Genomic DNA, 50617 nt, shown 5'->3' with positions numbered 1-50617 from the left:
TGCAACATAGGAGTGACCGTTGGCGGTGGCGTCGATGTAGTCGCCGGGAGCCAGAAAGCCCGTTCCCTCGACCTGGACGTTCGCCGGCCGCAACGGCCGGATGGCGCGGCTGGCGAATTCGACGGTGTCGGCCGGCGCAGCGGCCGGGTCGAGTGTGTCGACGCCGGTCACGGTCAAGAGCTTGACCGAGACGCTGTCGCCGGCGGTGTAGATCTCGAAATCGGTGTTGGAGATGTCGTCGAAGAAGACGATCGCCGCGCCGTCAGCGTGCTCCTGCGGCACCGTGTCGAGGAAGCCCCTGGCGATGGTGAGGGTGCTGCCGTCAATGTCGTCGATCCTGACGATCTCGCTCGTCTGCGGGGTCGGGCCGATTATGATGGCGAGCGTCCCCAGCTCGGCCACGTCCAGGTCGATCGCGCCGCTGACTGCGATCTCGGTTGCGTCGATCGCCAACGCGCCGCTGAGGAACGCGCCGGGCGCGAAATCGAGCGGGGTGCCGGCCTCGGCGTAGCCGGCGCCGGCGTCGACCTCGATCAGGGCGTTTGCGGCGTCAGGCGTTGGCGAAGCGCCGGCGATCTGCAGCACGCCGGCATTGGGGTTGCCGGTGAGAGTGGCCGCCAGGTCGGCCTCGCCCATCATCTGCCGCAGCTCGCGGTAGGGCATTTCCGCGACCATCCTGGGCGAGACCGGCAGCGGCGCGTTCGAAGGAGGCTCCCAACCGCCGCCAGAGGTGCCGTCGTCGGTCAGAGCAGCCGCCGGCAGCTTGAAGACGTCCTGGAGGATGCCGAGCCCGATCTTGTTGCTGCGCCCGTCGCCAAGGCGCTGGTTGGTGACGCGCATTACCTCGCCTGAGAGGCCGTGGCGTGCTGAGACCATCCTGAACGGGTCGCCGGGGTTCAGGACCGAGGCCTTGCGATTGGCGACGATGCGACCCGATATCAGGCCCGAGCCGAGCGCCACGACATCTCTCTGCCCGACGCGGATGGCGAGCGCCGCCACATTGATGCCCTGATAGTCGCGTGTCGCCGGCGGTTGCACCTTCGTGGCCCGCTGCTGCATGGCCTGGGCGATATTGGTGACCCGGTGGGCGCCGACCTTGCGCTTTTCCCGGTTGTTGTACTTGACGATGACCGAGCTGACTGCCTCGGAAGGCTGCCGGCGCTTGATCTCGGTGAACTCGATGATGTCGTCCTCGGTGAGGATCGGGATCAGGTCGATGTCATAGTCGTCTCGCACCGGCTTCAGCACAAACTTGCCGGTCGAGCGCGAGCCATAGAGGTAGGCGTCGACGCAGGGCAGCACCGTCGTCGACACGAAGGTCTCGATCTCTTCCTCGCGATACCATTTGAGGCTGAGCCCGAAGCCTTCGTCGAACCAGGTGTCGGCCGCGCAGCGGAAGCTGGTGTCGTCGATGTCGTCGTCATGCCAGCCCAGGCCCCAAACAGGGTCGGTCAGGCATTCTCGAATGATGTGCGCCGCATTCATGTCGTAGTAGCGGATCAGCGCGCCGGGGGTCATCGCGGTCTCGAACGCGCGACTTCCATCGACGTACCAGGTGACCTGCTCGCCACCGCCCGGCCTAGGTCCACCAAGGTTGTCGTCCGGCGTCGTGTCGATATCCTCAAGCGCATAGACGAGCGACGTGGCGCCAAAGCAGCGGTAGCAGTAGACGGGAACGCCCATCTCCGTCAGCTCGGCCGCTATGGCGACGGCCTCGGCGATACCCGAGTTGATATCCTCATCCGGACCACCGATTGTGGAGTTGACGTTGTCCCCGGAGAGAATGCACGTCGGCGTCTTCTTTGGGTCCGCGCCCTCGAAGAAGGCAACCGCCATGGACAGCGCCGCCTGGTAGTTCGTGTTGCCGCCAGTGGAAAGCCCGTCGATCCACTCGTCCAGCCCGTCAAGCTGATCGGCCGTGACGTTGTGATAGGTCCGACTGGAAATGACGGTTCCAGCAAAGGCAACGTAGCAGACGTCGTACTTCCTGCCGTCGTCCAGACCGTCCCGCATGACCTGGATGTTGTCATGCACGGCATTTCGCATCTCAAAATTGCGAAGACCGTCGCATGACTGCGATATGTCGATCGCCAGATACACTGCGAGATTGTCGAGCGACGTTGCCTCTGCCGGGATAGCGGCCTTTTCAGGGTACCATTGTTCGCTTCCGTCCGACTTTTTCAGGATGCGCTGGACGCGGAACTCCCACGGCTTGATGTAGTTGGACGTGCCGAGATAGACCTGACGCAGCACAACCGAAAAGACACCGCGGAAGGCCGAGATTTTCGGGCTGAGCTTTGCCGCAAGGTAGTCGTTCCGCGGCTGGTCGGGCGCGCCCATGCAGACGTCGATGTCGCCCTTGATGCCTCCCTCGCTCTGGTCGCCGCCGAACAGCTTCGATTTGTTGATCGTGATGCGGCCGCCCGCACTCTTGCCCTTCCAGGCCAGCTTGCCGCCGATCGTGATGCGCATCAGATAGTCCGGCACGCCGTGACAGACGCTGAGCTGCATGCCGAGCGAGTACTTGTAGCCGATCACCTGACGCGGACCGAAGAAGCCGTAGCGCCGAGCGCCCTTGATGGCGTCTTTCTTGAGGTCGCCGTGCCATGTGGAGTTCGGGCTCTGGTCGTCATTGGTGCCGAAGAACACCGGGATTGAACGACCTTCCTCGGCGGTCGGCGCGTTGAAGTCCTCCAGCGATTTCGGCTTCGCGTTCTGCGGCTTGGGCGCAAAGATCAGCTGCGCCGCAAAGGATAGGACCGCAAGGAGAATGTTCCAGAACATCAGGTGATGCTCTCGGAGAAGGGGTTGACGTCGGCCATGAATTCGTAGCCCCCAAATTCGAGGGTGTTGTCGAACTTGTCGCACCCGGTCGAACCGCTGCTGAGATCGCAGCCGGGGGCGATGAAGACGGCTGCCGACCCGTCGGCCGCCACCTTGTCAGCCAGTCCCGCGATGCCGCCGCCGATCAAGGTGAGCTGGTCGCCGACATGGTCGCCGACCCAGCCATAGAGGCCGTCATAGATGACCAGGCCGGCCTTGTACCATTGGTCGGTTTCAGCGGCTGCCTCGGCGACAGTGAGCAGCAGTCCGCCCGTCACGGCCGAGACGGTGGCCGGGACCTTCCAATCGTCGACGTTGAGGTTGCAGCCGGGGAAATAGAGCGCGTGGCGGCATTGGCGCATGTAGACGGCGGCGCAGCCGCTCCGGCGCATCGAGGTCGAGGCGTGCTCGACGGTGACCTTAAAGTTGAGCTTCTGATCCGTCGTGTCGACGACACGGCCTTTCCAGAACACCTCCAGCTCGCCATCCGGGTCGGAGTGATGTCCCCGCCAGATCGTGACGGTGACGACTTCACTCCCCGGCTTCTGCAGCGTCCGCGCATAGTCGTCGGACAGCGGGAACGTGATCTCGACGACGTTGCGCTCGATGTTGCCGGTCTGCTCGATCTCGGTGTGGGAGATCGACGAGTTGTAGAACTTCTGTGGCGACCCGGCTTCCTCGGGATCGGCCATGATTGGCTCGGGATCGGAGGTGAACCGCCTTTTGGTGACGCCGTTGTTGAACAGGTAGAGGAAATACGGCTCGCCGTCGTCGACCGAGTTTTCGGGGACATCGTAGCTCACGACGGCACCTCCATGACCGGCACGGAGACACTGGCGACCAGCGGTGCGGACTTCCCCGAAGCGACGAAGTTGAAGGTGACAGCGTCGCTGTCGAGGCGGACCTTGCTGAGATAGCAGAACCACAGGATCTGCGCGGCGCTGACCGAAGCGCCCAGGCTGGTGTTCAGCGTGATCTGGTCCTCTCCGCCGACTCTCGCGGCCGCCACGATCTGCCGGAAGTAGCGCGTGCCGCTCTTCAGCTCGATCATGACGTGGCGGCCGAGATAACCGGCCGGCAGGGCAGCGCGTTTGACGGTTATGACAGTGTCGGCCGCGCCGATCGGCGCCATCAGCTTCAGGTCGGAGTTGAAGCTCGGCAGCCAGAACGGCTTCAGCCGGCCGTTGCGGGCGTGCATCCAGACATAGCGCCGCCAGACGGCCGCCAGGCCCTCCTCGAGGAAGGCGATGGCCTGGCCAAAGTCGACATACTTGCGCTGGCGCTCAAGCGGAACGATGCCGAAGCCGTTGTCCTGGTACTCGCCGGCCTGGATGATGTTCTCGGAGATGTCGGAGATGCGCGCGGTCGGCTCGGTCAGGACGTCAATCGACTGATATTGCGGATAGCCGGCATCGCCCTCCAGCTTGACGTTGTCCTCGACCTGGAAGCGCGCCGTGACATCGACCGAGAGCTTTCTGGCGCGGCTTATGCTGAAGCCCTCGACTGGGCGCGCGACGCGCACCGGGACGATCGTCGGCGCGGTGAAGTCGGCGCCGATCGGCGCGAGCAGCTCGACATGATCATCCTCGACGGCGGTGATGAGCGAGAGCGCATAGTTGTCCTCGCTCTGCCAGACGATCAGCCGGCCGCCGACGCGCCAGTCGCCGATCGTCGTGTCGATCGCGATCTCGGTGTCGGCCGCCGACACATTGCCGGCGAGGCGAATGCCCTGCCACCAGATCGGGATGCAGATCTGGGTGCCGGCGCGGCGGCGCGCGAAATCCTTGGCCTGGCTGAACTGAGGCGGATCTAGGCGCACCGTGTTGCGCGGGTTCTGCCTGGGCGCCTTGCGGAGCGCGATGCGCTGCTCCTCCGTGTAGGACTGCATGAGGTCGGTCAGGCTCTCCAGCGTCTCGCTCGCGCCTACGTCCGGCCGGAACGGCCAAGGCTCATAGATGATCACCATTTCGGGCGAACCGAGATCAGGCGCGCCGGCGTCGAGATTGCCGGTCGAGAAATGATGGGTGAGGTGCATCGCCGGGGACGCCAGGTCAGGCGCGCCAGCGTCCAAGTTGCCGGTCGAGAACGCGACGGTCGCCATGGGTCACGCCGGCCCTGGAATGCCGATATCAAAGGCCGGCAGCGTCCAGGTATCCCCATTGTTGCAAGCCAGGACGGCATCGAGCGCCTTGGCGGCCAGCAAGCGGGAATTGACGGTGTCGACCAGAGCCCAGTGCGAGCCGTTGCCGTTGGCGCTTACGGCGCCATCGGTGATAGCCGAGACGGTGACCTTGCGCCCCGAAGGCGTCCGGGCTCCTGGCACGCTGATGGTCGGCGTATCCTTAGTGCCGAGCGAGGCGGTGAGCGTGGCGGCATAATCGGCCGGCTCCGACGAGCAGATATGCAGCCGGTTGCCGTGGTCCTTGATATACTGGACGCCATTGTCGAGGACGAGAGAGTTCAGGAATGACATGGGTTGCGTCCTATCCCGCCTGTCTGTTGATGAGCGCGACGGTCGCGCGGCCATCCTCGGACGTGAGCCACCGCTTGATGTCGCTGCCGTCCTGCACGTTGATGACGTTGGCCTGGAGCCTCAGTTTGTCGCCGATCTCGCTGACGATGCCCCTGATGTGCTCGCGCGTCAGACCGCCGCCAGAGCCGCCGCCGGCGGCATTGCCATTGGCCGCCCTGGGCGCGCGCAGCGGGTTGTGGTTGACGACGCCGAGCCGGCCGTCCGGGCCGCGTTGCAGCGGCATGATGGCTTCATCGCCGTCCTCGCCCATGACCCCGGTCCGGCCCGCCGACATCGGGAAATAGGTCGGCCTCGAGAACACATCACCTTTGGCGAACGGCACCACGTTGCCGTTCCTGAAGGCCGCGCCGTTGGCATAGAGGCCACCGCCGCCACCGAAGATATTCATGGCGGCGAGTGGCGAGATGTTCAGCATGCTGGACGCTGTAGCGCCGCCACCTCCGCCACCGAAAATGCTGCTGAAGATGTTGCCGAGGAAACCGAACGGGTTGCCACCACCGCCACCACCCGGCGCGGCCGGGAACTGGCCGAGCGCGCTGCCGAGCTGACCGAGACCACTCCCGAACTTCCCAAGCCCTTGAGTGGCTCCCAGCGCTGTATTGGCGACACCATCCAGCGCCCCACTCGCACGCCTGATGCTGGTCTCAGCGGCATCGACCCAGCTGAGGCCGACTTTGTTGGAAAGGTTACCCGACAGCATCTGAAGCTGCTGGCCGCTGTCTGTCATCCGGGTGAGGCCGGTGGCGAGGCCGACATGGCCGCCCAGTTGGCCGGCCAAAAGGCCTTTGCCCTCAACCAGCACATCGCCCTTGAGCAGATTGGCCGGGTTGATGCTCTGACCCCAATTGAGGAACGAGGTCGCGACGTTCGATCCAGAACCGGTGATGCCGATCTGCTTGAGCGACGAATTGACGAAGCCGGCGCACCAAGCCTGACTGACAGCATTGAGATCGACGCCGCCGGCTTTCAGGAAGCTGGTGATGCCGCCCAGGTTGGTGGTCTCACTGAAGCCGAGAAGCTTTGATGCCAGGTCGACAGCACCACCCTGCGAACCACCGCCAATAAAGCCAGTCGTGGTTGGGTCCACGCCGGAACCGAGTGGTGAGCCGAGGCCGCTGAGTAGCTTTGCCGCCGTCGCTTGAGTATTCGGGCCGTTCGTGTTGGCAGCGCCATAGCCGAGGATGTCGGAAAGCGTGGTGTCCGGTTTAAAACCTGGACCGTTCGGACCAAGCATGCTGCCGATGCTGCTAAGACCGGGGACGCCCAAGGGCGAACCGTTGATGAAGACGCTCGCCGCCTGCACCTGCATCGAGGCGACGGCCTTCTGGGCGCCGAGCATCTGCCCAAGCACGCCGCCGAATCCGCCGCCCTTGCCGCTCGCAGCGCCGGGGAAGATGCCGAGATCCGCGATCGTGTTGAAGTTGGAGCCGGTAAGCCAGTTCTTGAGCGGATTGGTGGCCGCCATGTCGAACACGGTCTTGGCGAGCTGCTGGCCGGCCTTCTTCAGCGCGTCCGTGATCGACCCGCCGCTGAACAGCGCGTCGCTGATGCCGTCGATGCCGTCGTTGACGGTCGAGAAGATGTCTTCCCAGGCGGCCTTGGTCTGTTTGAGCTGCTCGTTGTAGCGGATCTGCTGGGCGATCGCCGAGTTGGGATCATAATCGAGGCCGGCGCTCTTCATCGTCGATGCGACGGTCTGCTCGGTCTCCGAGCGGAACATCTGCTGCCGTTCGAACAGCAGCTGCTGCTGCAGGCTGGCGCGCGCGATCGCTTCGGCATTGTCCGCCCTGGCCTTGGTGTTGGCCCGCATCGCCTCGGCTTCGGTGCCGTAGAGCGGAATGCCCAGACGCCGGATCTCCTGCTCGGTCTTCAGCGCAGCGATTGCCCGATCGTGCGCCAAGGTGCTGGCGCCCACCAGGCCGAGCTCGGCGCGCTGCAGCTCGAGGTCATCCTGCTGGCCACGGATCGTAGACCGCGCCTGCTGGAGCGCCTGCAACTTGCCGTATTCGACGGCCTTGGCATGAATGCTTGCGATCTCGGCCTGGTCGGCCTCAACGCCGTTGCGGGCGGCGTCTTCCCGCACCTGGGCGAGACGCTCGTTTTCGAATCGGAGCGCCTCGGTCTCAGCCGTCGACTTGCCGATCAGGGAGACGTCGAGCTGGGCCGTTGAAATCGTCTGCTCAAGTGAGCGATTTCGTTCGTCCTGTGCCTGCTTCAGGGCATGCTGGGCTTCCAGCAGCGCCTTCTGTCCGGCAAGCTCGATGCGCAACCGGCGAGTGGCCGGATCTTCAGCACTGAAGGTCTGGGCGGCCTCTGCTCGCGCCGCGGCGGCCCGTTCTTCCGGCGAGCGCGCGGCGATGCCGAGCTGATCAGCCTTGAACTGCTGCTGCATTCGATTTTGAGACGCGAGAGCGTCACCGCTGAGAGCCATTAAGGCACTCGTTGGCAAGAAGCCGTGTTCAGGGAGGCGAATTTTTGCGAATTGATCCAGCATCCCTTCAAGCCCGCGGACCTGACGTTCGGTCTTAGCGGCCTCTTCGGACATCTGGAGGAAACGACCGATGGTGTAGCTGAAGTCGGGATGCGTCTCACCGAAGCGCTGCAAGGCCGAGCGCGCTTCGTTGATGCTCATCTCGCCCTTGGACGCGGAATCCACCATGCGGTCAAATTCGATGGCCGACTGATTGCGGCCTAATGCACTTTGAACGCCTTCTGGAAGCGAGCCGATAAGGCTTAGGAACCCGCCGCCAGAGCCCCGCATTTCGCTCAGGGCGGCCTTAGCCTGTTCCTGCGCTGCTTTTCTGGCATCTGCCAAGTTCTGCTCAAGCACCAGCCGGCCGACGCCGATGGATTCGAACTGGCTGGGTGAAGACGTCGCGGCGTCCCGATGGCGTGCCGCTTCCTGATAGGCTGGACCCAGCGACTGGATGATATCCCGCTGCTCGCTCAGGATTTGGTTGATGTCCTTAGCCTTCTCGCGCGTCATCGCATAGAAGCCGATGGCCGCCGCGGCAGCGACGCCAAATCCGGTCGCAATGAGACCGACCGTGCCAAGATAGGCTACGGCAGCCGAGGCAGCGGCTGTTGCCGTTCCTTTGAGCGCAGTGAGAGACCCCGCAACGCCGCCTTCGCCCATCTGCAGCGTCTGGAAGATCTGCCCGCCCTGCGAGGCCGCGATCTGGCTGAGCGGCGCGCCCATCATGGCCATGGTGACCACGTCGTTGGCTTGGTAGCCGAGGCCCTGCAGCTGTTGACCCGAAAGACGCGGGTTGTTGCTGTTGGCCGCCGTCTGCCGGCTCTTGATCGCGGCGATGCTGGCCAGCGTTGCCTGGCGCTGCCGGCCGATCGCCTCGGTCATCTCGTCCGTCGATATTGCCCCGAGACTCTCGGCCTGGCGAGCCTCCATCACCGCCGCCTTGTATTGCGCAATCGCCGCATAGATCGGGTTGAAGCGAGCTCGCAGCGCGTCGAGCGACTTGCCATAGGCTTCGATGTCGGCTCCCCGATCCGGAACGATCGTGACCCGATTGACCATGGCTTGCGCCGCATTCTTTTGCGCGGCGGCTACACCACTCAGAGCGCTAACCTGGCTGTTCAGCGCGGCCGTCTCTTTCAACCGGGCATCCGTCGCCAGTGAGGCGCTGATAGCCCCGACGCGCTCGGCCTGGTTGATCTCTTCGATCGCGGCCTTGTGCCGCGTCTGCGCTACAAACATCGGATCGTAGCGCGCCCGCAAACGGTCCAGCTCGGCGCCGTACGCCTCTATATCGGCCCCGCGGTCCGGAACGATCGTGACCCGATTGACCATGGCCTGAGCCGCGTTCTTTTGCGCAGCCGCCACGCCGTTCAAGGCACTGGCCTGGCTGTTCAGCGCGGCTGTCTCTTTCAACCGTGCTTCTATAGCCAATGAGGCGGAGATCGCCCCGACGCGTTCGGCCCGGTTGATGGCTTCGATCGCCGCCTGGTGCTTCTGCTGGGCCGCAAACAGCGGATCATAGCGCGCCCGCAACCGGTCCAGCGATTGACCGAACGCCTCGACGTCGGCCGCCCTCTGCCGATAGGTCGCATCATCAGCCTGGCCGCGGACCCCGGCAAAGCTGTTGGCGAGCTGCTGGGCACGGCGCTGGGCAGCTTCCTGGAGGGTGATTGCTTCCGTTGCACGCTTGGCAGACGCTGCGACCTGATCGTTCGCAGCAACCATGGATGCCGAGGCGCGACTGGCCTCGGCGCCGAGATCCCGGACGCCAGCCGTCGTCTGTTGCACCGCGCTCTTGGCGCCGGCGGCATCACCCGAAATGACGAGGGCGAGATTGAGGCTCATTCGTCGAGCTCGCCCATGGCTTCGAGCGCGGCGTGCTCCATCACCTGGATGTCGCTGAAGAGCTGGCGCTGGCGGACTCGGTCGCGGCGCTCAAACACCGACCTGGCGGAAGCGTAGTCGATGCCGAGCCAGATCAGGCGGCTGCCTTCGCCGATCGCCATTGCCACGGCACGCCATTGGGTCTCGCAGCCCAGGAATGCCATCACCGATTGCCAGTTGACCCGCCACACTTCAGTTTTCGCCTCTTCCTCGATTGCGTCCGCTTCAACGGAGACGCCGAGCTTGGCGAACTGCTCGGCAATGTCCGTGTCGATCGTCGCCGGCTTTGTCGGATCTTCGCGGCCGGCGCGGGCGAACGCCCACTCCCGCGCGACCGCTCTTAGTTTCCCTTTCGGACCTCGTCCGGCGCCAACGAAGCGGCATAAGCCTTGTAGAGGCCGCGGCTGAACCACGAGTACTGCAGATTGGCTCGCAGCGCCGCTTCGCTGAAGGGGACCTCTTCTTCTTCGCCGTCCGGCCCGTCGACCACGTCACGCCAATCCTTGCAGACGCGCATCAGCTCTTCGTGCTGGCGCTTTCTCTGCTCTTCCGGCGGCAGTGCGGCGATCTCCTTGAGCATGGCCTCGCCTTCGTCTGCCGGCATGGCCAGGAACTGCATCGTGAAGGATTGCGTGATGACCTTGCCGGGCTTTTCGCGATCGGGCATTTCGACCTTCACTGGCCACCAGTAGCGATACTCGTCGATCATTTTGAACTTCATGCGAAGGAACCTTTCAAAGGGGACTTTTAGGGGGCGTTGAAAGAGGCGGCGGCCGGAGCCGCCGCCGTCTACATCACGGTGATCTTGAACTCGTCGTCGCCGGCATCGGTGCAGAGCATGAGCGGCAGCGAATAGTTGATGATCTTCTGGGTCTGGCCTTCGGTGGGCCGACCGACCTCGACGGCAGGCGCGTCGAACTTGACGATGTTGCCCGCCACCGTGCCGTGCTGCACCGCCAGCGCACCGCGTGTGCGGGCCTGGGCGCGGGTGAACCAGTCGATCGTCGCCAGCGATCGTGCCTCGACGACGGCGGTACCGCTCGGGTTGCGGTCGACCAGCTGGATGTTCTCGTCGCCGATCAGGAACCGCGGTTCCACCTGGTTGGCGAGATCCAGCATCAAGCTCTCGGCCACGGCCGTCCAGCCGTGCAGCGACATGGTCGTGTTAGCCTTCGATACCGGCACCGGCGTCTGGAACCCGGTGAAGTCGGTTGTCGGCATAGCCGCGTCGGTTATTGGTCCAAGCAGCCCCTTGAAGCTGAGGGTGTAATGCGGGATCTGCTTGGGAACGAGGCTGACGCTCACGCTGCCGCGGCCGCCGACCATGGCATGCTTCACTCCATCGTGCATGAAGTAGTGCGTGACGGCTTCGAAGCTGCTCGAGAGCGGCTCATATTGAACGTCGGTGGCGACGGTGACCGTCTCGCCCAGGCCGCAGGCTCGCATCAGCACGCCGTATTTCGGGACGTCGCCGGCAGCACCGGCACCGGCGATTTCGACGTCGAACTTCAGCTCGGTGTAGGTTCCGACGAGGATCACGCCCTGCTGGCCGAGATAAGGCAGGAACAGGTCCCGCGAGACCTGGTCGCCGGCCAAGGGCGTGACGGTCACATTGGTGACCAGCATGGCGTTGGCCGCGCCAGTAGGCACCGGATCGGTGCCGTAGACGGTTTCGACCTTCGTCAGGATGGCGAGCTTGCGGTAAAAACGGGCCATGGTTACTTGCCTTTCCTGGCAGTCGGCGCGGAGACGGGCTCAGCGGCCGGTATCTGTTCGCCCGCCTCGGCCGCGGGCTGCTCGGCCGGCGGGGCGGCGGTAGCGTTGGGGTCGGTAAACTCGCCCTCGCGGACGAGCTTGCCAGTCGGCGTAGAACGGACATGCCGGCCGGCGAGCCGTGGCTCATAAGGTTTCATGACTGCTCCTCTTGGTAGTAGGCGGCACCGAACAGCTCGCGCTGCCAGACGACGCCGGATTTCATGCGCAAAAGGTTCCCGGCGGTGTGGGTGATCGGCTCGCCGTCCTGGCTTGCGGTCGGCACATAGCCGATCAGCTTGCTGCGAACCTTTTCCTTCAACGTCTCGATGTCGTCAGCCGCGGCGCCGCCCGAGTTGTCGGAGACGTTGCGCGTGACGATGATCACGGCGATATCGGCCTCGGTCCGCTGCAGCACCGGGCCGGTCATGCGCTCATTGGCGCCGCTGACCTCTTCCTCGGTCACCACGTAGGCCGCCGGCATTGCCTTGGGCTCGCCGCTCAAAGCCGAGTATGCAGCCGCGCCTTCGACCAGGCGGAACACCGGCGGGTCGATGTCCTTCAGGAGCTGCTGGATCTCGGCGTTGATCGTCACGGCCGGGCTCCCGAATCCTGGTCGGCCTCAGCGCGCAGCGCGTCCTCGGCAATATGGATGATCTCGGCGCTTTCCTCGTCGCTCAGGTAGAGGTAGGGCCGCACCGGAATGGTGATGGTGTGGGCGCCGATCTGGACGCGCATCGTCTCCTTGCGCTTTGCCGACGCCTTGACGAACCGCTTGCCGCGATTGGTGCGCCCGAGGTGAATGTCCTGCTCACGAGCCGGGATCTTCACCTCGCCACCGAGCTGATGGATCGCGGCATAGAGCAGGTTGGTGCCCACTGCCGCCTCGGTGTCGGTCGCTTCGCCGGTGATCGAGCTATAGAGCCGGGTGGTGTCGCGCAGGATGTGCCCGGTGCCACGCTGCCGGCGGCCGATGCGGCGGGCGGCGGTGCGCGGGCTGAGCGGCTGCCATTTGCCGGCCGGGCCCGTCTCGCGCTCGAAATGGCGCTGTGTCGTCGTGACCAGGAAGGCGGCGATCGCCGACATGATCGGCGCCGGATGATCGGCCAGGCGATCGAGGCGGTCGAGCGTCGCAAGCACGGCCTGGTCGACGACGCGAAGCTGGATGCCCTCGGTGGCCATCAAAACCCCTTCAGGCTGTCGCGGGTGAAGACACGGTTCGGTGCGCTGGTCTTGATCGCGCCGCCGCCGGCCTGCTCGGGCAGCGCGCCGCCGTCATCGATCGCGACCAGGCCCTTGGACACATTGATCAGCCAAGCGATCGCGTTGTTGTAGTTGCGGGTGACGATCGAGTCCTTGTCGGCCGCCTCGCCATGCAGGAAGTAGCGCGCGAGATCGGCGGCGATCTTCACCAGGATGGGCGGCACCACGGTCAGCGGCAGCGAATACTGCTTGCCGATATAGCCGTCGATCATGCCGTCAGCGTCGGCAAGCGCCCGGCCGACCACGACCGCGTCGATCGTGCTCGGCGGGACATTCGTCCGGTCGGTCAGCTGCTCGAGCTCGGTAGAGCCGAAGCGGTCGACCAGATCCTGGCTGACGGCGTAAGTCATGGTGCGGTGCTAGGCCTGCTTGTCGCCGAGGTATTCCTCGTAGACCGAAAAGGAGTTGTCCTTGCCATGGTGGAGGTTGAACGACTTCTCCTCCTGTGGATTGACCGCGATAGGCTCGCCGTATGGCTGGCCGTCGAGGATGTGTTGCACCGTGGCGCGATAGTTGCCGTTCACGTGGACTTTGACGGTTGTAGTCATCGGTTCTTTCCCTTGCTTATTGAACTTCAGATCAGCTCCACCGTCAGGTTCGGCTCGGCGAAGATTGCCTCCAGTTGCTCGGGGCCGGCGAAGGCTTCGGCCGGATGTTCGGTCGGCGCCTTGGAATGGGCCATGCCACCCCGCCGGAACCCATCGACCTTCGACTTGATGCGCAGCCCGGTCACCGGTTCGCCGTGCTCCGCATGCCATGCCTCGAAGGCCGCCGTGAGACGCGGGAACTTGGCGCGGAATTCCGCTTCGGCGTCCGGCCGATCGGCTGCCGGCGGGAACATCGCATCCATATCGAACTCGGCCGATCCTGCGGAGCCGGCCGTATTGCCCGCTCCGCCCTGGTCGTCGCTCTCGGGGGGATCATCCGTCGAATTGGTCCCCGTCGCCGCTCCCGGCAACGGGGCATCCGGACCAGCGAGGCTTGCCGCCGGCTCGGATGAACGCCCGGCGGCATCAAGCCCAGCCGCCGGGGTGGGCTTTGCCGTGTTGGCGGCGGCGCCCTCTGAAATCAGCTTCTCGTTCGCGGACGACGGCTGTTCGGAGAAGGTGGTCTCCGGCTGGACGATCAGCTTCGAAGTCTTGGCGGATTTTGCCATCGTTCAATCCTCGTTTTCGGGTCTTTGAAAAGGAGCCGGGCGGCTGCTTTTCGAAAACCCGCCGGCCGAGGCCGGCAGGATCTTCGGCAGGTCTACGGTCAACCAGGTGGAGATCGGCCAAGCCCGGAGAAGTGCTGCGGATCGACATGACGGCTGAGGTGGCGCTCGCGCCTCCAGTCACCGGCAATGATCCCGGAGGCAAACACCAGCAACGAAATCACCAGCATCGCCAGGACGATCGTGACATCGCGCATGGCATCGGCGACGACACTGGCGGTGAGCCAGTCGGCAGCACCTGCCCAGCTGGAAGGGCGAGGCAAGTAGATCTCGCCGCCGGCGCTGGCAACGGCAACGAACGCGACGGCAGATGCCAGGCATAAAAACTGAAGAGATCGAAAGAGCTTCATCGGATTTCCTCTTGGACATTGACCCAACTGCTTCCGAAAGACCTGCCGGCATCCGTTGGGGTGATGCCGGCAGGTGAAAAGGTTCCGGGCCGATCAGGCCAGCCAGGGAACGACGAGCAGCTCGGCGGTGCCCTTCCACTCGTTGGTCTCGCCGCCGGCGGCATAGTCGGAATTGACGATCTTGCGGGCGGCGCTTTCGAGCGACGGGGGAACGACCAGCAGGTCCGGCATGACGCCGATCGGCCGGCCATAGTCGCCCTTCATGGACGACAGGGCGGCGCGCGCCGTGGCGTAGTGCGTCGCGTCGAGCGTCTGCTTGGAACCCCAGCACCACTGCCAGAAGCCGAATCCGACCGCCCAGCGGCCGTCAGCTCCGTAGAGGAACTGCTTGTTCATGAAGACGTTGTCGTCTTCCGGACGGTCCTTGCTGACGAACTGGGCTTCCTTGCGGACCTGCAGGATCAGCGGATTGATCGGCTGCTTGCTGTCGATGAGGAACCAGGGCGTGCCGGCGCCGCCATCGGTGTTGGCGACGGAGGTCTCGGCGCCGTCCGCGTCGAGGACGACGTGGTCGGTGTCGAAGAAATACTGATCGTCATAGCACTCGGTGGCGAACCCGGCCTTCAGCGCGCCGAAGACCAGCGTGTCCTTGCTGGAACCGACCGCCCGGCCCATGGCGGTGAAACGCGGCGCGTAGATGCCGAGGTTGTCGTCCTCGATGTCGTCGCGGTCGACGCCGATCGTCTCTTCGTAGGGCTTGTTCTCGATGGCGTAGTCGTACTGCTTGAGACCATGCACCTGGCGCGGGCCGATCCATTCGCGCATGCCCGGCAGGTCGCCCAGCCAGCCGTACTTGTTGGAACGCGTGGTCGAGGTGAAGCGGGTGGCGATGCGCTGCCACTGGCTGGGCGCCTGGCCGAGACCGGCCTGGAAGGCGGTCGAGAAGCCGGCGCGCAGCGCGTCGAGATTGGCGGCATTGACGAGCATAGGTGCAGATCCTTGTTGCGTTGCGGAGCGCGCCCGGACTAGGCGCGCTCGATTTCGAAGAAGCAGTTGGCGGCGGATGCGGTGGCGTTGGTGCCGCCCACCGTCAGGGACAGCTCGTCGCCGGCAGCGACGGTGTTGGCCGCCGTGGGCGCTGCATAGTCCTTGTCGCCGGCGGCCGAGCCGGCCTGGGTGATGGTGATGACGCCGGTGGTGATCGCGGCGCCGCCGATCTTGCCGGTCAGCGTGGCATCCCCGGTGGTCAGCACGCCCTCGATGATCGAACCGATGCTGAGCACCTTGCCGGCGACCGGCGAGATCACGCGGTAGACGCCCGCGCCGACCAGGGTCGTGACGCGGACCGGGACGATGATCCGGTCGCCGCTGAGTACCGCCCGCAGGATCGCTTCGTTGAAGAGAACCTGGACGCCGGTCGCCTCGACGCCGACGATGACGCCGGCCGGCGACCTGGTTGCGAGGCCAGCGGTCAGACCGTTGGTCTTGGCGACCGTCTGATCGTCGACTGCGTAGCAGGGCTTGCCGATATCGGCAGCGGTGATTGCGTCCGCCGCCGCCGAGTTCGCCACCTTGAAGACACCCTGCAGGACGTCGATGTCTTCGTCGCCCGCCGCGCCGTCGGAATTGTCGACGCGGTGGTTGGCGATGCCGACGCCGATGAGACCGAGGGCGGTCTGGCCCTTGGTGACGTCGCCGGCCGAATTGCGCATGACGATCGAGCCGCCATAGATCAGCACGGCGGCGGCGACGCTGGCCGACAGCATGGCGCCGATCAGCTGAGAGGTGTTGCGGTCCTGGGCAAGAGCAGTCATCGAAATCGGTCCTTTGGCTGGGCGCTTGGCCCGTTGATCAGATCAGCCGGAAGCGGAGGCCTTAAGCCTTCGCCTCGTCGGCCAGCGTCTTCTTGAAGTCTTCGGGCTTGATGCCGAGCTGCGAGCAGACGGCGAGCTGCGCCTCGGTGAGCGCCTCGGCGGCAGTGCCGTCCTTCTTCGGCGTCTTCAGCTGCGGCGTCGTCAGCACCGGCGCGCTGCCGGCGAAGGTTTCGAACTTCTTGGGATCGGCCTTGTAGAGATCGAGGCCCCAGTCCTTCAGCGCCGGCGCCAGCTTGCCTTCCTTGATTGCCGAATTGACGGCTTCCTCGGCCTTGTCGGCCGTCAAGGTCTTCTGCAGCTCCTTCACGTCGTTCTGCAGCGCGGTCACCTGCTCGATCGGCACGAACTTGGTCGGATCCGGCTTGGCGCCAGCGACCGCCGACTGCACCGCCGTGACGATCTCATCCGACTTCGCGGCCGCAGTCAGGCCGGCGGCCTGTGCGAACTTGGCGCGATCGGCGACAATCGAATTGATCGCCGTCACGACATCTTCAGGCTTCGCTGCCTCGGTCAGCCCGGCAGCCCTGGCGATCGCCGTGCTGCTGGTCAGGTGGGCGTTGATGGCGGCAACGACGCCGTCTTCATTGGTGCCCTTGGCGAGGCCGAGGGCGGACAGGATCTTGTCCATGTTGTCTCCAGTCGGGTTGTTGTTCGGAAGAAGCGCACTCGCCGCGACCGCGACCAGGTCGAGGTTCGGCGTGTTGGTTAGTCCGGCCATGCGGATGGCGAGCACGCGGCCGGAGGTCTTGTCATGGAAGAACACCGGCGAGAGGTAGCGGTACTCGCTGGCCTTGATCGCAGCCGAGGCAGCAGCCGTCCATTGGACGCGGCCCCAGATGCCGTCATCGCGCGCCTGCAGTTCCTTAATCCAGCCGGCGGCGCGGGCCGTGCCGCCGACACCAGGCACGGCGCCGAACACAGCCTGATGGTCATAGTCGATAACCAGGTCGGTCGAGCCGGCATATTGACGGGTGTTGGCGACGATCGTTTCCATCGACGCCCTGTCGCCCGTGGTCCAGGGGCCACCGCCGGCCCGGCCGGAGAAGGTTCCGGCCGGCACCAGCTGCACCCACTTGTCGCCATCCGCATCAGCTGAGGTGAGTGCAGTGGAATTCGAAGCGACCAGGGCGGCCGAAAGGAGGGCGGCGAGTGCGTTGTGCATCGCCGGACATTGGCTGGTTCGGTCGCTGCGTGGCATGGCGACGGCGGTCGCCATCAAACAAAGCGGATGGAACGAACGGGAGGCGATGGCTGTGGCCGCAGGAAAGGCCTATTCGCCGCTGAACGGTAGCCGACCGGCAAACATCCGGCAAGCCGGTCCTCGCTCGGGGCTTGGATAGGCTCTAAAAACGGTTTTGAACGGGTCTACAGCGCGACGGGTCGATTTTCCGGGCCAGTGGAGCGGGGAAGGGTTGCCGCGCGTTGCTGCTGGCTTCGATAGATGGCCGCCAGATCGCCCAACCAGACGGCCCAGCTCGACGGAAGCCGACCGGCGACGATGCAGAGATCTTCCTCGCCGCGGAGCGCTCGTCGCATACCGATGGCATGGTCCGAGATCCGCACCTTGAAGCTGCGATGCGGCATGAAGATGAAGACGTAGTTCCACCGCCCGGCGATGTTGTGCCATCGCGACACCTGAAGCCGCACGCCTGGCAACGCATCCTGGAGCGATTTGATGAACAGTCGCGTCGTTCTCTCAACTGCCAGCATCCGAGAGGCCCCCCGCCATCTTCGCCTTGGCCGCCCTTTCGATCATCGAGAAACCGGCCTTGCCGGGATTGTAGGCCCAGCCCGGATCGATGCCGTCCGGCACCGCGGTCGTCTCGCCGGTGCGCTGGTTGACGTAGACGGTTTCGCCGCCTGGCACCGGCTCGAACTTCAGCTTCTCGCCCTCGCGCTCCAGGCGGTCGACGTCGCGTTGCGAGAGGCTCTGCAGGGTGCAGTGGCAGTTCCAGCCGTTCGGGCAGGCATGGGTGTTCCACCAGGGATGGTCAACCAGCAGCACGGTGTTGTGCCACAGATGATGCAGCAGCCGAGGATGCTCCTGACCCTCCAGGTGCACGTAACGGAGGAACGGCCGCACTTTCTTGACGCGCTCGAACGACGCCCAATGGCCGGCGGCGTAACTGACGCGCATGTTGACATCGAAGATGGTCGTGAGGCGCCGCAAGCTGCCGAGCTGCGACCACCGCGTTTCGCCCGAGAGCGGATCGAATGCCGGCTGCTGGCCCCACCAGCCTTTCGTCTGAAGCAGCGGCGTCAGCTCGGCCGCGAACTGTTGGAAGGTCTTGCCCTGGGCGAGCGCCTTGAACAGCGCGGCATAGATGTCGCCCAGGATGTCGAAGCCGGCCGACTTGGCGACCGTGAACATCGACGCATGCGTGTCCTGCCAGACATCCTGCCAGGCGAAGGACGGGTCGAGGCGCTGGCCGCGTGCGAAGAGGGCGGCAATGGCGTCGACTGGCGGGAGCGGCTTGAGCTCGGTGGGCACGAGCTCAGCCGATCTTACCTGACCACCAGAGCGCTGCTGCGATCCAGATAATCACCATGACGGCCGAGTAGGCCATGCCATGCCCATCTCGGATCTTGGACCTGTAGAAGAAGGCGACGAAGGCCAAAGCGGCCAAAATGTAGAACACGCAGGTCATCATAGATGGTTCCCTCTTTTTCTAGAGCGTTTCGCCGGCCTCGCCGGCCAGCCGGGCCGCAAAGGCCGACCGGGCCAACTGCTCGGTCAGGGCCTTGACGTCGAGGCCTTCAAACCGCTTCGCCAGGATTGCCTTCACCTCGTCGGTCGATCTGGCGGCCGCGATCTCCGCCTCGAGGCCGGCGACGATCGGCTTTACCAGCGGCTCCCATTCGCCGACCAGGGTGTCGGCCGCCCGCTCGATCGCATCGCGCTTCTGCGCTTGCGCCGAGTTGACCGCCTCCTCCAGCTGGTCGCCTGGAATGGGCTGCGCATTGGGATCGACCCGCGCCGGCTGCTTGGGCGCGACCAGCAGCTCCTCGTCGGGCTTCGGCTCGGGCAGGCCGATCTTTTGGAGCATCGCCTTCTTGCCGACCGGCAGCCCGAATGGGATCAGTTGCACCACGTTCTTCACCAGGGCGCCCACGTCGACCTCGTCAGGCCGGCCGATGCAGATCCGCGGGTACTTCTTCTGCGGTCCCCGGTTGAGATCGACTACCGGCCGCGTCAGGTCGCGATTGAGTGAGCCGGCGAGCTGGCGGGCGTCTGCTATCTCGATATCGTCGCGGACGCCGTCGTGCGTCTTGCCGACAGCATGGCCGCCGGCGATGGCGTCCGTGGTGCCGGTCTGGCCGAGCACGACCTTGGAAACCTGCTGGTCGAGCCAGTCGGCGCGTTCCCTGTAGAGTGCGTGCGAACCGGCGATATCGGCCTTGACGAATTCGACCGCCATCGATGCCGGAACGATCGCGGCATAATCGACGCCGATATTGCTGACCGCTTCGAGCAACACCTCCTTGTCGCGTTCGGATGCGCCGGCATCGTATTTGCCGAGCCGCAGCGGCTGGCCATAGGCCTCGCAGAAGATCGCCCAGTCCTTGACGGTGAAGCTCTTGAACAGGAACGTCCAGGCAGCGGCGCGCGCGATGCCGCCCCGGATCGGCAGGCCGGATTTGGCCTTGGCCGGGTGATAGACCCACTGATAGGGGTTCAGCGGCACCATCTGGCCGTCATCGTCGCGCAGCAGCGGCGTTTCGCCGTCCACCAGGTCGAAGGTGAACCAGCGCGGATCCCGCCAGGCAAGCCGCTTGGGCATCCACTGGCTTTCCGACGTGTCCCAGATGATCTCGTTGCAGGAGAAGCCCTTGCCGATCGCGTCGAGTACATCGATCAGCTCGTCGGCGAAGCCTTCGCGCCCGATGACATCGCGCACCAGCTGAGCGCACGCCTCGCTCTCGGCGTCATCGCCGGCGGCCTCGACCGTGATCTCCAGTCCCGACACCTGGCGCTTGCGCACGCCGAGCACACCAGCGTAGTGGAGATCCCGCTCCTCGATATCCTCGGCAAGCGCCAGGTACTGCTCCGGGTCGCCGTCGATCGACGATTTCAGGATAGCGGCGAGACGTCCTGGCGTCAGGCCGGCGGCCGGGTGCATGGCGTCATGACGCCGTACGCCGCGCGCGGTCGGCGCGGCCTGCTCGATCTTGAGAGCCGCTTTCTCGATCGGCCGGCCATATTGGTTGACCAGTCCCTTGAAGACATCAGCCATGGGTACCTCTTTCTTGCGCCGCCGCGCCAGACGCTGCCTCGGCTCGCTTGGCAGCGATGATCGGCAGGCAATCCTCGACGCAAAGATCGCAGATAAAGACCAGGACCGGACCGGCGATCATGCAGGCCACTTCGTCCTGGCTCCGGCCGCAAAAGCTGCAATAGACGGGGCGCGCCATCAGAAGATCCCCGGTTTGCGGCGCATGGATGCCATGCGGAAGGGCCGCTCGCGCTCGTTCGCCCGATCGTGCCAGCCGCCGCCCTGGTCGCTGCCTGCCCGTTCGTCAAAGCGGCTCTTGGCCGGCGGCGCTGGCTGGTAGCCGTATTCGTGCCACTGCATGCGTGATGCGAAATAGGCGAGCACGAGCGCCACCGCGAAGTCGCCGTGCCGCTTGGCGCCGGCCTCGCCGACGCGCTCGGGCGGGATCGAGGGGATGCCGCGAATGATCTTGACCAGGCGAAGGTCGACGACGTGCTCGGCGTCCCTGGTGAGCTGGATGGCGCCGTCTTCAAAGGCCGTTTTAAGCGGCGGGAAATTCTCGTTGTACCAGGTCTGCGAAAGCTTGATTTCCCAGACCAGGCCGCCCGGCGTCTCGTCGGTGCGCAAGCCGAAGGCGCGCCCGAGATCCTCGGCAAGGTTCGCGCCGGTGCCCGTCGCGTCGACCGCCGCGCCCACCAGGTGGGGCGCATTGCGGAGGATCAGCTCGGCGACCGCCTTCTGCTCGGCAAATGGCACGTTGCGCAATTCGATCGTCAGCGCCGCGCGCCTGGTAAGCACCTTGTCAATTGAGAGTAGCGTCATCACGGCCGGGTCGGCCTTCCGGGCCGGGTCATAGCCGAATGCGTGCTGGCGGTTCTCGTCGAGGCCTTCCAGCGCTTCCTTGATCGTGTCGAGGTGGATCTGGAAGAGATGGTCGCGTTCCAGCTTAGGCCGCTGGAGATAGTCCAGCGGCAGCGATATGCGGATGACCGGTGCGTCCTCGGGGTCGATCGTCATGCGCGCTTCGATCAGCGGCGTTGTCAGCCAGGCGCCGGAGCCCATTGACGGGATGCAGAACAGCTCCTCGTCGGCGCCGTCGCCATAGAAGTCGATGATCTCCTGGCGCCACTCTGCCTCGCCCTCGGGCGACCATTCCCGGCCGCGGACGAGACAAATGCGCTGGTAAAGGCCGTCGAGCAGCGCCTGGTCGAAGTCGATGCGCAGATGGGTGCCCGGCCGACGCTCGTGCAGGATGTCCTGGACGAGAACGTTGAACTCGTTGTCGGCGCCGTTGTGGGTCGAGCAGACGATCACCTGGCCGCCCCACATCAGGAACGCCAGCGCGGCCTTCAGCAGCTCCTTCAGATTGTCGACGAACGCGGCCTCGTCGATGATGACCGCGCCCTGCTTTCCGCGCAGCGTGCGCGGCGCCGAGGAGAGCGCGAGCACTTCGAAACCTGAGGCGAAGCGAATGCGAAAGGCCTGGATCTGGCGCGTCTCGTCCGGATGCGCCGGGTCGGTATCGTCGAACAGGAATTCGTCCAGGACGATGGTCGCCTGGGCGAAGGCGCGCGCCCACATGGCACAGGCGTCGATGAACTCGCGCGTCATCTCCTGGGCGTAGGAGATGTACATCACGTCCATGCCGCCGGCTGCCCGCGTGCGGCCGGCGCGCAGCACCGCGTAGGAGGCCAGGCCCCACGTCAGGCCGACGCGACGCGACTTCTCAATGACCAGCAGCGCCGTGCCGCTTTCCAGCGGCTCGATTGCCTTCGATTGATAAGCAAGCAGGACGTTGGGCTGGCCGACGCTCTCGATGACGTGGTCGAGGTTCGCCATGCTCTCGCGGCGGACCTTCTCCCATTCCTCCTTTGAGATCGGTCCGCTCATGAGATGCCCCGGTTAAAGAGATCGACAAGCGCATCCTCAACACGGTTCGACTCCCGCGTCAGAATGGCGACAAGCAAGTCACGCTGATAGGCATGCAGCGGGGCAACGATCTGGCCGCCAATATCGGGTCGAAGCGACGAAAGATCAGAAGCGAGGTCGCGGCATGTCAGGACTTTGGCCCATGAAGCCTGCTCGCCTTCATTGTTGGAGATCGGGCCGCTCACGGCCGGGTCGCCTTCTCAAAGGCTTTGGTGACCGCCTGAATGCAGGCTTCTAGCCGGCGGATGTATTCGTCGACCGCGATCCAGGCCGGCTGCCCTCGCTGCCTTTCGGCGGCCTGCACCTCCCGCCGCAAGGCGTTGTTGAGGCAGGCCGCCTCGTCGGTCGAAAGCTCAATCCGAACCAGCTTGTCGCTCAATGCATCGCTCCATCGGTTCTGTCCGACCAGGCGAAATTGAAGGTGTGCACCAGCAGCTCGGCGTTCGCAGGATGATTGTTGCCGGTAGTGCCGCCGATCGGGATGCCGTTGCCGTCGAAAATGACCGTCGTTGTGCCGCTGTCGCCCGGCGCGGTCGAGAGCGGTAATGCGATTTTCGCGACCTTCTTGCGGTCCCTCATGTCGAGCCGATCCCGTCATAGACCTCTTCGACCGTCGCCAGGGCCGAGCGGAGCTGCCGCAGATAGGCGTCCGTCATTTCCTTGTCGCCCGGCGCAACGGGATAGCCCACAACCGTCATACGGCGTTCGACGTTGGTGATCTCGTGGCTGAGCAGGCCTCGCAGGCAGCCGAAATCGAAGGCGGAGAATGTGATCGAAATGGTCGGCTGTGTCGTCATGCTGTCCTCACGCCCAGGATCTGCGCCTTGATCATGTCGGCGGTCTCGGCCGACATGCCCTTCGACTTGGCCACGGTGTCGACGGCCTTCTCGACATCGGCCTTGAATTCCTTGGTCACCGTTGCCCGGCGCTGGGTCGAAACGCTCTGCGCCTGGCTGGCCATTTTGAGAGCGGTTGCGAGCTGCATGGCGCCGATCGGCGCCAGGCCGCTTTCGCCGGCATCGGTCAAAAGTTCGAAGACCAGCGTCTTGATCGCCTCGGCCGCGATCAGGGTAAGGTCATCTGAGCTTTGCGCGTCGAACCGCTTTGAGATGGTGGCGGCGATCTCGCGGGTGTCTTCCAGCCGCCTGGTCATCATCGCCAGCTTGATCGAGTAGCGGTTGAACGCCGAGAATGACGGGATGACGAATTCCAGCTCGCCCTTATGCTCGGCCTGCAGGGCCTGCATCTTGAGGAAGAATTCCTCGTAGATCTCGGTCTGGGTGCGGTCACGGTTCTGCAGCTCAGTCGCGGCCCAGGTGATGATCGGGCCGCAGTCGTCGGGCAGGCGCTCGATCGCCGAAAGTAGACCACGGCCTTTGCGTGCCATTCGGGTGCCTCAGTCGGGATCGGCGGGACGCTTCACGCCTTCCAGGAACTGCGCCCGGTCGAGATGTGCCCGTCCTGCCTTGCGAATGGTGGCGACCATCACCGTTCCGCTGACGATGTTGCGGACGGCGCCGGCCGTCTTCTCAAGAAACGTCAGCTGGTTGCGGATGTACTCACGCGTCTTCGAGTAGCCGAACCGCTTCAGCTCGATCTCAAGCCGGCCCTCGTGCATGGCGCCGTTGTCCTCGGCCGCCAGGGCGCGAAGGATGATCAGGCGAATGTCCTGGTCAACGTAGTCGTCATAGTCGTCAATATTCAGCGTCATGATCCCTTCGCCCGATCTAGCAAGAATTCTTCCACGCGCCGGCTCGTGCGCGCGGCGGCCTGCGTTTCCGCTTTGACGTTTGCCATCTCGATCTGGATGTCCTTCATGGTCATCTGCAGCTGGTGAACCATGTCCTTGTCGGGCAAGTGCTTCATTTCGCCCTCGATCGATTGAATGCGGCTGCCGTGGTCGTCCATGATCTTGTCCAGGCCGTTCCACCGCTCCTCGGTTTCACGCTTGTGGGTTTCGAGATCGCTGGCCGTCTTCTTGGCGCCCGACGTCATGACGGCGTAGATGACGGTGCCGATCGACAGCAGCGTGTTGATGCCGACGAGCCAGGGCAACAGGGCGGTCATGTCCATCAGGCGCGTCTCCGGCTCTGGCGTTCGGCCAGGCTTTCGCAGTCGAAGCATCGCTCGGCACACGGCATGGCGTTGCGTCGGTCGTCAGGGATGCGGTTGCCGCAATCCTTGCAATATGGCGAGATCTGATAGTCGGGCGGCACCTGGCCGCGAACGGCGGCTTGGATGCGGGCAACGCCGGCGGCGCGCTCCAGATCGACCCGGTGCTCAGCCAGTTCTATCGCGGCATCGCCCTGTTTCATTGCTTGTCCCAATCCGCGACCTTCGCCAGGCGGATGGCGCAGACGTTTCGCGCGGCACCGTTGACGTCGCCGCGCTCTACGAAATCGCCAACATTCGCCGGGCCGCCCGGCTTCGACCAGTTCGCCGGCGGCGGGATCAGGTACGCGGGTGGCACGCGCTCCTTGACGGTCTCAGTCTTGACGACCACCTGCGGCTCCCGGTTTGTCATACAGCTGGCGAAGAGCGGGAGGGACAGGCAGAGCAAGGAAGTGGTCAACGTCCGCATTGGCGTCTTTCAGCTTGTGGAGGGCAGCGGTGTTGTCGATGAAGACCTGGTTGGACGCGGCGAGCTGCTCGGCGAGCTGCGCCGTCATCTTGGCGTCGTAAGTGGCTTGCGCCTGGAGCCGGCCGATGGTGGCCTGGTTGGCGTCGTTGACGGCGGTCACGGTGGCGAGGGCGGCCTTCGCCTGTTTCGTCTCGGCCTGGGCCGAAATGGCGTTGCCTCGATAGATGGCGGCAATGGCTACAAGCCCGAGAATGGTGATCGCGAGGACGGCGCCGATCGCTAGCTTGAGGTAGCTCATGCCCACACCATGTAGAGGGCCGCCGCAATGGCCAGCATGACCAGCCAAGGAACAAGGGCCTCGACCAGGTCGCGCAGCAACTGCGCGACTACGGTGCTCAGACCTTCCATCAGCTCACGCCTTCCATGCAGAGCTTCTTCTCGCGCTGGCGCCGTTCAAACAGGCCGCGCAACACGCGGTGGCCGGCCTTGTCAAACCAGGTGAGCGCCTGGCAGCCGCCGGCGATATCGCCCGCATTGAGCCGGCGTGTAGCCGTGCTCTTGCCGATGCCGGCGACGCCGACGTTGAACGCCGTCGACGTGTAGGCCGCGTCGCGCTTCGGCGGCAGGCGAATGGAGATCGTCACGGCCGAGAAATAGCGGTGCAGGCCGGTCCGATGCTCGGCCACCTCAATCCAGAGCAGGTCGATGCAGTCCTGGTGGCTCTTGACCATGCCGAGGCGAACCCCGCGCGTCGAGCCGAAGCAGATCGTCGGAATGCCGACCGCGTCGAGATAGGCGCGGTTGCGCTCGCCTTCCTCCCTGGCGATGAACGGCACGGCGATGGCAAGCGTTTCGGCCTCCGTGGCCGCGTGCGCTTGCGCTCGGCCGACATCGAAGCTCTCGGCCTTGGAGGGCGTGGCGAGGATCAGCGCCAACGCGACGATGACCGCGCCGATGGCGATGATACGCAGCCACTCCATCAAGAGGGAAACGCCCTGCTGCCAGACGCGGCCGATGATGCCGGCGAGCAACAGCAGCACGCCAAGCCACCAGAAGAAATAGGGGTCGTAGTCGTCGCCGGTCAGGTGATAGTAGAGTTCGGGCAGGACGAGCACCGCCAGGCCCAAAATCTGCATCCAGAAACTGAGGGACAGCAGCACCACGCGACGCCATTCCGCGACAGGGCGCGGCATCACTCGCGTCAACCAGCCTCGCAAATCCATGGTCGATCCCGCCTGTGAAAATCGGCCGGAGGAAATCTCCGGCCGCGCGGGCATCTTCATCGCATTCGGGGGCTAACGGCCATGGCTACGGCGGTCGCCATGGCGACCGGTGTAGGCATTGACTAGCCGAACAGCTTCAGCTGGCGGGGATCTCCGCTACCCTTGACGGGCACATCGTCCATCCGCTGGAACAGGCGATTCACAGCACTTTCCGACAAACCGAGCTTGCGCGCAATATCCGCGTTCGACGAACCGGCGGCGCGGTAATGCCGGGCGCGCAAATCGCGCACCAAAGGCACACTGAGGTAGTCGCGCCCGAAGCGCCTGGAGAGCTTTTCGGTAAGCTCGATGCCCAACTCCTCCGCCAGCTTGCCACGCTCTGCCGTCGCGGGGACATACAGGCGGGTGCCACCATACTGTTCAGCCAGCCGGACCAAACCAGCTGGCCCGAGCAGGCGCAACAGCGTGTCGGTCAGGCCGCGCTCGCTCAAGGCAGCTTCTCTTCCGCCGCGCGCTGCATCAGACCCAGCAGCGTCATATGGCTTGGGATGGCCTTGTCGTCGATCGTGGTGACGACGCGGCCGTTGATCATCAGGAAGCGGGCGCCTATCGCCCGCACGCTTGGGGCGCCCTGGTGACGGCCGACGCTCTCGGCCACCATGCCGCGCAGCTGCTCGACATCGATGTCGAGGACGCGCTGCATGTAGCGGAGAAGCGCGTGGTCGGTGACTAGGACCGGGTTGCTCATGCTGGCTCCCATTCGATCAGCTGGCCATCGAACAGGCCCTCGCCATGCTCGGCGTTCCAAAACGCGCCCATATTCCAACGCGCCGAGCCGGCGCGACCGATCTGCTTCATACGGCAGTCGCCGACATGCTCGACCGCGAAGCCGTCAGCGACCGCGAAGGCCTCGATCTCGTCCCGATGCAGCGGCCGGCCGTCGATGACGATCGAGGCGATGAACTCCTCCAGGAGCCACGTGGTGACGATGGCGATCGGCCGGACGCGGATGCAGATCGGATCGGGGTTGACCAACTTGACGCAATGGCGCGTCCGCATGCCCTGGAAGAGCTGGACGGCCTCGCCCGGCCGGGCATGGCGCTTGCGATCGGCGCGCACGGTCTGGCGCTTGGTGAGTGCCGAGACCTGCGGAGCGAACATGGCCTTGAAGCTGTAGGCGACCATCACCAGGGCCTTTCCCAGCCGGCCCAGCCCTCGTCTTTGGCTTGTCGGCGCGTCTCTTCGATGTCGCGGTACCAGCGGGCCAGCGTTGGCTCCTCGGGCCTGCCAGCGCGCTCGCGCATGGCTTGCTCCAGCAAGGATTGGAGAAGTCGCGCCTGGCTGTGATCCGATATCGTGACGTATGCGAGAACGTGTCCGCGCACGTAGCCGTCCACGTTGTAAACCTGGCTGCGCATCAGCGAACGCCTCCGGTCGACAAGGAAGCCAATACAGCATCCGCCAAACGCTCAACGTCGATTATCGGTCGCGGTGCGGGATGGACGATCGGATAGCTCAGCATTGGCTTGCCGTCCGCGTCGGTGAAAGTCGTCATCACGCCTAAATCGTACTGGCGGTTAAGCTCGGCTTGCAGGGCCGAGACAAGAATGGCCTTATCGGGAGCGCTCATGCGATCGCCTTTCTGACCATGTCGCCGAGGGTGTTCATCACAGCCGGCCAGTCGTGCTCGAGCATCTGGTCGAGCGGCTTGGCATGATCCCAGACGAACTTGCGGAAGCCTTTCGGGTCGACGGCCTTGGCGACGCTCAGCCGGTGCCACTGCGCGAGTGCAATCTTTGCACCCGAGGTTCGCAGCCACTCGGCCGTGGCGACGTCCTGGCGCCAGTCCACGCCGGCCTCTCGCGTCATCCACGCCTTCAGCGCGTCGACGGCCTTGGCGGCGTCCTCGGCGTCCAGCAGAAAGCGGGTGTGCTCGATGCCGGTCTGCCGCTTGACGAAGGACAGCATGGCGGCATCGTGCCGATCGCGGATGATGCCGAGGTTCCAGGCGGCAATCCAGAGCGCCTGGAGCTTCTTGGCGAACGGGCCTTGAAGGCCCTTTTCAGCCGGCTTGAAACCCGCATGCCGTTGGGCGGCGACGACGAGCTGCAGCTCGCGGTCGTTCATCTGGCGCAAGCTGCGCTTGCCCGTCACCCGCTGATAGAGATCGCGCGCGGTGTCTTCGTCCAGCCCGAGCTGCTTGTTGGCGACGTGGATGGCAGCGAGCGCGTTCATTGTGTCGCCTCAGAGTCGAGATATCGGAGCTTCCAAGTCGGATGGAACGGCATCGGATGCTTGAAGCGGTCGAGCCGGATATTGAGCCGGCCATTGGTGGCGCTTGTGATCGTTCCGAACTCGGATTTGCCGTCGCCTGTATATTCGACGCGCCCGCCAACCTTTGCCGGGACGTTGTAGCTCTTGCGGATCCAAGCGATGCTCATGCCGCGGCCTCCGCATCATCGAGCACGGCGTCGACGAGGTTGCCGAACGCCACCGTCTCGATCAGCCGCCTGATCAATGCGTCGACGGAGATGTCCCTGGCCCTTGCGTGAGGGCGCAGCCGCTCGCGCACGCCGACCGGGAAGGAGCCGGCACTAGGTCGGACGAAGTTGGGCGCCTTGCCGTGCCAGCGCCGCGCCGAGCATTCCAGCGCCGAAACCGTCTTGACATCAATGCCGATGCGCCGGGCGATGCTTTCGCTGGAAAGGCCTTCCTTGCGAAGCGCCACGATCGCCGCCGTGCGGCTCACGTAACCGAGGGTTTCCTTGGCCGCCATCATGCCCACCCTGAAAGGAACTTTTCCAATGCGCCCCCGAGTTGGTTGCGGTCGCCGTCAGGATCGGGCTCATCGGAAAGGATCTCGGCTGTTAGCTTGGCCGCGTCGCAAAGCTTCTCCAGCGGCTCGACGTCAGGATGGAATTCCGATTTCATCCATTCGCCCTCGCGTGCGTATCGAAGCAACTCGGCGATGGCTTCACTGGCTTGACTGGCTGCGGCAACTGCGAGGGCCTGCCTTTCACTGAGCTGGGTCGCCATCGCTCAGCCCTCCCGCGCTTCGATCGGCACCGGGCCGGAGCCGGCGAGGTTGATCGGGTCATCGAGATCACGCGGCGCCGTCGCCACGGCATGGCGGCTGACGACGGTGGCCAGATCCTCCAGCACGCGCGCCGCAGAGTGGAAGGCGCCGTCCTCGGCGTAGATCTTGGCGAGGTCGGTTTTTTCCTGGATGACCGCGCGGATCGACGTGGTGTCGCGGTGCTGGGAAAAGCGGTTGGTTTGCTTGCTCATGGTCGTTACGCCTTCGCCAGGTCGATGGTGACGGCTTCCCAGGGCGCGTCCTGGCTGGCGCGCTGGTAGCAGCGGACATAGGTCTTGGAGCCGATGACGCGCATGGCGTCGCGGATGGCGTCCATGGCGCGCTGCCAGCGCTCGTCCTCGATGTCGAGGCGCAGCAGCATGAAGATCTCGGCGCGGTTGATCTGGCCTTCCTTCTCGACATTGAAGGCGCGGCTGATGATCGACCGGATCTCGGTGCGGCTGTCGGCCGACCACTCGGTCAGGCACTCGTCGATCAGGCTCTTGGCGATCTGCAGCTCGGCGCCGAAGTCGATCATGTCGGCGACCTGGACGGACACCTTCATCAGGCCGTCAAAGGTCAGGAAGGTCTTGTTGCCCTTGGCGCCGCCCTTCGTCGCGCCATAGTCCTGGGCAAGCAGCGCCTCGAAGGAGGAGAGATCGTCAAAGGTGTGCTCCTTGAAGCGGCCGATCTGAGCCGACAGGTCGCGGGCGTGGCCGATGATCTTGCGGACCGTCTCGTCCTGCAGCTTGTCGGCAGGCTTGATCGCCTCGATCGGCACCAGGTGGCCCTTGGCATCATGCATGTAGGTCTTGCCGCCGACCATGACGGTGCCGACTGGAACGGTGGTTTCAGTTGCTGCTTCCATCGGTGTTCTCCTGTTTGGTTGGGATCGGGTGCATGAAGGCCAGAAGGTCGCGAACCACGGCCATCTGCGTTGCGATGAGTTCTTGGGTGTCGGCGTCGGCCTGCTGGTCCCACGGCATCAGCATTTCGAGCGCGTTGACCAGAAAGTTGGCTTCAAGGGCGACGGCCCACAGGCCCTCGGTGGCCTTGGCCAGGGCGTAGATCTCGGCGACGCTTGCCCGCGGCGCGTTGCGCTCGGGATTGGAGACGATGCGGCCACAAAGATCGATCATGTCGAGCTTTGCGACGGCCGCGAGCAGGGCTTCACTTGCCGCGGCCATGCTTGCCCTCCCGCAGGTCGATCAGCTTCCTCAGGTTGCGGGCGGCCAGCTCCAGGGCCTGGCGCGCCTGGCGCTCGGCCCCCGGCGAGGCGAATTTGGCGCCGTCGAGCCGATCGACGGCGCGGCCGAGCTGTCCGCAGGCGAGCATGATCTCCTGCTCGCGCGCGGAGAGCGGGCGCGGCTCGGGCTTGCGGATGAACTCGGCCGTCAGCACCGGCACGATCGCCCTGGCGATCAGCGCGGCGCGCTCCTCGGCCTGCTGCAGGTTGCCGGTCATCATGCCGCACCTCCGGGCCGGCCGTCCGAGAACGGGCGCGGGATGACCGGGAATAGGGTGACGTTCGATCCCGGCTGGCTGGCGGCCGAGGCGATGCGCGCGGCCTCGGCCGCGCGGTCCTTGCGGGCCTCTTCGTTCCAGAGCTTGGCGCTGAGCTGGCACTCGATCGAGCGCGCCTGCTGGCCGAGGTCCTTCAGGATTCGGCGCAGCATCTTGGCATCTTTCGGCCGCAGCACGCGTGACTCGTGCTCGAAGCCGGTAAACATCTGGCCGAGCTGGTTCAGGGTATCCGACAAAGCGAGGGACATTTTTGCCATCGCGGCTATCTCCTTTGGGGGCAGGTTTTGCAGGCGTGGAAGAGCTGGGCGCGGTGCCGCGACGTGGCGCGGAACGGCTCCTTCTGTTCGATCAGGCAGCGGTCGCGGCCGATCTCGCCCAGCACCGGGCAATCGACGGTCTCGGCCATTAGCGCGCCGCGCACCATCTGCTCGACGCGGCCGAGATCGCCGTTGTACTTGCCCGAGATGATGGTGGAGATGGCGGAGCGGCTGTAGTTGACGCGCTTCTCGGCGCCGCCGAGGCCTTCGGCGTCGGCGATTCGCACCAGCTCGGCGACCCAGTCGGGCACGTTGGCGCCCCATGCGTCGGCCGCCTTCTCGGCGAAGCTCCGGCCGGCCGGCCGGCTGTCCTTGACGGGTCCTCGGTTCATGGCTGCACCTCGCGAAGCACCGAGCTGCCGACCACGACCTTGGCGTTGGGATCGAACACGAGCTTAGCCGCCAGCACACGCGGCGCCTGGCTTCCGAGGTTCTTCACCAGCCGAAAGACGTTGCCGTTCTTTGCGACGACGCCGGCAGCGGCGAGCGCGAAACAGTAGTTCCTCGCGGTCGACCGGGGCACGTCCGTGCAGGCGTCGACCAGGTCGTCGAGCGTGAACTTCTTGGCCATCTTCATGGCCCGCCAGAGCTTCTCCTTGGCGGTCTCTGGCAGCACGGCGCCGTCCTTCGTCAGGCGCGGCGCCATTTGCGGCTTCCTGCCCTCGACCAGGCGGTAGACCATGGCGTCCGGCACACCGCCCGTCGTCTCGCGGATTTCCACGACCTCGGCGAAACCGCCGAGGTGGAGCTTGCGGATGTAGAAGCGGGCCGACTGGACGTGGACCTGCGTGCGGTCGCTCACCTGCCGCACCGTCCACGGGCCGGCCTTGTCGAGATCCAGGATGATCGACCAGAAGCCGGCCTCGCCGCGCGGCACCGCGAGGCTGAGCTGCACCATCTCGAGCAGCGGTCTCACTGGATCGCCCTCATGGTGAACTTGGGCGTCGCGTTGACCGCCTGGATGCCGCCGAAGGTGGCGAGGTCGACGACGGGCGCGCCGGTCAGCTTGGCCACCTGTGAGACCTTGGCGAGGTTGATGACGATGCGCCGCGTGTTGCCCTTGGTCCTGTCCAGGATGGCGGCGGCGAGGTCCGGCGCCAGCTTGATGCCGTTGCAGCGGTGGCCCGCCAGCAGGGCGAAGTCCTCGGCGTCGCAGGGCAGCGCCGGCAGCCATTCGAGCACGCGGTTGTGGACGCGCTCGAAAGCTTCCAGCAGCTTCGGCAGGCGCTCCTCGCCGATCAGGACGACAGGCGCTCCGGACTTGTCGGAAAGCTCGCGCAGCAGGTCGACGAAGCGCTTGTGGGCGATGAAATGCGCCTCGTCGATGATCAGCGGCCGGCGCGGATCCGAGACCATCAGCATGATCGCCTGGTTCTTCAGCGTCTCGATCGGGCCGCGCGGCGCCGGCTCGCCGAGCTCGATGAGGATGTCGGACAGCAGCGAGCGCGCCGAGGTGAACTGGCCGCATTCGACGTAAGCCGCGCGGTACTTGTTGGCGCCATAGATCGCCGACTCCGTCTTGCCCCATCCGGAGGGGCCGAAGAAGGCCGCCAGGCCTGGCAGCTTGGGGTCGCGATCGACCATGGTGGCGAGCAGCGTCGCGAACGCCGCCACGTTCTTCAGCGGCGCCGGCCGGTTGACTTTCAGGTGTTCCGTCATCATGCTTCCTCGTGTTGTCATGCCGCTTCGCGGCGTTCTCTCTGATCGGCCCGGTGTTCCAGCACCGGGCCGTTTCGCTTTACTCAGGACAGGTACGCGTCCCCGAAATCCTCATGGATGGCAGACTGGGCCTTGAACTCGGCCGAGGTGACGTAGCCGCCGAGCCACATGGCGTCGGGGGCGGATAGCGCGCCGGTCTTCATCCGCTCGCGGTACATCAGCGCCCGGCGGTAGCGCTCCATCGGGGTCTCCGGCAGCGCCACCACATTGGCCGGCAAGTGCGCGGTGCGCTCGGCTTCGACCTCGGCCATGCGCTGTTCGAGGATGGCCTCGGTGCTGGCGATTAGCTCGGCCTCGTCTTCCGCGCGCATCTCCTCGATCAGCCGGCGATGCGCCGCCGCAGCGGCGGGGTCGAGCGGCTTGCTCGGGTTGAGCCGCTCCGACATCGCTTCGATCGCGGCGGAAATCTGCGGCGTCGAATGCACCTGCTCGCGCTTGGGCAGAGGCACCACGTTCGGCATGTCGCGCCGGGCGACTTCGAGGGCGCGCTCGATCAGCGACGACCCCTTGGCGAGCTTCTTCATGTCCGCCTTCAGATTGCGGGTACGCTCGTCCACCAGTTCACCGCGGATTTCCTTGGCGGCGCGCACCAGCGTCTCGGGATGCAGGCCGGACAGTTCCGGACAGATCGCCTCGCCAAGGAACTCGGCGCCGTCCTGGGCGAAGGCGTAGGCGCGGCCGGCGTCGTTCGGGTCCATGCGCACGAACACTGGCGTGCCGGGCAGAATTGTCGGCGTCATGTAGTGATAGCCGTCGATACGGATGCCGAGCTTGGTGACGATACGTTGGCCGTCCGAACCGGCGACCGGCATGAGCAACAGGTCCAGCGCGCGCTCGGCGACATATCGCACGGGCGTCGATGAGGACTGGGCCTTGGCGAAGGGCGTGACCTTGTCCAGGCCCGCATGCGGCCGGTGCTGGTAGATCAGCCGAGCCCAATCGTCGATGTGCTTCTGCAACTGCGGACCGGTCAGCGACACGCTGAACGTGACGGCCTCCGTTTCGCCGAGCCGCTGCGCAAAGCTCTTGCGGCTCTCGATCGCCTTCCGATCTTCGACCGAATGGCCGACGAAGCCCGGCAGCAACGGCCCGACATCGTGCTGGAACGTCTTGATGACGCGCTCGACATGGCCCTTTTGCTCGGGCGAGTAGGCATCGGATGCATCGGGATTGATATCGAGCGAAAGGAATAGGCGCTGGGTGTCCTCGGCTACGAAGTCGGAGCCGTTGTCGGTGGTCACTTGCTGCGGCACACCCCATTCGAGGATGGCCTTGCGCATCAACAAGGCGACAGCGGACGCTCGCGGTGTCCGGGAGAGCTGCCAGACTGTGCGGCGCGTGGCGATGTCGATGCAGGCATAGACCGAATGCCGGCCGTCCACGCACAGCGCATCGACCGGCGAGGCGTCGATCTGCCAGAGCTGGTTCGGCTCGGTGACGTGGCGCAGCATGCCGACGCCGGCCGGTGCCAGGTGCGAGCGGTAGCGGTCGGGATTGGTCAGCTTGATCAGCTCGACCTTGTGGCTCGCCTTCAGCCCTTTCAGCGCGTGCTGGAAGGTGCGCACCGGCGGCATCGAAATGACGGTTTCAACGCCCTTTGAAACCACCTTCAACGTGTCGCCGAACTCCGACCGGCAGAGGGTTCGAACATGGTGTCCGGAAAGGTGCGGCTGATGGGCGATCAGCGCCAGCATGAACGAGCGCACGGCGCCGCCATTGGCGGTTTCCAGCACACCGGTGCCCTTGCGCGCCTGGGCCGGGTCGTGGCCGAGTGCATTGATCTTGCCGTCGCGCTTCTGCGATTGCCACCGGGCGAGCGAGCGCTTGGAGAGGCTGGGCACGATCTCGCGCACCCACGGCTCGATCGTCAGCGAGCTGGCGTTGAACTTGTCGGTGAACACCTGGACGCGGGTGGCGTAGCCGAGCTGCAGGCCGCGGCTGAATGTCTCGAACGCGGCGACGATCGCCAGCCGCGCGTCGCGCTCTTTCTGGGCGCGGTCGGTCAGGCTGGTGTCCGGCGCCGCCTTGACCGGCGCGACCGGCCGCTCGACGACCATATGCTTCTGCCTGTAGGCGACCTGGGCGAGGACGGGGAGCAGCGAGGCGTGATATTCGGTGGCGCCGCCCTGGCCGGGTCGCTTACGCGCCTGGGCACGCTCGTCCCAGCCAGCGCGCGCAGCAAGAATCTGCACGCCACGCTCGGTTTCCGGCATGTCCGGCAGCGCCTCGGCTGCGATCTCGCGGGCGGTCAGCCACTCGTTCATGCTGGCACCGTGAGCGTTGCTATGTTCGAAGACGTTGGAAGCGTGGTAGAGAGGCGGTTCCGATGCGCGTTGGCGCGCGCATCGGAACCTGGCATCCCCAGGTGGGACGAACACCGGAGGACGATGAGCCGAATGCGAGACGCGCAAAGCATTATCGCGCGCATGAATGCAGTGCGACTGAAAGGGCCGAAGGCGATGTGGTATGCCGTTGCGATGGACACCCTGCTGGACCTTTTCCTGAAGCAGGAGACCGTGTCTCGTGAGGGGCTGAAGGCTGAGATGGCGCGGCGAATGGAAAAACACGCCGACAATGAGCTGCTGCGCGGCTCGTACGAAGAGGCGATAGCGCAGCTCACCGACCCCATTTCCGCTTCCGTGGAGTGACTACGCCTGCTCATCGTGACTCCCCGAGCACGTCGAAAATCGTTACTTGGCGCGGATCAGTGCTCAAGATGCCCCCCCCGACTTTTCCGATTTGGCGGCGATGAACGCCCGTATGTCGGCCTCGTTAGCCTGGCAGAACATCAAGGTCGCCAGCACGGCTTCGATGCGGCGCATGCAAAGGTCTGCCTCTGCCTGCTTCATCTTCCGGTCACGAACGCGGATCGGGTAGACGTTCCGCCGCAACGCGATCTCGCGCTGCACCTCGGCGATCTGGCCGGTGATCGAGACCTTTTCAGACATCGAAGAAGCCTCCCTGCTTAGGAGCGCCCGCCGCCACGCAAGGGGGGCTTTGGGGGCGGCGGGCGCTATCCGGGGCGGCTTGGGGGGCAGATGCCGCCCCGGAATTGGGAAGCTTGGCGGCGACCAGCCTGGTGTAGCTGTCGAGCTGCTCGCGCAGATGCTGCTTGGTGTCGAGATCGTCAGTGCGGCTGCATTCGATGCTCGTGCGCGTGACGAGGCCGGTGTAGGCCTTCGGCAGCTGGAAATAGTGGTCGACGCAGAAGGGGTTGTGGCGGCCGGCGGCGTCGCGCTGGCAGGCTGGGACGGCGCAGTTGGTCATGACCTGTCCTCCGAAGCCTTGGCGAAGGAGGACCAGATGAACCCCTTCAACACGTGCTTGCGCATGCGGCGGCGGAAGACGGCGCCGGCGGCGACGCGGCGGCGCTCCTGGCGGGTGAAGAGGAGGTGCATGCCGACCAGGAGGAGCGCGTAGAGCATCCAGCCGACAGCGAAGCCGAGAAGCCATTGAGCACTCATGACCGGCCCTCGATCCTGTCTGCGAGCGACCGCAAGGCGACGGCAATAATTGCTCTCAACGTAGAGGAGCGCTGCTCGGCTGGCGATGCCGCACCAGGTTTCTGTTCGCCAGGCCGCGCCACGTCGCCGGAACGAACGCGCAAAGCCCAGCGGCTAAATGCCGATCGGGACACCGCTGGCAAATCGAGGTCGCCGAATTGCTTGTTCAGCATCGCGAGGATGTGGATTTGTTGCGTTCTGCGCGCCATCAATGCGTCGAAGGCTTGGCATAGGGCCGGTCGGCCCTCGTCCGGAACAAGGTCGAGAGCGCCAAGGAGAACACGGCGCCGGCCGGCATGAGTAGTATGGTCTGCGGTATCCATCTGAATGCCCCCTTTCAGCGTTTGGCTCTGGCGCGCACGAGCAGCGCCGTCTTGCGGGCGGCGATCTCGCGCTCGTGTTCTTCGATCAGGCTGATTTCGATGATGTCGGCGTACTTCTCGGGCACCACCGCGAAGCCGAACTTCTCCGGCACGAAACCGAGCAGGCCCTCGGCCTGGGTGGCGTCGATGAGCGCAATGAAAGCGTCGAGCGGGATGCGGTGATCGTCGCTGCTTTCCGACGACCACTTGTTGAGCATCGCTTCCGAGATCGGCCGATCGAGATAGGCCGACATGCGCTCCGCGATCTCGGCGCGCGAGCCCTTGCCGTCGTCGCGGCAGTCGCGCAGCGCCCGGCCGACCAGCCGCGAGATCTGGTGGTCGAGGCCGCCGCGGCCGGCGACGTCGGGTGCATAGCCGACCGCGACCTTCGGCGGCTGCCATTCGAACAGGTCCGCGGTCATGGTGTCGTGGCGCGAGCGGACCATCAGTTGCGCCCTTTCAGCCACCGCTGGATGGCGGCTTCGTGCAGCGTGAAGAAGCGGTCCTGCTCGCTTTCCCTCATCTTTGAGAATGCGGTGGCGAGCTTCTGCCAGGCCGGTTCCCTGGCGGGCGGCGGCAACCGGTCGAGGATGGCGAGGGCGTCGGCGACGGATGCCGCCTGGGCAGGTTCTGCGGTCAGCAGCGCGGCGATATCGGCCTGCCGGTCGGCGGGCTCCGTGGCGAGCAGCAGCAGCTCCGACTGGTTGTCGGCGACGGGGTGGAGGGCGATGCGGTCGCGGACGCCGGCGCCGATCGAGGCGATGCGCATGGCGCGCTTGATGGCGTCACGGCTGATACCCAGGGCCTTGCGGGCTGCCTCGGAGAAGCTGGCTGCGAAGCGTTCATCCCCTTCGTCAGAAATTGGGGCAACTTGCACCAATTTCGACGGCCGGCCGCGCCTCACTGCCCCGTTGGCCGTCTCATAGACCTCGCGCCAGCGGGCGATATCGACAGCGCGGTCGAGCGCCGAAAGCTCGCGCCGGGCTAGATTTTCCGTGATCTCGGCCAGCGCGATCTCCGCCTCGCTGGCGAAGTCCTCGGGCCTCTTCACGACGGCGGCGATGACGTCTGACCCGAGCAGCCTGGCTGCCGCTAGTCGATGATGGCCGAACACCAGCCGGAAGCGCTCGCCGGTGGCGATCACCTCGATCGGCGTCTTCTGGCCTTGGGTTCGGAAGAGATTGGTCAGCGTCTCGACCCAGGCCGGATCGAGCCGGCGTCGGCCGGCGGGCACATCGATGGCCGCAATTTCTATGTCAACGATCGCGATTGATTTGGACGGAAGCGCCATCAGAGTGCCGCTCCATTGTCCAAAGGGCGCGATCGATTTGACCTAGCCGCCGGTCCCGCGCTGTTGGTAGCGTTGCGGCTGCGGTCGATCTGTGCCGGCCGCGTGTTGTTGCGTACGCGTTGGGTGCTGACATGGTCAGAAATGGGCAAATCCCCCCGCATCCCGCCGACAGGCGGCATGCCTTTTGGCAAAATGGTCATGCGGCTTCGCGCTCCTCGTCTACTGCGAGGAACGTCTCGATCCGGTTGAATGTCCGCAGCGTGATAGTGTGGCCGGCCCGCAGCTTTTTCACGAGCTTTCCGTCATTGACGGCCCGGAAACCGAAGGTGGACTCGGCAATGCCTTCTTTCTGGCAATACGCCTGGATGCGGAGCAGGAGGTCGCTGATTTGGGTCATCTCCGAACAATAATGGGCAAAATCCCATTTCGTCAATGGGCAATTGACCACGAGACAATCGTTATCCCAGTGGGTATTTTCCCATCGATGGAAGAAGGCTGGAGAGATCGGGTCGCCCGGCTGCTCGATGAGCAGAACCTGACGATGAAAGAGGCATCTCGCCGCGTTGGGCGGGGGGAGACGTTCGTACGCGATATCCTCAAACGCGGCCGCGACCCCAGCGCTGCCAATCTCGACGCGCTGAGCCGGGTTCTAGGGGTTTCCGTCGCTGATATCCTCGACGGGACGAGTGAGCCGGGGCAGCAGCAGGTCGCTGCGACCGCCGTCGATCATGACGATGAGGATGTTCGCGCCGAGCTCGCCGAGGTTTTCGCCGACCTGGTCAAGGCGGATAAGCGGGTGCAGCGGAGAGCCCTGAGTGTGCTTCGCAGTGCCGTCTATGGTTCGGGCGCGACCAAGACGAACTGATTATCGTGATCCACATTGGCGAACCACGAGCCGCCGCCGTGCAGCTCGTTCATCAGCGCGGCCAGATTCGCCGCTGTCTCGTCGATCTTTTGCCGCAAGTTCGGCGTTGATTCGGCTTTGCCGATCGCCGTCGCCGCCACCAGGCCGGCGATCAATGACCGCCGGCTGATCATCAGGCCAGTCTGGGTTTCCTCATTGCCTGCTCCTTCGGCGCACGAGGCGCCGGCTCCTGCCATATGCATGCGTTTAACCGCCCCTTAAACCCATCCGTCCCGGCCTCGACCGGACGGTTTTTCTCCAAAACCATTGTTTTCATTGTTGTTTTTGCCTTCTCTACCCAGCACTCATATGTGGCATCGAGACTGGGTTGTCCAATCACTTGTTACACGCGGGAAATCTTTCGTGATGGCTCTGTGAACAGTGGGGAAAAGCCGCTTATGTGCGGCATATGCCGCTGTGCTGCGGCCATTTCGGGGCAAGGTTCTTTCGGCCATAAACGGCCGCATGGCCCCGATCGATCGACAGGAAGTTCGTCTGCGCTTGCCGGCTCAACTCAAGAAGCTGGCCAAGATCGCCGCTGCCGAGAACGAGCGTTCGCTCAACGAGGAGATCGTGGCCAGGCTGGAGCGGTCATTCGGCCATGACGACAAGGATCGGCAGCGCGCCGCCCGGCTGCTGACCGAGGCACTCGCCATCATCGACAAGGGCGGCCGGTAAGGCGAAAACAGCCGCGCCGCCGGCGGGCATTTTAAGCGTCCGTCGATTTCGGAGTTCGGCAGCAGTCGGCGCGCGGCTGTCCGCATCTAAGCGCTTGTTTTTGCGGCAAAAAACCCGTTTTTAGGGCCTTTCACCCGAACTCCGAACCGATTTCGGAGTTCGCCGCTCGCCGCTTTTGGCCGCTTCGTGGCTCTACCCCTTGCGCTGCGCCGGTTTGCGGCCGGCCGGCGGTGCCAAGTGAAGTTGCGCGTCGCGTCGCCGGCGGCCTGTTTGGTGCCAAGTGAAGTTGCGCGACCGTGTAATTTTATTGCGCGCCGATATCGCCCGCTCCGGTCCCGCTCGAGGTCGCCAACCCCTTGCAAATCAAGGCGTCTGGCGGCGCTTCCTAGCGTTTATCACCATTTCCCAGCATTCCGCCGCCAATGCCATCCGATCTTGCGCGTTACAGGTCTTCACCACCACCAGACGGCCCGGCTCGAGCTCGGCGGCCTCGATGATGAAATTCAGCTCAAAAGGCAGGGCGCCTCGGGCTCGGGCTCTTGCCCGCGAGCCGACGACGCCCTTGCCCTTTTTGTCGAGCGGCTCGACTTCCTTGTAGGCGTCGCCCCACCAGAGCGGCAGCAACTCGGCGTCGGACAGAACGTCCCACACTTCCTGCGGCGTCCCTTCCGGTATGTCCCAGCTTTCGTCGAAGCGGAAGACGTTGCTTGGCATGATGTCGTGCCCCCAAGCCAGCGGAGCGCTCACATTAGCTGCAGCTTGTTTTCGTGGCCAGTGGCGGCCGCCGCGAAGACCCTGTTTTGCGCATGGTCCTTCCGAAAGCCTGCGGCTTTCGGGGCCATGCGCTAGCCAATCGGCTTGGCGTAGTAGCGCACCGACTTCTTGCCGCCGTGGATCACGGCATCGCCGACCTCGGCGAAGCCGAGCGCGCTATGGAAGGCATCCGAGGCAGGGTTCGGCGGGTCGGCGTTGACCTCGCAGGTGACGATAGTGTGGCCGGTGCGTTGGGCATGGCCGAAGAGATCCTCGTAGAGCCGGCGGGCGTGGCCACGGCCACGCGCCTTGGCCGCCACCACCACCCGATCGACATAGACGAAGCGCGGATAGCGCTCGCGAAACCAGAGGAAGTTCGGACTGTCGTAACGGGCATCCTGATCGAAGCACATGATGAAGGCTTCGAGCGCCCCGATGCGGCGCGTGTAGGAAGCCTGCGCGATGAGGAACGACAACCGCTCCGGCTCCAGCCAGGACAATTCGGCGGCATGCTCGTTGTTGAGAACGAGAATGGCGGCCTCGTCGGCAGGCGAAACGCGCTCGATCGGCAGACGATCTTTCGGCATGGTCAGTTCCGGCATCAGGCCCTCGCGGCCGCGATCGTCGCCGCCACCAAGGCCTCGTCGGTCACCGTGTTGCGGTATTCGCGATCGAGGTCTGTGCCGCCCATGCCGACATGCGGGTTGCGGTAGCGCATGGCGCTCGGCACGTCGGCAAGCGCCGCGAAATGCAGCTCGGTCAGCCCGGTTCGCCTGCGGACTTCGCCTATGTTGTCGGGCACCAGCCCGCCGCAACCGAGGATGATGATGCGCTGGCCGGCCTGGCGAACGAGCTGCGCCAGCAGGTCTGCGCCTTCCAGCGCCGTGTCGCGCTGGCCGCTGGTCAGCACGCGGCCGACCTTGCAGCGGATCAGCGCTTCGAGGGCCTCCACCGGATCATGCGTCATGTCGAAGGCGCGGTGGCAGGTGACGTTGAGCGGGCCGGCCGCTTCCACCAGTCCGCTCATGCGCGCCTCGTCGATGGCGCCGTCGGCGGTCAGGCAGCCGACCACGACGCCGGCCACGCCAAGACCGCGCAGGGCGCCGACATCGGCGACCATCGTTCGGTATTCTGCATCGCTATAGAGAAAGTCGCCGCCTCGCGGGCGCACGATGACATGGAATGGAATGGTCGCGCTTTCCAGCGCGGCGCGCACGGTGCCAAGGCTCGGCGTGATGCCGCCTTCGACGAGGCTGGAGCAGAGCTCGACCCGGTCGGCGCCTGCGGCTTGCGCGGCGAGCAGCCCGTCAATGCCTTCGACGCAGAGTTCGATCAGGGGCGGGCGCGGCTCTTTGGTCACGGTGCGATCCAGTCAACGATTTCGCGGAAAGCCCTAGCATCGGGCTGGTTGACGCGAAAGCGCGAACAGTGCGCTGCCAGTTGGACCAGTGGCTAATTCCCGCCTTGACAGTTTCATAACCTGTGAGTTATGGATGATTAATAGCTGTTGGGTTATTGATTGCAGATGGAATGGCAGGAACAAAGAGGAGCAAGGCATGACGGAAACCAAATCGATCGTCGTCGAACGTCTGATTCCGCATTCGGCGGAAAAGATATGGCGTGCGCTGACAGTGCCCGAGCTCATTGCCGAATGGCTCATGCAGAATGACTTCGCGGCGGAGGAGGGGCATCGTTTCACCTTCCGCGCGACGCCGGTCCCGGGCTGGTCCGGGACGACGAACTGCATGGTGCTGAAGGTCGAGGCACCGCGCCTGCTGGCATATAGCTGGGGTGATGGGACGGAATCGGAGAGCGGACTGAAAACCGTGGTGACATGGTCGCTCACACCCGAAGGAACGGCGACCCGTGTGCGGATGGAACAGTCCGGATTCCGGCCGGTGGACGAGGGTGGTTTCAAAGGCATGGGCAGCGGCTGGCCGCGCATCCTTGAGCGGCTTGAGCAGGTGGCCGGCAAACAAGGCTGAAGGCTGACCCCTGTGCCGCCGCCCGTGGCGGCCGATGACTGACACATCTGGCCGAAGAACAACTCCCTGGATGCGCGTCGTCCGGGACGCAGAAGCACATCCGAAAAACGAAGGAAAAATATGATGCAAGCAAGAATCAAGAATCCGGTGATGCTCATTCCGGGCGCTTTGCAGGCGCTGCTGGCGCTGGACAAGTCGACTGAAGCCGCCGAGGTGCCCTACGTGACGCGCAAGCTCATCCATTTGCGCGCCAGTCAGATCAACGCCTGCAGCGTCTGCGTCGACATGCATGCGCGCGAGCTGAAGAAGGCGGGCGAGAAGGACGAGCGCATTTTCGCCGTCTCCGCCTGGCGGGAGACGCCTTACTTCACCGCCGCCGAACGCGCGGCGCTGGCGCTGACGGAGGCCGCGACGCGACTGGCCGACCGCTCCGACGCGGTGTCCGACGATGTCTGGGACGAGGCCGCCCGCCATTATGATGACAAGGCGCTTGCCGCGCTGGTGATCCAGATCGCGCTGATCAACGCCTTCAATCGACTGAATGCGCCGACCCGGCAACCGGTGGGTGCCTGGGGCTGACACGAATGGTCGGGCGTCCGCCTTGGGGCTGGCGCCTGGCCGCGAAATACCTGAGCCCCGTTGCTTCGCTACTGCTTCAAGATCGTGTTCTTAGCACCTTGTTCGACCTGGTCGATCACCAGGAGCTTCACCGGATCGGCGCCGATATTGGTGGCCTGGTGCCATTGCCCGATCATCTCGACGATGAAATCGCCGGTCTTGTAGGTGTTGCTGTTACCGGTCTCGACATTGGTGACCTTGAGCGTGCCGGCCTCGACATAGGCATAGCGCGGGAAGGGGTGCTTGTGCACCGGCAGCGTCGCGCCCGGCGCGATCTGATAGGCCGAGACCTGAACCTCAACATTCTTCTGCGGCAGCGTGATCGGCTGGCCGGAGGCCGTCGTCGTCTTGGTCGCCAGCGGCGTTACCGCGACCGGTGTACCGCTGTTGTCCAACGCGTTGGCGGCGGTTGAAGAAAGCGCTGCTGCCAACAGCAGCGCCAATGCCAGGTTTTTTCGCACGATTTCCTCCCAAGAAATGGTCGGCAAGATCGCGCAGGTGGCATCCGCGCGCAAGGATGGCTCGCGCCGCAGCCCGCCATCAATATCCGCAAGCGTGACCGCTAGCGCGCCGAGCGCGTCCATTGGCCAGTAGGCCGAACCCCAATCCTGAGGGAGCGCGCAGTCGCGCTCGGCCAAGAATGCGGGGATCGTGCGAACGCGCCGCACATCGGGAGGGGCATGATCAGATCGTGTCCAAGCCCCGGCAAGTGATCCATGGGCGATGGCGGCAATCGCCACGCATTGCGTGCTTGATGCACCGGGTTCATCCCCTAGTTAATTCCGTGGGCGCCGTAGTCGCGATTTTTGCTTGGGGGCAGCGGCGGTTACGACGTTCTGACCGCATGCCGCGGTAGGACGGCTAGGCCGACGCACTTTTGGAGGGTGCCGTGCGTCAATCCCTTGGATCCTTGGCATATTTCGCATTCGCTTGCTCGATCGCGGTAGCTTGCGCAGGAGCTGCAGCCGGCGGCCAGCACGGCGGAGGGCATGACGGTGGCGGCCATCATGGTGAGGACGGCGGTCATGACCCTGGCAGCCATAACGACGAAGGCCACAACGGCAGCCCGCACAAAGGACCTGGCGGCGATCCCGGCGACCCCACTAGCGATCCACCGTCGGACGATGACGGGATCAGCACCACTACAACGGGGGCAGTGGCACCAACCACGGCCGCCAAAGCAGCCACTGTCGTCCCGTCCGCAGACGGCGGACAGTCGCTCGACCTCCCGCCCGCCCTGCAGCCTCCCGAAGACAACACCATTCCACCAGCGGTCAATCCAATCGAAGCGGTGCCGGGCGTCCCCGATGATGTGGTTCGCGCCTGCCATGACGCAATCGAGCAGGCTGCCGCCCAGTTTGGCGCGACCAGTGTGCGCGTCATCAGCGCAGGTTCCATACATCGGTTAAGCCGACATACGATCTCGGCCCCCGTTCAGGTCAGCATCGACTATGTACGTCAAGACAGCGTGGAGACGCGTCAGGCGCCGGTCGGGTGCGAATTGAACACGAAGGGCAGCGTGATCGGGCTGACGTAGCCCACAGCGCGGAACTCCTCGCCGACGAAGTCGAATCAATCCCGCCCCAGGGCCTGCGCTCTCGTTTGGAACTCAGTCCAACGTCGAGTGGCTTGGCTGGAGGGAAAAGGGAAGCGTGATAGAACGCACGCGGGTCACCCGCGACGGGTTGCGAACCTTGCTGCGCGTAGTCTTCTGGCTGACAGCCTTGACCTGGCCTGTGCCCGCCGATGCGCGGCCAGTGCGCGGCTTCAGTGGCGGCTCAATCTGCGCGCTACGGCGGTCAGCCCTGAGTTGGTCATTGTCCGCGCGCGCGGCGGCCAGGTCGCGGGCTAGAGAAACAGTGGCTTCACGTTGCTTGTCCAGAGCCTCGCTCGCCTGTCCCAAAAGTTCTCGGGCTTCGTCGCGCTCGAGGCGGGCTTTATTGAGATCCTCTTGGGTCGAAGCTGTTGCAGCGCGTTCTCGTGCCAGGGCCTGCGCCGTCTCGGCTGCAGTCTGCTCGACACGGTCTCTGGCTGAAACTGCTTTGGTTCGTTCCTGCTCAGCCGCGTCGCGCTCGATGCGGGCTCTATTGAAGTCCCCGCGGGCCGAGGCTGTTGCAGCGCGTTCTCGTGCCAGGGCCTGCGCCGTCTCGGCTGCAGTCTGCTCGGCACGGTCTCTGGCTGAGACCGCTTTGGCTCGTTCCTGCTCGGCCGCGTCGCGCTCGAGGCGGGCCTTGTTGAGGTCCTCGCGGATCGAGGCTGTTGCAGCGCGTTCTCGTACCAGGGCCTGCGCCGTCTCGGCCGCAGTCTGGTCGGCATGGTCTCTGGCTGAGACTGCTTTGGTTCGTTCCTGCTCGGCCGCGTCGCGCTCGATGCGGGCTTTATTGAGGTCCTCGCGGATCGAGGCTGTTGCAGCGCGCTCTCGTGCCAGGGCCTGCGCCGTCTCCGCCGCAGTCTGGTCGGCACGAGCTCGCGCTGTGGCTGCACCGGTCCGTTCCCGCTCAGTCGTGTCTGCAGCCGCGGCCCTGGACTGCTGGATTTCGGCGAGGTCGCCACGAAGATCCTCCGACTTCCGGCGCTCCTCGTCAAGCATTCCACTTGCCTGCGCCAGCGAAGCCTCGGCCTTGGCGCGATCCTCGGCGGCCTTGGCCTCAAGCTGTTCAATTTGCGCCCGCGCTTGGGATAGATCTCGCGCCATCCGTTCGGTCCGCTGACGCTCCAGATGAGCAGCGGGCAACTGTGTAAAGACGTAGTTGATGGTTTCGCCCAGCACCGCGCGGGCGTCTCCCGCAACGCGCCGCATTGCGTCGAGTGTGCGAGCTGCCGCGAGTTCGTTGCGCAAACGCTCCTCGCGTGCCTTGTCGGCGGCTGCCATGCTTGCCCTCAGCGCGTCGATCTGCTTGCGCGACTCCAAGAGCGCACTCTGCAGAGAGGCGTTCCTGGCGCGCTCTCCTTCCACCTCTCGGTGCTCCTGGCCGGCCAATTCCCTCGCAGCGGCTGCCTGAGCAAGAGCTGCCTCGACTTGTGCCTTGGTAGCCGTGAGATCCGGGTTAAGCAATTCGACACCCGTGCGCGCGTCTCCCCGGGCTTGTCCGCGCATATCTAATGCAGCACTCGCCGAAAGATCGGGATGGTCCTGGGCCTGCGAACTGGCGGGGGCGCTTTCGACCCAGTTTTGTCTCGTCATCGCATAACCAAGCGGCACGGCCAGACAGATTGTGGCGAGGCCCAAGCGGGACACAAGACCGATGGGCCTGCGAACGCGAGGGGGTGAGGCCGTAGCGATGTTTGTCGTGGAAGCAACAGCGTCGGGCAGGCCCCCTGGCGAGTTCTCACAAGCTTCGGAGAGTATTTCGGAGAGTATGTCGAAATGCTCGATTCGCACCCCGAACTGACGGTAGTTGGCATGTTGAGGCCGGACATCCCTGTCTGCCGTGTCTGAGGGCACGGCAGCCTGAGAAGAAGCAGGCTCGGTTGCAAGGTCGACCGGGCCTTCCCAATCCCAAGGAGCCTCCTCGATGGGAACAGAGCTGTATTCGCTCAGGTAGGCATTTGGTTTCGGGCGCCGCCGTTGCACTGCGATAAGGATACGCCGGACCACAAGATAGATGCCCACCAATACAAGTATCGTCATCCCGCCCAGAATAGCGAGATCTGCGTTGTTCATGTAAATTCCGGCAAGATTTGGCATCGCCGTGCCTGTGCGGTCTTGGGTGTAATTTTTAAGCTCGTGAAGCGGTGTTTTGGTCCTCGCCTTGGTGCTGGCTAAGGCCTCGGACGGCTCTCTATGCCGTCACTGCTTCGGGGTCCCTCCAGTGTGTGAATTTGTTGTTGCATGGCGAAGCGCCGGCGTTGTGCTGACAGGCATCGCAGATGGTCTTCGCTTGAAACGAAACTCGGTGATCCCGGGCCGCCGGTTGAGTGTGCAAGGCTCCGAAAAGCCGACCCGCAACCTCTCATCCTCAACGTCCCGAGAGTTCTCCCACGGTGCGTGCCATTCCGCCATTTCGGAGTCTGGACGGTCCATCGTGAGCTTCAAGCTAGGTCACAGACCTCCGCGGTCAACCATCTCGGCAGCACTTCGGCCACGCAAGACGGCCATTGTGATGCCCGCTCTTCGTAGCGGGTCCGACTCCGTTCGCGGGCAGCCGCTCGTGTCGATCGGCATCGCGCCCGGCGCGATCTGAAACCTGGACCTCGACATTTTTCTGCGGCAGCGTGATCGACTGGCCCGAGGCTGTCGTCATCTTCGACGCCAGCGGCGTCACGACGACAGGTGTGCCGGAACTGTCCAGCGCGTTGGCGGTGGTCGAAGAAAGCGCTGCTGCCGAGAGCAGCGCCAATGCCAGGATATTGCGCGACCATCGCCCGGCATGCATTCGCGCGCAAGTGCAACGGCGGTGTCGTTGGAAACCCGAGCGGGTGTCAGGCCAGCAGGCGAAAAACGCCGGGCGCGATCTTGCTAGTGTTGGGATGTCGTATCGGTGGGCTGTTCCGCAGTTGGCGACGTGCTCGCGGCGTTTGCCGGAAAGAGATATGTCGCCACCGCGCTCAGGATGAGCGTCGCCGCGGCCTGGACTTCGGGCGAAGTCAAATCGGGCGGCAAGGCGTATTTAGAGCCAAGCCAGCCCACCGCGCCGCCGACGATCGAGCCGATCAATTTCGAATAGTTACCCATGACGGCCGCTCTCCATGAAACCGGGCAATCGTCATAAACGCGGGCCCGTCCATGAAGTTGCAGGCCGATTGGCGTCGCCCCATTTCGCTACTCTTGAAACGTCGGCCCACTATGCATCACGAAATTAGCTGCTGACTTTTCGCCCATCGCGTGATCGCATCTCTGGATGTAGGGGCAGGTCCAAAGAAGTGCTCTTGTTGCGAAATGTTCGAAACATAGACGCCCTTCTTGAAGAACAGGAACATCTGAATCAGATCATACCCAAGCTCTGAAAACAGCTTTACCGGGCGTGCGAGCAAGCGGAAAACCAACCACGGCACAACCCGGACCTTAAGACGTCTCTTCGTAATTTCGGACACGAGAAGAGGAATGTGTTCCTATATTGGGCCATGCCTGATACTGGTGGAAGACGTAAACGCGGCAGCGAATGGAAGCTCGGCAATGCCCACGAGGTCGGGCAGCTTGTGTGCGTCCAGTGCGGGCTCTGCAACGTCAAGCGCTGGTATCAGCCGGGGGACCTGAAGGAAATCTTCGGAGACATTGAGGCCGAGCTGGTGGGGGGCAAAATGAGCTGCGAACGGTGCGGCAAGAACGACTGCTTGCGTGCCGAGACGCAGAGCCCAACGGCACGAGAACGTCAGGGCATTCGCGTGAGAAGACTTGCCGAAATCAGGATGGTGCGACGGGTGGTCTGGAGGGATGAGGACTGAGGAGGGCGCTCTCTGCCCGCCCATGTCGATGAATTTGCGACCTCAATCTGACTGGCCTATGCTCAAGCAATGCAACATCTCAGTTCGTTGACCGCCAAGCCCCCGCACGGATATTCCGACAAAGAACTCGGTGCCTTTGTCGAGTTGGTGGTCTCGGAAGGCGAAGTTTCCCGTGACGGGCTGCTTGAACGCATCAAGGGTGCGCGGGGCCTAGTCATGCTCTATGACGGTAAGAAGCTGGTTGGAACTGCCGCGATTAAAAATCCAGAGCCGGACTATCGAACCGCCGTCTTTGCTAAGTCGAAATCAAATGCGGAAGCCGCCGCCTATCCAGTCGAACTAGGGTATGTGGTCGTCGCCGAAAGCCATCGCCGTGATAAATTGGGTTGGCGTCTCGTCGACGCGGCGCTGTCATTCGCAAGCGGATCAGCCGTGTTCGCTACAACACGCAGCAATAATGCGGCCATGCAGCGGATCTTGCCGGCTCGCGGTTTCACGGCCAATGGGTCTCCCTATCCGTCCACCGAACATCCCGGTCAGGAAATTCATCTGTTCCTACGTCGGTAAGCACCCTGCGGACCGAACGATCAAACCGGGCCTAGAACAGCGACCCCTGGGCCGGTGCCTGCTGCGGAAACTTGATCTGCGTGGCCGGCTTCTCGACAATCACAAGGGCATCGTCCGGTGCCGTGCGCTGTAGCCGCTTCGCCTCAGACCACGGCAGTGTCAGCCACATCTCCGTCTCCTCTTGCGTCCTAAGATTTCCGTCGGCATACAGTAATACTATCCTGTCGCCCGAAGCGTGAGTGGTGAAACGGTATGGCCTTGCCGACCGAAACGTTCGACTGGAACGGCACAAAGATCGCCTGGGGCTCGATCGGATCGGGCGCACCGCTTGTGCTTGTCCATGGAACACCGTTTTCCTCGCATGTCTGGCACAGGATCGCGCCGGCGCTTGCGCGTAATCACACCGTCTATTTCTACGATCTTCCGGGATATGGGCGATCCGGCAAGCATCCCGGCCAGGACGTTTCGCTGGGCATCCAGAACACGGCGCTGGCGGTGATGCTTGATTTCTGGAGGCTCGGCCGGACGAAAGTCATCGCACATGACTTCGGCGGCGCCACGGCCTTGCGGGCACATCTGATCGACGGCTGTGACTATGAAAGGCTGCTGTTGATCGATCCGGTGGCGGTCCGTCCTTGGGGCTCGCCCTTTGTCCAGCACGTCCGGCAGCACGAAACAGCCTTCGCCGGAGCGCCGGAGTATATCCACGCGGCGATTCTAAAAGCGTATATTTCCGGCGCCGCGGCAAGGCCGCTGTCCGACGATGAGTTGGAGCCTTATGTCGCGCCGTGGGTCGGGCCGGTCGGCCAACCGGCATTCTATCGCCAGATCGCCCAGATGGATCAGCGCTTCACGGACGAGATCGAGGGCCGGTACGGCGAATTCCGCTGTCCCGTGACCCTGCTGTGGGGAGAAGAAGATCGCTGGATTCCTGCGGAGCGTGGCCAAAAGCTTGCCGCCCTGCTTCCCGATTGCTCACTGGACCTTATCCCCCGATCGGGGCATCTGATGCAGGAGGATGCCCCGGAAGCGATCGTCTCCGCCGCCTTGCGCTTCTTCGCAGGCTGACGCCCGTTACGCTGGCAGCAGATCAAGAGCCTGATCCATACTAAGGATGACCGGCATGGCCTTCTGGTGGATCGGCTTGACGAGCGCGTTGGGTGCAGTCGTCATGAAGCCGCAAAGTTCGAAGTCGCCGGGGCCGTCCTTGACCTTGCGCACACCGTGCCATGGCGTCCATAGGCCAGCAAAGAAGAACAACGGACGGTCCTCGTTCAAAGTGAACCAGTAGTTCCGTTGAATGCCGGTCTCGGGGTCCTTGTCGCCCAGCGTAGGGCTCGGCTCCGCGAAGCTCGTAACGGGGACCACACAGCGATGCTCGACGCCAACATACTGCTGCCAACCCGTACTGAGGATTGCGTCCTCGTCTTCAGCACCAGACCATTCCGGGTCCAACTGCAATCGACGGACATCTTGCTGCCCCCATTTGAACTGCTCCAACGCTGTCAACGATTGGTGCGAGTTAGGCGGGGGCGCCTTCTTGCTGGAAAGGGCCGATAAAAGGAGCTTCTCGGCCTCGGCATGAACCCTAGGGTACTTTTTGATAGCAATAGCTTCGGTGGGGCCAAGCGGGATTAGGATTTCCCTCTTCCCCAGAATGCTCCGAAGTTCCTCAGGAATTTTGCGCCTGTAGCGCCAACCGGCCTTGCCACGTTTCTGTATGTGCTTCACGTCAATCTTCATGCTCAGTGTACCAACCTACATCGGCTTAGTGGTGATCTGACGTGAGGGTCGTCGAGGGCTCGGCTTCGCGAAACTCC

77 protein-coding genes and 1 pseudogene (1 of these 78 cut by a window edge) are annotated in these 50617 nt (G+C 64.3%); 9 read left to right on the top strand and 69 right to left on the bottom strand.

What is annotated here, in order from left to right:
- The 53 genes from EH240_RS20080 to EH240_RS19825 form a co-directional block, all read right to left on the bottom strand.
- Positions 1-2784: the 5' portion of a hypothetical protein gene (locus EH240_RS20080; protein ID WP_125001773.1), read on the bottom strand. It extends 339 nt beyond the left edge of the window; 2784 of the gene's 3123 nt are visible here — the first part of the coding sequence; it begins with the start codon at positions 2782-2784; the stop codon falls past the left edge of the window.
- A complete protein-coding gene (locus EH240_RS20075) occupies positions 2784-3626 on the bottom strand; it encodes a baseplate hub domain-containing protein (RefSeq protein WP_125001769.1) in 843 nt (280 codons plus the stop codon). Before EH240_RS20075 ends, EH240_RS20080 begins: the two co-directional genes overlap by 1 nt.
- Complete coding sequence (locus tag EH240_RS20070) at positions 3623-4924, bottom strand: hypothetical protein (protein ID WP_125001766.1); 1302 nt, start codon at positions 4922-4924, stop codon at positions 3623-3625. Before EH240_RS20070 ends, EH240_RS20075 begins: the two co-directional genes overlap by 4 nt.
- A gap of 3 nt (positions 4925-4927) precedes the next feature.
- Entirely contained in the window at positions 4928-5296 is a 369-nt protein-coding gene (locus tag EH240_RS20065) for a hypothetical protein (protein WP_125001763.1), read from the bottom strand.
- A 10-nt stretch (positions 5297-5306) separates the two neighbouring features.
- Positions 5307-9677 (bottom strand): hypothetical protein, encoded by a 4371-nt coding sequence (locus EH240_RS40110; protein WP_206075295.1) that lies wholly within the window; start codon positions 9675-9677, stop codon positions 5307-5309.
- Complete coding sequence (locus EH240_RS38515) at positions 9674-10129, bottom strand: DUF1799 domain-containing protein (RefSeq protein ID WP_206075294.1); 456 nt, start codon at positions 10127-10129, stop codon at positions 9674-9676. Before EH240_RS38515 ends, EH240_RS40110 begins: the two co-directional genes overlap by 4 nt.
- Complete coding sequence (locus EH240_RS20050) at positions 10057-10437, bottom strand: hypothetical protein (protein WP_125001757.1); 381 nt, start codon at positions 10435-10437, stop codon at positions 10057-10059. Before EH240_RS20050 ends, EH240_RS38515 begins: the two co-directional genes overlap by 73 nt.
- Before the next feature lie 68 nt (positions 10438-10505).
- Positions 10506-11432: a phage tail tube protein gene (locus tag EH240_RS20045; protein ID WP_125001754.1), complete on the bottom strand. Its 927-nt coding sequence runs from the start codon at positions 11430-11432 to the stop codon at positions 10506-10508.
- A 2-nt stretch (positions 11433-11434) separates the two neighbouring features.
- On the bottom strand, positions 11435-11629 hold the full coding sequence (locus EH240_RS20040; RefSeq protein WP_125001751.1) for a hypothetical protein: 195 nt from the start codon (positions 11627-11629) through the stop codon (positions 11435-11437).
- Positions 11626-12063: a phage tail terminator protein gene (locus EH240_RS20035; protein WP_125001748.1), complete on the bottom strand. Its 438-nt coding sequence runs from the start codon at positions 12061-12063 to the stop codon at positions 11626-11628. The genes EH240_RS20040 and EH240_RS20035 overlap by 4 nt, the downstream gene beginning before the upstream one ends.
- Positions 12060-12650: a phage virion morphogenesis protein gene (locus tag EH240_RS20030; protein ID WP_125001745.1), complete on the bottom strand. Its 591-nt coding sequence runs from the start codon at positions 12648-12650 to the stop codon at positions 12060-12062. The genes EH240_RS20035 and EH240_RS20030 overlap by 4 nt, the downstream gene beginning before the upstream one ends.
- Entirely contained in the window at positions 12650-13081 is a 432-nt protein-coding gene (locus EH240_RS20025) for a gp436 family protein (protein WP_125001742.1), read from the bottom strand. Before EH240_RS20025 ends, EH240_RS20030 begins: the two co-directional genes overlap by 1 nt.
- Positions 13082-13090: 9 nt before the next feature.
- Complete coding sequence (locus EH240_RS20020; protein ID WP_125001739.1) at positions 13091-13279, bottom strand: hypothetical protein; 189 nt, start codon at positions 13277-13279, stop codon at positions 13091-13093.
- A gap of 26 nt (positions 13280-13305) precedes the next feature.
- The gene (locus EH240_RS20015; protein WP_125001736.1) at positions 13306-13887 is read right to left on the bottom strand and encodes an HI1506-related protein; all 582 of its coding nucleotides are present in this window, start codon (positions 13885-13887) and stop codon (positions 13306-13308) included.
- A 98-nt stretch (positions 13888-13985) separates the two neighbouring features.
- Positions 13986-14294: a hypothetical protein gene (locus EH240_RS20010; protein ID WP_125001734.1), complete on the bottom strand. Its 309-nt coding sequence runs from the start codon at positions 14292-14294 to the stop codon at positions 13986-13988.
- A 93-nt stretch (positions 14295-14387) separates the two neighbouring features.
- Entirely contained in the window at positions 14388-15281 is an 894-nt protein-coding gene (locus EH240_RS20005) for a Mu-like prophage major head subunit gpT family protein (RefSeq protein WP_125001731.1), read from the bottom strand.
- Between the two features lie 38 nt (positions 15282-15319).
- Positions 15320-16108: a hypothetical protein gene (locus EH240_RS38510; RefSeq protein ID WP_206075293.1), complete on the bottom strand. Its 789-nt coding sequence runs from the start codon at positions 16106-16108 to the stop codon at positions 15320-15322.
- A gap of 61 nt (positions 16109-16169) precedes the next feature.
- A complete protein-coding gene (locus tag EH240_RS19995; protein ID WP_167484083.1) occupies positions 16170-17366 on the bottom strand; it encodes a phage protease in 1197 nt (398 codons plus the stop codon).
- 167 nt (positions 17367-17533) lie between these two features.
- On the bottom strand, positions 17534-17878 hold the full coding sequence (locus EH240_RS19990) for a hypothetical protein (protein WP_125001725.1): 345 nt from the start codon (positions 17876-17878) through the stop codon (positions 17534-17536).
- Positions 17865-18659, bottom strand: coding sequence for a phage head morphogenesis protein (locus tag EH240_RS19985; RefSeq protein WP_125001722.1), 795 nt, complete (start codon positions 18657-18659; stop codon positions 17865-17867). Before EH240_RS19985 ends, EH240_RS19990 begins: the two co-directional genes overlap by 14 nt.
- Before the next feature lie 4 nt (positions 18660-18663).
- A complete protein-coding gene (locus EH240_RS38050; protein WP_167484082.1) occupies positions 18664-18819 on the bottom strand; it encodes a hypothetical protein in 156 nt (51 codons plus the stop codon).
- Positions 18820-18837: 18 nt separating this feature from the next.
- Entirely contained in the window at positions 18838-20403 is a 1566-nt protein-coding gene (locus EH240_RS19980; RefSeq protein ID WP_125001719.1) for a DUF935 domain-containing protein, read from the bottom strand.
- Positions 20396-20581, bottom strand: coding sequence for a ClpX C4-type zinc finger protein (locus EH240_RS19975; RefSeq protein WP_125001716.1), 186 nt, complete (start codon positions 20579-20581; stop codon positions 20396-20398). The genes EH240_RS19980 and EH240_RS19975 overlap by 8 nt, the downstream gene beginning before the upstream one ends.
- On the bottom strand, positions 20581-22272 hold the full coding sequence (locus tag EH240_RS19970) for a terminase large subunit domain-containing protein (RefSeq protein ID WP_125001714.1): 1692 nt from the start codon (positions 22270-22272) through the stop codon (positions 20581-20583). Before EH240_RS19970 ends, EH240_RS19975 begins: the two co-directional genes overlap by 1 nt.
- Complete coding sequence (locus EH240_RS19965; protein WP_125001711.1) at positions 22269-22496, bottom strand: hypothetical protein; 228 nt, start codon at positions 22494-22496, stop codon at positions 22269-22271. The genes EH240_RS19970 and EH240_RS19965 overlap by 4 nt, the downstream gene beginning before the upstream one ends.
- Positions 22493-22690, bottom strand: coding sequence for a hypothetical protein (locus EH240_RS19960; RefSeq protein WP_125001708.1), 198 nt, complete (start codon positions 22688-22690; stop codon positions 22493-22495). The genes EH240_RS19965 and EH240_RS19960 overlap by 4 nt, the downstream gene beginning before the upstream one ends.
- Positions 22687-22890, bottom strand: coding sequence for a hypothetical protein (locus EH240_RS19955; RefSeq protein WP_125001705.1), 204 nt, complete (start codon positions 22888-22890; stop codon positions 22687-22689). Before EH240_RS19955 ends, EH240_RS19960 begins: the two co-directional genes overlap by 4 nt.
- Positions 22887-23108, bottom strand: a complete 222-nt coding sequence (locus EH240_RS19950) for a hypothetical protein (protein WP_125001702.1) — start codon at positions 23106-23108, stop codon at positions 22887-22889. The genes EH240_RS19955 and EH240_RS19950 overlap by 4 nt, the downstream gene beginning before the upstream one ends.
- Positions 23105-23698 carry a DUF3486 family protein gene (locus EH240_RS19945; protein ID WP_125001699.1) on the bottom strand — a complete coding sequence of 198 codons (594 nt, stop codon included), beginning with the start codon at positions 23696-23698 and terminating at the stop codon, positions 23105-23107. Before EH240_RS19945 ends, EH240_RS19950 begins: the two co-directional genes overlap by 4 nt.
- Positions 23699-23707: 9 nt before the next feature.
- A complete protein-coding gene (locus EH240_RS19940) occupies positions 23708-24022 on the bottom strand; it encodes a VpaChn25_0724 family phage protein (RefSeq protein WP_125001696.1) in 315 nt (104 codons plus the stop codon).
- Positions 24019-24384: a DUF2730 family protein gene (locus EH240_RS19935; RefSeq protein WP_125001693.1), complete on the bottom strand. Its 366-nt coding sequence runs from the start codon at positions 24382-24384 to the stop codon at positions 24019-24021. Before EH240_RS19935 ends, EH240_RS19940 begins: the two co-directional genes overlap by 4 nt.
- On the bottom strand, positions 24384-24626 hold the full coding sequence (locus tag EH240_RS19930; protein WP_125001690.1) for a TraR/DksA C4-type zinc finger protein: 243 nt from the start codon (positions 24624-24626) through the stop codon (positions 24384-24386). Before EH240_RS19930 ends, EH240_RS19935 begins: the two co-directional genes overlap by 1 nt.
- Entirely contained in the window at positions 24623-24814 is a 192-nt protein-coding gene (locus tag EH240_RS19925) for a hypothetical protein (RefSeq protein ID WP_125001687.1), read from the bottom strand. The genes EH240_RS19930 and EH240_RS19925 overlap by 4 nt, the downstream gene beginning before the upstream one ends.
- Positions 24798-25190 carry a hypothetical protein gene (locus EH240_RS19920; protein WP_125001684.1) on the bottom strand — a complete coding sequence of 131 codons (393 nt, stop codon included), beginning with the start codon at positions 25188-25190 and terminating at the stop codon, positions 24798-24800. Before EH240_RS19920 ends, EH240_RS19925 begins: the two co-directional genes overlap by 17 nt.
- Positions 25191-25299: 109 nt before the next feature.
- On the bottom strand, positions 25300-26085 hold the full coding sequence (locus tag EH240_RS19915) for a lysozyme (RefSeq protein WP_167484081.1): 786 nt from the start codon (positions 26083-26085) through the stop codon (positions 25300-25302).
- A gap of 152 nt (positions 26086-26237) precedes the next feature.
- Entirely contained in the window at positions 26238-26606 is a 369-nt protein-coding gene (locus EH240_RS19910; RefSeq protein ID WP_125001679.1) for a winged helix-turn-helix domain-containing protein, read from the bottom strand.
- The gene (locus tag EH240_RS19905) at positions 26603-26863 is read right to left on the bottom strand and encodes a hypothetical protein (RefSeq protein ID WP_125001676.1); all 261 of its coding nucleotides are present in this window, start codon (positions 26861-26863) and stop codon (positions 26603-26605) included. The genes EH240_RS19910 and EH240_RS19905 overlap by 4 nt, the downstream gene beginning before the upstream one ends.
- Positions 26860-27300 carry an ASCH domain-containing protein gene (locus EH240_RS19900; RefSeq protein WP_125001884.1) on the bottom strand — a complete coding sequence of 147 codons (441 nt, stop codon included), beginning with the start codon at positions 27298-27300 and terminating at the stop codon, positions 26860-26862. The genes EH240_RS19905 and EH240_RS19900 overlap by 4 nt, the downstream gene beginning before the upstream one ends.
- Positions 27300-27533, bottom strand: coding sequence for a hypothetical protein (locus EH240_RS19895; RefSeq protein WP_125001673.1), 234 nt, complete (start codon positions 27531-27533; stop codon positions 27300-27302). The genes EH240_RS19900 and EH240_RS19895 overlap by 1 nt, the downstream gene beginning before the upstream one ends.
- Entirely contained in the window at positions 27533-27745 is a 213-nt protein-coding gene (locus EH240_RS19890) for a hypothetical protein (RefSeq protein ID WP_125001670.1), read from the bottom strand. Before EH240_RS19890 ends, EH240_RS19895 begins: the two co-directional genes overlap by 1 nt.
- Positions 27742-28350 carry a regulatory protein GemA gene (locus EH240_RS19885; protein WP_125001668.1) on the bottom strand — a complete coding sequence of 203 codons (609 nt, stop codon included), beginning with the start codon at positions 28348-28350 and terminating at the stop codon, positions 27742-27744. Before EH240_RS19885 ends, EH240_RS19890 begins: the two co-directional genes overlap by 4 nt.
- A complete protein-coding gene (locus EH240_RS19880; protein ID WP_125001665.1) occupies positions 28347-28556 on the bottom strand; it encodes a hypothetical protein in 210 nt (69 codons plus the stop codon). The genes EH240_RS19885 and EH240_RS19880 overlap by 4 nt, the downstream gene beginning before the upstream one ends.
- Positions 28553-28891, bottom strand: a complete 339-nt coding sequence (locus tag EH240_RS19875; RefSeq protein ID WP_125001662.1) for a hypothetical protein — start codon at positions 28889-28891, stop codon at positions 28553-28555. Before EH240_RS19875 ends, EH240_RS19880 begins: the two co-directional genes overlap by 4 nt.
- Positions 28891-29151 carry a hypothetical protein gene (locus tag EH240_RS19870; protein ID WP_125001660.1) on the bottom strand — a complete coding sequence of 87 codons (261 nt, stop codon included), beginning with the start codon at positions 29149-29151 and terminating at the stop codon, positions 28891-28893. Before EH240_RS19870 ends, EH240_RS19875 begins: the two co-directional genes overlap by 1 nt.
- Before the next feature lie 3 nt (positions 29152-29154).
- On the bottom strand, positions 29155-29403 hold the full coding sequence (locus tag EH240_RS19865; RefSeq protein ID WP_125001657.1) for a hypothetical protein: 249 nt from the start codon (positions 29401-29403) through the stop codon (positions 29155-29157).
- 5 nt (positions 29404-29408) lie between these two features.
- Positions 29409-30059 (bottom strand): DUF3164 family protein, encoded by a 651-nt coding sequence (locus EH240_RS19860; protein ID WP_125001654.1) that lies wholly within the window; start codon positions 30057-30059, stop codon positions 29409-29411.
- Complete coding sequence (locus EH240_RS19855; protein WP_125001651.1) at positions 30043-30378, bottom strand: hypothetical protein; 336 nt, start codon at positions 30376-30378, stop codon at positions 30043-30045. The genes EH240_RS19860 and EH240_RS19855 overlap by 17 nt, the downstream gene beginning before the upstream one ends.
- Positions 30362-30658, bottom strand: coding sequence for a hypothetical protein (locus tag EH240_RS19850; RefSeq protein ID WP_125001649.1), 297 nt, complete (start codon positions 30656-30658; stop codon positions 30362-30364). Before EH240_RS19850 ends, EH240_RS19855 begins: the two co-directional genes overlap by 17 nt.
- Positions 30655-30972 carry a hypothetical protein gene (locus EH240_RS19845; RefSeq protein WP_125001646.1) on the bottom strand — a complete coding sequence of 106 codons (318 nt, stop codon included), beginning with the start codon at positions 30970-30972 and terminating at the stop codon, positions 30655-30657. The genes EH240_RS19850 and EH240_RS19845 overlap by 4 nt, the downstream gene beginning before the upstream one ends.
- A 5-nt stretch (positions 30973-30977) precedes the next feature.
- The gene (locus EH240_RS19840; RefSeq protein WP_125001644.1) at positions 30978-31364 is read right to left on the bottom strand and encodes a transcriptional regulator; all 387 of its coding nucleotides are present in this window, start codon (positions 31362-31364) and stop codon (positions 30978-30980) included.
- Positions 31361-31948: a helix-turn-helix domain-containing protein gene (locus EH240_RS19835; RefSeq protein WP_125001641.1), complete on the bottom strand. Its 588-nt coding sequence runs from the start codon at positions 31946-31948 to the stop codon at positions 31361-31363. The genes EH240_RS19840 and EH240_RS19835 overlap by 4 nt, the downstream gene beginning before the upstream one ends.
- Positions 31945-32694, bottom strand: a complete 750-nt coding sequence (locus EH240_RS19830) for an AAA family ATPase (RefSeq protein WP_125001638.1) — start codon at positions 32692-32694, stop codon at positions 31945-31947. Before EH240_RS19830 ends, EH240_RS19835 begins: the two co-directional genes overlap by 4 nt.
- Before the next feature lie 80 nt (positions 32695-32774).
- Entirely contained in the window at positions 32775-35015 is a 2241-nt protein-coding gene (locus EH240_RS19825) for a DDE-type integrase/transposase/recombinase (protein WP_125001635.1), read from the bottom strand.
- A 132-nt stretch (positions 35016-35147) separates the two neighbouring features.
- Here EH240_RS19825 and EH240_RS19820 point away from each other — a divergent pair, with 132 nt between their 5' ends.
- The gene (locus EH240_RS19820; RefSeq protein ID WP_125001633.1) at positions 35148-35399 is read left to right on the top strand and encodes a hypothetical protein; all 252 of its coding nucleotides are present in this window, start codon (positions 35148-35150) and stop codon (positions 35397-35399) included.
- Positions 35400-35462: 63 nt separating this feature from the next.
- Here EH240_RS19820 and EH240_RS19815 read toward each other — a convergent pair whose 3' ends face one another.
- Genes EH240_RS19815 through EH240_RS19790 form a run of 6 tightly spaced genes read right to left on the bottom strand, consistent with a single transcriptional unit; the run spans position 35463 to position 37907 of the window.
- Positions 35463-35699 carry a hypothetical protein gene (locus EH240_RS19815; protein ID WP_125001630.1) on the bottom strand — a complete coding sequence of 79 codons (237 nt, stop codon included), beginning with the start codon at positions 35697-35699 and terminating at the stop codon, positions 35463-35465.
- Positions 35692-36018 carry a hypothetical protein gene (locus tag EH240_RS19810; protein WP_125001627.1) on the bottom strand — a complete coding sequence of 109 codons (327 nt, stop codon included), beginning with the start codon at positions 36016-36018 and terminating at the stop codon, positions 35692-35694. Before EH240_RS19810 ends, EH240_RS19815 begins: the two co-directional genes overlap by 8 nt.
- Complete coding sequence (locus EH240_RS19805) at positions 36015-36215, bottom strand: hypothetical protein (protein ID WP_125001624.1); 201 nt, start codon at positions 36213-36215, stop codon at positions 36015-36017. The genes EH240_RS19810 and EH240_RS19805 overlap by 4 nt, the downstream gene beginning before the upstream one ends.
- Positions 36212-36577: a hypothetical protein gene (locus EH240_RS19800; RefSeq protein WP_125001621.1), complete on the bottom strand. Its 366-nt coding sequence runs from the start codon at positions 36575-36577 to the stop codon at positions 36212-36214. Before EH240_RS19800 ends, EH240_RS19805 begins: the two co-directional genes overlap by 4 nt.
- 14 nt (positions 36578-36591) lie before the next feature.
- Entirely contained in the window at positions 36592-37062 is a 471-nt protein-coding gene (locus EH240_RS19795) for a hypothetical protein (protein WP_125001618.1), read from the bottom strand.
- Entirely contained in the window at positions 37062-37907 is an 846-nt protein-coding gene (locus EH240_RS19790; RefSeq protein ID WP_125001615.1) for a ParB/RepB/Spo0J family partition protein, read from the bottom strand. Before EH240_RS19790 ends, EH240_RS19795 begins: the two co-directional genes overlap by 1 nt.
- A gap of 184 nt (positions 37908-38091) precedes the next feature.
- Between EH240_RS19790 and EH240_RS19785 the strand changes: the two genes are divergently transcribed.
- Positions 38092-38772 (top strand): helix-turn-helix domain-containing protein, encoded by a 681-nt coding sequence (locus tag EH240_RS19785; protein ID WP_125001612.1) that lies wholly within the window; start codon positions 38092-38094, stop codon positions 38770-38772.
- Here EH240_RS19785 and EH240_RS19780 read toward each other — a convergent pair.
- Complete coding sequence (locus EH240_RS19780) at positions 38742-39008, bottom strand: hypothetical protein (RefSeq protein WP_125001609.1); 267 nt, start codon at positions 39006-39008, stop codon at positions 38742-38744. The two genes, EH240_RS19785 and EH240_RS19780, sit on opposite strands and share 31 nt — an antisense overlap.
- A gap of 304 nt (positions 39009-39312) precedes the next feature.
- On the opposite strand from EH240_RS19780, the gene EH240_RS19775 reads away from it, so the two are divergent.
- Positions 39313-39489, top strand: a complete 177-nt coding sequence (locus EH240_RS19775; RefSeq protein ID WP_167484080.1) for an Arc family DNA-binding protein — start codon at positions 39313-39315, stop codon at positions 39487-39489.
- 363 nt (positions 39490-39852) lie between these two features.
- Here EH240_RS19775 and EH240_RS19770 read toward each other — a convergent pair whose 3' ends face one another.
- The 3 genes from EH240_RS19770 to EH240_RS19760 all read right to left on the bottom strand — a co-directional run bounded on the left by EH240_RS19770 (position 39853) and on the right by EH240_RS19760 (position 41602).
- The gene (locus EH240_RS19770) at positions 39853-40203 is read right to left on the bottom strand and encodes an SRPBCC family protein (RefSeq protein ID WP_245436203.1); all 351 of its coding nucleotides are present in this window, start codon (positions 40201-40203) and stop codon (positions 39853-39855) included.
- A gap of 131 nt (positions 40204-40334) precedes the next feature.
- Positions 40335-40844: a GNAT family N-acetyltransferase gene (locus EH240_RS19765; RefSeq protein ID WP_245436201.1), complete on the bottom strand. Its 510-nt coding sequence runs from the start codon at positions 40842-40844 to the stop codon at positions 40335-40337.
- Positions 40844-41602, bottom strand: coding sequence for a copper homeostasis protein CutC (locus tag EH240_RS19760; RefSeq protein WP_245436200.1), 759 nt, complete (start codon positions 41600-41602; stop codon positions 40844-40846). The genes EH240_RS19765 and EH240_RS19760 overlap by 1 nt, the downstream gene beginning before the upstream one ends.
- 196 nt (positions 41603-41798) lie before the next feature.
- On the opposite strand from EH240_RS19760, the gene EH240_RS19755 reads away from it, so the two are divergent.
- Positions 41799-42227 (top strand): SRPBCC family protein, encoded by a 429-nt coding sequence (locus EH240_RS19755; protein ID WP_125001600.1) that lies wholly within the window; start codon positions 41799-41801, stop codon positions 42225-42227.
- 123 nt (positions 42228-42350) lie between these two features.
- Positions 42351-42806 (top strand): carboxymuconolactone decarboxylase family protein, encoded by a 456-nt coding sequence (locus EH240_RS19750; RefSeq protein WP_125001598.1) that lies wholly within the window; start codon positions 42351-42353, stop codon positions 42804-42806.
- Between the two features lie 68 nt (positions 42807-42874).
- Here the strand turns inward: EH240_RS19750 and EH240_RS19745 are convergent, their stop codons facing one another.
- Positions 42875-43306: a cupin domain-containing protein gene (locus tag EH240_RS19745; protein WP_206075297.1), complete on the bottom strand. Its 432-nt coding sequence runs from the start codon at positions 43304-43306 to the stop codon at positions 42875-42877.
- A gap of 428 nt (positions 43307-43734) precedes the next feature.
- Between EH240_RS19745 and EH240_RS19740 the strand changes: the two genes are divergently transcribed.
- Complete coding sequence (locus EH240_RS19740) at positions 43735-44382, top strand: hypothetical protein (protein ID WP_167484079.1); 648 nt, start codon at positions 43735-43737, stop codon at positions 44380-44382.
- 72 nt (positions 44383-44454) lie between these two features.
- Here the strand turns inward: EH240_RS19740 and EH240_RS19735 are convergent, their stop codons facing one another.
- From EH240_RS19735 to EH240_RS19725, 3 genes are all read right to left on the bottom strand, one after another.
- Positions 44455-46509 (bottom strand): coiled-coil domain-containing protein, encoded by a 2055-nt coding sequence (locus EH240_RS19735; RefSeq protein ID WP_125001595.1) that lies wholly within the window; start codon positions 46507-46509, stop codon positions 44455-44457.
- Positions 46510-46903: 394 nt separating this feature from the next.
- Positions 46904-47185, bottom strand: coding sequence for a hypothetical protein (locus EH240_RS39110; RefSeq protein ID WP_245436198.1), 282 nt, complete (start codon positions 47183-47185; stop codon positions 46904-46906).
- Positions 47186-47304: 119 nt separating this feature from the next.
- Positions 47305-47520 carry a hypothetical protein gene (locus tag EH240_RS19725; protein WP_125001592.1) on the bottom strand — a complete coding sequence of 72 codons (216 nt, stop codon included), beginning with the start codon at positions 47518-47520 and terminating at the stop codon, positions 47305-47307.
- 371 nt (positions 47521-47891) lie between these two features.
- Between EH240_RS19725 and EH240_RS19715 the strand changes: the two genes are divergently transcribed.
- Both EH240_RS19715 and EH240_RS19710 read left to right on the top strand, forming a co-directional pair.
- Entirely contained in the window at positions 47892-48230 is a 339-nt protein-coding gene (locus EH240_RS19715) for a hypothetical protein (RefSeq protein WP_245436196.1), read from the top strand.
- Between the two features lie 69 nt (positions 48231-48299).
- Positions 48300-48797: a GNAT family N-acetyltransferase gene (locus EH240_RS19710; RefSeq protein WP_125001589.1), complete on the top strand. Its 498-nt coding sequence runs from the start codon at positions 48300-48302 to the stop codon at positions 48795-48797.
- Between the two features lie 31 nt (positions 48798-48828).
- Here the strand turns inward: EH240_RS19710 and EH240_RS19705 are convergent.
- A pseudogene (locus tag EH240_RS19705) lies at positions 48829-48990 on the bottom strand (SOS response-associated peptidase); the annotation flags it as partial.
- 59 nt (positions 48991-49049) lie between these two features.
- On the opposite strand from EH240_RS19705, the gene EH240_RS19700 reads away from it, so the two are divergent.
- Positions 49050-49865: an alpha/beta fold hydrolase gene (locus EH240_RS19700; protein WP_125001586.1), complete on the top strand. Its 816-nt coding sequence runs from the start codon at positions 49050-49052 to the stop codon at positions 49863-49865.
- Positions 49866-49871: 6 nt separating this feature from the next.
- Here EH240_RS19700 and EH240_RS39105 read toward each other — a convergent pair whose 3' ends face one another.
- Positions 49872-50540, bottom strand: coding sequence for an SOS response-associated peptidase family protein (locus EH240_RS39105; protein WP_245436195.1), 669 nt, complete (start codon positions 50538-50540; stop codon positions 49872-49874).
- Positions 50541-50617: the final 77 nt, after the last annotated feature.

The organism is Mesorhizobium tamadayense (assembly GCF_003863365.1).
GTDB lineage: Bacteria > Pseudomonadota > Alphaproteobacteria > Rhizobiales > Rhizobiaceae > Mesorhizobium > Mesorhizobium tamadayense.
This window is presented reverse-complemented; position numbering and strand designations above follow the sequence as displayed.

Excerpts from the sequence above, each read along its gene's own strand:
- EH240_RS20070 (WP_125001766.1), bottom strand. The coding sequence starts at position 4,924 with ATGGCGACCGTCGCGTTCTCGACCGGCAACTTGGACGCTGGCGCGCCT.
- EH240_RS20065 (WP_125001763.1), bottom strand. The coding sequence starts at position 5,296 with ATGTCATTCCTGAACTCTCTCGTCCTCGACAATGGCGTCCAGTATATC.
- EH240_RS40110 (WP_206075295.1), bottom strand. The coding sequence starts at position 9,677 with ATGAGCCTCAATCTCGCCCTCGTCATTTCGGGTGATGCCGCCGGCGCC.
- EH240_RS20050 (WP_125001757.1), bottom strand. The coding sequence starts at position 10,437 with ATGAAGTTCAAAATGATCGACGAGTATCGCTACTGGTGGCCAGTGAAG.
- EH240_RS20045 (WP_125001754.1), bottom strand. The coding sequence starts at position 11,432 with ATGGCCCGTTTTTACCGCAAGCTCGCCATCCTGACGAAGGTCGAAACC.
- EH240_RS20040 (WP_125001751.1), bottom strand. The coding sequence starts at position 11,629 with ATGAAACCTTATGAGCCACGGCTCGCCGGCCGGCATGTCCGTTCTACG.
- EH240_RS20030 (WP_125001745.1), bottom strand. The coding sequence starts at position 12,650 with ATGGCCACCGAGGGCATCCAGCTTCGCGTCGTCGACCAGGCCGTGCTT.
- EH240_RS20025 (WP_125001742.1), bottom strand. The coding sequence starts at position 13,081 with ATGACTTACGCCGTCAGCCAGGATCTGGTCGACCGCTTCGGCTCTACC.
- EH240_RS20020 (WP_125001739.1), bottom strand. The coding sequence starts at position 13,279 with ATGACTACAACCGTCAAAGTCCACGTGAACGGCAACTATCGCGCCACG.
- EH240_RS20015 (WP_125001736.1), bottom strand. The coding sequence starts at position 13,887 with ATGGCAAAATCCGCCAAGACTTCGAAGCTGATCGTCCAGCCGGAGACC.
- EH240_RS20010 (WP_125001734.1), bottom strand. The coding sequence starts at position 14,294 with ATGAAGCTCTTTCGATCTCTTCAGTTTTTATGCCTGGCATCTGCCGTC.
- EH240_RS20005 (WP_125001731.1), bottom strand. The coding sequence starts at position 15,281 with ATGCTCGTCAATGCCGCCAATCTCGACGCGCTGCGCGCCGGCTTCTCG.
- EH240_RS38510 (WP_206075293.1), bottom strand. The coding sequence starts at position 16,108 with ATGACTGCTCTTGCCCAGGACCGCAACACCTCTCAGCTGATCGGCGCC.
- EH240_RS19995 (WP_167484083.1), bottom strand. The coding sequence starts at position 17,366 with ATGCCACGCAGCGACCGAACCAGCCAATGTCCGGCGATGCACAACGCA.
- EH240_RS19990 (WP_125001725.1), bottom strand. The coding sequence starts at position 17,878 with ATGCTGGCAGTTGAGAGAACGACGCGACTGTTCATCAAATCGCTCCAG.
- EH240_RS38050 (WP_167484082.1), bottom strand. The coding sequence starts at position 18,819 with ATGATGACCTGCGTGTTCTACATTTTGGCCGCTTTGGCCTTCGTCGCC.
- EH240_RS19980 (WP_125001719.1), bottom strand. The coding sequence starts at position 20,403 with ATGGCTGATGTCTTCAAGGGACTGGTCAACCAATATGGCCGGCCGATC.
- EH240_RS19975 (WP_125001716.1), bottom strand. The coding sequence starts at position 20,581 with ATGGCGCGCCCCGTCTATTGCAGCTTTTGCGGCCGGAGCCAGGACGAA.
- EH240_RS19970 (WP_125001714.1), bottom strand. The coding sequence starts at position 22,272 with ATGAGCGGACCGATCTCAAAGGAGGAATGGGAGAAGGTCCGCCGCGAG.
- EH240_RS19955 (WP_125001705.1), bottom strand. The coding sequence starts at position 22,890 with ATGAGGGACCGCAAGAAGGTCGCGAAAATCGCATTACCGCTCTCGACC.
- EH240_RS19950 (WP_125001702.1), bottom strand. The coding sequence starts at position 23,108 with ATGACGACACAGCCGACCATTTCGATCACATTCTCCGCCTTCGATTTC.
- EH240_RS19945 (WP_125001699.1), bottom strand. The coding sequence starts at position 23,698 with ATGGCACGCAAAGGCCGTGGTCTACTTTCGGCGATCGAGCGCCTGCCC.
- EH240_RS19940 (WP_125001696.1), bottom strand. The coding sequence starts at position 24,022 with ATGACGCTGAATATTGACGACTATGACGACTACGTTGACCAGGACATT.
- EH240_RS19935 (WP_125001693.1), bottom strand. The coding sequence starts at position 24,384 with ATGGACATGACCGCCCTGTTGCCCTGGCTCGTCGGCATCAACACGCTG.
- EH240_RS19930 (WP_125001690.1), bottom strand. The coding sequence starts at position 24,626 with ATGAAACAGGGCGATGCCGCGATAGAACTGGCTGAGCACCGGGTCGAT.
- EH240_RS19920 (WP_125001684.1), bottom strand. The coding sequence starts at position 25,190 with ATGAGCTACCTCAAGCTAGCGATCGGCGCCGTCCTCGCGATCACCATT.
- EH240_RS19915 (WP_167484081.1), bottom strand. The coding sequence starts at position 26,085 with ATGCCGCGCCCTGTCGCGGAATGGCGTCGCGTGGTGCTGCTGTCCCTC.
- EH240_RS19905 (WP_125001676.1), bottom strand. The coding sequence starts at position 26,863 with ATGAGCAACCCGGTCCTAGTCACCGACCACGCGCTTCTCCGCTACATG.
- EH240_RS19900 (WP_125001884.1), bottom strand. The coding sequence starts at position 27,300 with ATGGTCGCCTACAGCTTCAAGGCCATGTTCGCTCCGCAGGTCTCGGCA.
- EH240_RS19895 (WP_125001673.1), bottom strand. The coding sequence starts at position 27,533 with ATGCGCAGCCAGGTTTACAACGTGGACGGCTACGTGCGCGGACACGTT.
- EH240_RS19890 (WP_125001670.1), bottom strand. The coding sequence starts at position 27,745 with ATGAGCGCTCCCGATAAGGCCATTCTTGTCTCGGCCCTGCAAGCCGAG.
- EH240_RS19885 (WP_125001668.1), bottom strand. The coding sequence starts at position 28,350 with ATGAACGCGCTCGCTGCCATCCACGTCGCCAACAAGCAGCTCGGGCTG.
- EH240_RS19880 (WP_125001665.1), bottom strand. The coding sequence starts at position 28,556 with ATGAGCATCGCTTGGATCCGCAAGAGCTACAACGTCCCGGCAAAGGTT.
- EH240_RS19875 (WP_125001662.1), bottom strand. The coding sequence starts at position 28,891 with ATGGCGGCCAAGGAAACCCTCGGTTACGTGAGCCGCACGGCGGCGATC.
- EH240_RS19870 (WP_125001660.1), bottom strand. The coding sequence starts at position 29,151 with ATGGCGACCCAGCTCAGTGAAAGGCAGGCCCTCGCAGTTGCCGCAGCC.
- EH240_RS19865 (WP_125001657.1), bottom strand. The coding sequence starts at position 29,403 with ATGAGCAAGCAAACCAACCGCTTTTCCCAGCACCGCGACACCACGTCG.
- EH240_RS19860 (WP_125001654.1), bottom strand. The coding sequence starts at position 30,059 with ATGGAAGCAGCAACTGAAACCACCGTTCCAGTCGGCACCGTCATGGTC.
- EH240_RS19855 (WP_125001651.1), bottom strand. The coding sequence starts at position 30,378 with ATGGCCGCGGCAAGTGAAGCCCTGCTCGCGGCCGTCGCAAAGCTCGAC.
- EH240_RS19850 (WP_125001649.1), bottom strand. The coding sequence starts at position 30,658 with ATGATGACCGGCAACCTGCAGCAGGCCGAGGAGCGCGCCGCGCTGATC.
- EH240_RS19845 (WP_125001646.1), bottom strand. The coding sequence starts at position 30,972 with ATGGCAAAAATGTCCCTCGCTTTGTCGGATACCCTGAACCAGCTCGGC.
- EH240_RS19840 (WP_125001644.1), bottom strand. The coding sequence starts at position 31,364 with ATGAACCGAGGACCCGTCAAGGACAGCCGGCCGGCCGGCCGGAGCTTC.
- EH240_RS19830 (WP_125001638.1), bottom strand. The coding sequence starts at position 32,694 with ATGATGACGGAACACCTGAAAGTCAACCGGCCGGCGCCGCTGAAGAAC.
- EH240_RS19825 (WP_125001635.1), bottom strand. The coding sequence starts at position 35,015 with ATGAACGAGTGGCTGACCGCCCGCGAGATCGCAGCCGAGGCGCTGCCG.
- EH240_RS19820 (WP_125001633.1), top strand. The coding sequence starts at position 35,148 with ATGCGAGACGCGCAAAGCATTATCGCGCGCATGAATGCAGTGCGACTG.
- EH240_RS19815 (WP_125001630.1), bottom strand. The coding sequence starts at position 35,699 with ATGTCTGAAAAGGTCTCGATCACCGGCCAGATCGCCGAGGTGCAGCGC.
- EH240_RS19810 (WP_125001627.1), bottom strand. The coding sequence starts at position 36,018 with ATGACCAACTGCGCCGTCCCAGCCTGCCAGCGCGACGCCGCCGGCCGC.
- EH240_RS19805 (WP_125001624.1), bottom strand. The coding sequence starts at position 36,215 with ATGAGTGCTCAATGGCTTCTCGGCTTCGCTGTCGGCTGGATGCTCTAC.
- EH240_RS19800 (WP_125001621.1), bottom strand. The coding sequence starts at position 36,577 with ATGGATACCGCAGACCATACTACTCATGCCGGCCGGCGCCGTGTTCTC.
- EH240_RS19795 (WP_125001618.1), bottom strand. The coding sequence starts at position 37,062 with ATGGTCCGCTCGCGCCACGACACCATGACCGCGGACCTGTTCGAATGG.
- EH240_RS19790 (WP_125001615.1), bottom strand. The coding sequence starts at position 37,907 with ATGGCGCTTCCGTCCAAATCAATCGCGATCGTTGACATAGAAATTGCG.
- EH240_RS19780 (WP_125001609.1), bottom strand. The coding sequence starts at position 39,008 with ATGGCAGGAGCCGGCGCCTCGTGCGCCGAAGGAGCAGGCAATGAGGAA.
- EH240_RS19770 (WP_245436203.1), bottom strand. The coding sequence starts at position 40,203 with ATGCCAAGCAACGTCTTCCGCTTCGACGAAAGCTGGGACATACCGGAA.
- EH240_RS19765 (WP_245436201.1), bottom strand. The coding sequence starts at position 40,844 with ATGCCGGAACTGACCATGCCGAAAGATCGTCTGCCGATCGAGCGCGTT.
- EH240_RS19755 (WP_125001600.1), top strand. The coding sequence starts at position 41,799 with ATGACGGAAACCAAATCGATCGTCGTCGAACGTCTGATTCCGCATTCG.
- EH240_RS19750 (WP_125001598.1), top strand. The coding sequence starts at position 42,351 with ATGCAAGCAAGAATCAAGAATCCGGTGATGCTCATTCCGGGCGCTTTG.
- EH240_RS19735 (WP_125001595.1), bottom strand. The coding sequence starts at position 46,509 with ATGAACAACGCAGATCTCGCTATTCTGGGCGGGATGACGATACTTGTA.
- EH240_RS19725 (WP_125001592.1), bottom strand. The coding sequence starts at position 47,520 with ATGGGTAACTATTCGAAATTGATCGGCTCGATCGTCGGCGGCGCGGTG.
- EH240_RS19710 (WP_125001589.1), top strand. The coding sequence starts at position 48,300 with ATGCAACATCTCAGTTCGTTGACCGCCAAGCCCCCGCACGGATATTCC.
- EH240_RS19700 (WP_125001586.1), top strand. The coding sequence starts at position 49,050 with ATGGCCTTGCCGACCGAAACGTTCGACTGGAACGGCACAAAGATCGCC.
- EH240_RS39105 (WP_245436195.1), bottom strand. The coding sequence starts at position 50,540 with ATGAAGATTGACGTGAAGCACATACAGAAACGTGGCAAGGCCGGTTGG.